This window comes from Kribbella sp. NPDC043289, from assembly GCF_056436705.1.
Genome location: NZ_JBWKCB010000007.1, coordinates 1 through 54,533, shown reverse-complemented (window position 1 = coordinate 54,533; position 54,533 = coordinate 1). Strand labels below are relative to the sequence as shown.

The window sequence follows — 54,533 nt, the reverse complement described above, 5'->3', positions numbered from 1 at the left end:
GGGCGCAGGGCATTCCGCACGGCTTCCTGCAGGGAATCCTCGCCGACCTGCGCCGGGCCGGCGTGCTGGCGAGCCAGCGCGGCCAGTCGGGCGGGTGGCGCTTGGCGGTCGATCCGAACGAGATCTCGGTCGCCGATGTGATGCGCGCGGTCGACGGCCCGATCGTGAGTATCTCGGGGGTCCGGCCGGAGAGCGTCACCTACAACGAGCACGCGGTCGTCCTGCAGCGGGTCTGGATCGCGGCCCGCGCGAGCCTGCGCGACGTCCTCGAGAACACCACGCTTGTCGATCTCGCCAAGAACAAGCTTCCGGCCGGTGTCGAGCGCCGTTCGAAGGACGAGGACGCCTGGCAGGCGCGCGTCCCGGGCAGCTGAACCCGTGCTACAGTCACGGCTTATATAAGCCGTGGCTACAGGGGAGTGGATATGGGCGAGCAGCAGATCAAGACGTTCCTGATGTTCGAGGGTGGCGCGGAAGCGGCGATGACGTTCTATCTCTCGCTGTTCGACGACGCCGAGGTCGTGTCGATCGCGAAGTACGGCCCTGAGGGTCCCGGGCCGGAGGGTTCGGTGATGGTCGCGACGTTCACGTTGGCCGGGCAGCAGTTCATGTGCAGCGACAGTTTTCAGCACCATGGATTCACCTTCACGCCTTCGACGTCGTTGTTCGTGGACTGTGCGGACGAGGCCGAGCTCGAGCGGCTGTACGGCGCGCTGGTCGAGGGTGGCGGGGCCTTGATGCCGCTGGGGGACTACGGGTTCAGCAAGAAGTTCGGCTGGGTCAACGACCGTTTCGGCGTCTCCTGGCAGCTCAACCTCCCGCACGCGTAACCGGCGCGCGCGACGTGCCGCACCAGTGACCGGCGTACGTGGGTGGCGGTTACTCGCGTCTGATGAGTAGTCCTGCGGTCAGCGTCAGGGCTGCGGTTGCGGCGATCAGGATCTTGGCTGTTCGCTGATCTCCCCTTGATGAGCCATCTGGTGAACGCGCCGATGCCGCCGCGGCAGGCGGTGGCGCGGTCGCCGGATGCGCCTCCTGTCCGGCGAGCGGGAGTAGACGAATCGGCCGATTAGGCACCAGCGTCAGCGGGTTGAGGTACGCCTTCCCCTGCAGCAGCCCCCAATGCAGGCAGGCTCGCGGCAGGCAATGCGATCCCGCCGCCGACAGCCGCCCGATGACCGTTCCGGTCGTCACTGTCGCTCCGACAGACACGGCGGCGATCACCGGTTCGTACGTCGTACGCCGGGCTCCGGTGGTGATCGTGACGACACCTCGGCCGGCGAGCGGTCCGGCGTACGTGATCGTGCCGGGGGTGGCGGCGAGGACCGGTTGGCCGGGGCGGCCGGCGAGATCGACGCCGCGATGGCCCGGGAGCCAGGGTTTGGCGGGTAGCTCGAAGCCGCGGACCACCTGGGGTCTGGGCTCCAGCGGCCAGTCGGTCGGGGTCGGGGCGAGGGGGAGGGTGGCGAGGGTCAGCAGGGCGAGGTTCATGCCAGGGAAGATGCCGTGATCGGGGGCTTCGCGGACGGCTGATGTCGCGCCTGTGGACAACGGTGCCCGGTTCGCATTCCGCGCAGGCGGTCACGTACACTTCCGGTGGCGCCCCGTCTCGATGGGGCGACTACGCATGCCCGCACAAACTGTGACGTTCCTCGGTCCCGGAGGCTACTCCGGGTGGACCGGCGCGACGGGCATCAGGAGCCACGGATCACCCGATCCGCGGCGGTACAACCAAACCAGGGCCCGGAAGCACAAGCCGGGCTGCAAAAGGAGAACCACTCATGGCCGTCGTGACCATGAAGCAGCTGCTCGAGAGCGGCGTGCACTTCGGACACCAGACCCGGCGCTGGAACCCGAAGATGAAGCGCTACATCCTCACTGAGCGCAACGGCATCTACATCATCGACCTCCAGCAGTCGCTGTCGTACATCGACCGCGCCTACGAGTTCGTGCGTAGCACCGTGGCGTCCGGTGGAGCGATCCTGTTCGTCGGTACCAAGAAGCAGGCCCAGGAAGCGATCGCCGAGCAGGCGACCCGCGTCGGGATGCCGTACGTGAACCAGCGCTGGCTGGGCGGCATGCTGACCAACTTCCAGACCGTCAACAAGCGGCTCCAGCGCCTCAAGGAGCTCGAGCTGATCGACTTCGACGACGTGGCCGCTTCCGGTGTCACCAAGAAGGAGCTGCTGCAGAAGCGTCGCGAGCACGACAAGCTGCTCAAGACCCTCGGCGGTATCCGCGACATGGCCCGGGTTCCGGCCGCCGTGTGGATCGTGGACACCAAGAAGGAGCACCTCGCGGTCGACGAGGCGCGCAAGCTGAAGCTGCCGATCATCGGCATCCTGGACACCAACTGCGACCCGGACGAGGTCGACTACCCGATCCCGGGGAACGACGACGCGATCCGCTCGGTCGGCCTGCTCACGCGGGTCGTCGCCGACGCCGTCGCCGACGGCCTGATGGGCCGCTCGGGTCAGGGCTCCGCCGCTGCCGGCGAGGAGCTGGGCCAGGAAGAGCCGCTGGCTGCCTGGGAGCGCGAGCTGCTGGAGAGCCAGAACGGCACCGCCAAGACCGGCGAGGCCAAGACCGAGGAGAAGGCCGCCGAGGCTGCCCCGGCCGCTGAGGCTGCCCCGGCTGCTGAGGCCGCTCCGGCCGCGGACGTGCTCACCGAGCCGATCGCGACCGCCGCCGAGGTCACCGAGGCGAAGGCTCCGGAGGCCGCTGAGGCCGCTGAGGCTGCTGAGGCCACTCCGGCTGCTGAGGCTGCCCCGGCCGCCGAGGCCACGGACGCGCCGAAGGCCGACGAGGCCTGACAGCCCGCTGACGCCGCCCGGGTCCGCCCGGGCGGCGTCTCCCAGCTGCCGCGGCCCGGCCGCCGGCGCTGCCCGCCCACCCCAGCCGCATCGAGAAGACGAGAGAACGAGGAATGGCGAACTACACCGCCGCTGACGTGAAGAAGCTCCGCGACGCCACGGGCGCGGGCATGATGGACGCGAAGAAGGCGCTCGAGGCCACCGACGGCGACTTCGAGAAGGCCATCGAGGAGCTGCGCATCAAGGGCGCGGCCAAGGCTCAGAAGCGTGGCGCCGAGCGGTCCGCCACCAACGGCCTGGTGGCCGCGGCGGAGAACGCGCTGGTCCAGCTGAACTGCGAGACCGACTTCGTCGCCAAGAACGAGCAGTTCCAGCAGCTGGCCGCGGACATCGTCGCGCACGCTTCGGCGAGCAAGGTCGGCGACATCGAGGGCCTGCTGAACGAGAAGCTGACCGACGGCAAGTCGGTCGCCGAGAACATCGAGGCCCTGGCCGCCGTCATCGGCGAGAAGCTGGAGCTCGGCAAGGTCGCCGTCTTCGACGGCAAGGTCACGGCGTACATGCACAAGCGCGCCGCGGACCTGCCGGCCCAGGTCGGCGTGCTGGTCGAGTTCGAGGGTGACGACGTCGAGGCCGCCCGCGGCGCCGCCATGCAGGCCGCCGCGATGCGCCCGCTGTACACCACCCGCGACGAGGTCCCGGCCGAGACGGTCGAGAACGAGAAGCGGATCGCCGAGGCGACCGCGCGCGAGGAGGGCAAGCCGGAAGGCGCCCTGCCGAAGATCGTCGAGGGCCGGGTGAACGGCTTCTTCAAGGACGTCGTCCTGCTCGAGCAGCCGTCGGTGACCGAGAACAAGAAGACCGTGAAGGCCGTGCTCGACAGCGCCGGTGTGACCGTGAAGCGGTTCGCCCGCTTCGAGGTCGGCGCCTGATCCCGCGAAGGATCTGAGCGGACATAACGAACGAGGAGGCCGGAATCGTGACGGAAACCCTGGGTACCGAGACGAGTCCGGCCTCTTCGCCGTTCTCGCCGGCCTACCACCGGGTGCTGCTGAAGCTGTCGGGTGAGGTGTTCGGCGGCGGCAAGCTCGGCGTCGACCCCGACGTCGTGAACTCGATCGCCAAGCAGGTCGCCGAGGTGGCCCGGGCAGGCGTGCAGGTCGCCGTGGTGGTCGGCGGCGGCAACTTCTTCCGCGGTGCCGAGCTGCAGCAGCGCGGCATGGAGCGGAACCGCGCCGACTACATGGGCATGCTCGGCACGGTGATGAACTGCCTGGCCCTCCAGGACTTCCTGGAGAAGCTCGGCATCGAGACCCGCGTGCAGACCGCCATCACCATGGGCCAGGTCGCCGAGCCCTACATCCCGCGCAAGGCCGAGCGGCACCTGGAGAAGGGCCGCGTGGTCATCTTCGGTGCCGGTTCGGGTATGCCGTACTTCTCCACCGACACCGTCGCCGCGCAGCGCGCGCTGGAGATCGGTGCGGAGGCGCTGCTGATGGGCAAGCAGGGCGTGGACGGTGTCTACGACTCCGACCCGAAGAAGAACCCGGACGCGGTGAAGTTCGACCAGCTGTCGTACGACGACTTCCTGTCCCGCGGCCTGCGGGTCGCCGACGCCACCGCGATCAGCCTGGCCCGCGACAACGCGCTGCCGATCGTGATCTTCGGTCTCGAGGAGGGCAATATCGCCCGCGTCGTGCACGGCGAGAAGATCGGAACGGTCGTCTCCCGCGGCCAGTAACCCGGCGTAGGCCAGGCCAACCCGTACGACTAGGATCGTCGAACACGGGTCGATGTCCGTTATCTGGTGGACCCGCGTTCGTAGGGTAGGAGTGTGGCCGCGCCGAGGTGGCCCAGAGGAAGCGAGGAATGTCGTGATCGACGAAGCTCTCCGCGATGCCGAGCAGAAGATGTCCAAGGCCGTGGAGGTTGCGAAGGACGACTTCGCCGCGATCCGCACCGGCCGTGCGCACCCGCAGATGTTCGCGGGCATCCTGGCCGACTACTACGGGAGCCCGACGCCGCTGCAGCAGCTGGCCGGTTTCCAGGTCCCGGAGCCCCGCACGGTGCTGATCTCGCCGTACGACAAGGGTGCGATGGCGGCGATCGAGAAGGCGATCCGCGACTCCGACCTCGGGGTGAACCCGGGGAACGACGGTGCCGTGATCCGCGTGGTGATGCCGCAGCTCACCGAGGAGCGCCGCAAGGAGTACATCAAGCTCGCGAAGACCAAGGCCGAGGACGCCAAGGTCTCGATGCGCAACATCCGCCGGCACGCGATGGACCAGGTGCACAAGACCGTCAAGGACGGCGACGCCGGCGAGGACGAGGGCAAGAGTGCTGAGAAGCGGCTCGACGGGTTGACGAAGAAGTATGTCGACTCCATCGACGACCTGCTCAAGCACAAGGAAGCCGAACTGCTCGAGGTGTGATGGGCGTCGAGAGCACGCCCGCGCCGAGTCCCAGCCCGAGCCGCGCCGGGCGGAACCTGCCCGCGGCGATCGCGGTCGGAGTGGGACTGGGCGCGCTGATCATCGGCTCGCTGTACTGGCAGAAGGTGCTGTTCGTCGTCGTAGTGCTGGCCACCGTGCTGGTCGCGGTCGACGAGATGATGAAGGCACTGCGTACCGGCGGCGCGGTGATCCCGCGGATCCCGCTGTTCGTCGGTACGGCGGCGATGCTCGTCGCGGCGTACTTCGGGGGACCGATGGCGCTGCTCGTGGCGCTCGCGGGCACCGTTCTGGGGACGCTGTTCTGGCGAATGCCGGGCGGTTCGGTCGGGTTCGTCCGGGACACGTCCGCCGGCGTGTTCCTGATCGGCTACGTCCCGTTGCTGGCCGGTTTCGCCGTGCTGCTCGTGCAACCGGAGGCCGACGGGCCGCAGCGGGTGACGACGTTCTTCCTGGTCACGGTCGCGAGTGATGTCGGTGGGTACGCCGCGGGCGTGCTGTTCGGCAAGCACCCGATGGCGCCGACGATCAGTCCGAAGAAGTCGTGGGAGGGCTTCGCCGGGTCGACGCTGGCGTGTATCGGCGCCGGTATCGGGTCGGTCGTGCTGCTGCTCGACGGCAACTGGTGGGTCGGCGCGATCGTCGGCGCGGTCGCCGTGGTGACCGCGACGGTCGGCGATCTCGCTGAGTCGATGATCAAGCGCGACCTCGGCATCAAGGACATGTCGAACCTGCTGCCCGGTCACGGCGGCGTGATGGACCGTCTCGACTCACTGCTCGCAACCGCCCCCGCGGTGTGGCTCGTTCTCCACTTGCTGGTGAAGTGATGACCGTTGCACCGGATGGCCGGTCGCTGATTGGTGATGTCGTACGGCTGGATCGGATGCGGTCCGAGGACATCGACGAGCTGTACGCCGCGATCGCCAACGAGCAGGTGTACGCCGGTGGGTTCGGCGGCGGCCCCGCTGCGATGCCGGGCAGCGCCGAGGACATGCGGGCGAAATGGATCCCGGCCGCGGCCAAACGGTTCGCGTACGTGGTCCGGCTGGTTGCCGACAGCCCGCTCGGCGCCGCCGGAACAGTCGTCGGTACGTCGAGCCTCGCGGACGTCGACCTGGTCAACGAGCGGGCCCACCTGGGCTTCACCGGCTACGCGCCGGCGGTCTGGGGGACCGCGGTGAACCCGGCCGCCAAGCTGCTGCTGCTCGAGCACGCCTTCGAGGTGTGCGGATTCGGCCGCGTGAAGATCCAGACCGGCACGAAGAACACCCGCTCGCAGGCGGCGATCGCAAAGCTCGGCGCGACTCGCGAGGGCGTGCTGCGGCGGCACATGCGGCAGGCCGACGGCTCGTTCCGGGACACCGTGGTGTTCTCGATCCTGGCCGACGAGTGGCCCGAGGTGCGGAAGCGCCTGGAGGCCCGGATCAGCCGCTGAGCTTCGCCAGCGCCGCGTAGGAGGCGAGCAGCGCGGACCGGTCGAACGTGTTCGTGGTGATCAGGAGCTCGTCGGCCGCGGTACGACGTACCAGATCGCCAAGGGCTTGATCGACTTTGTCTGCTGTGCCGTAGATCTGGCCGCGGAGTGCGTTCTCGAAGAACTCCTGCTCGCGGGCGGTCATCTCGTCGGGTACCTCGGCCTGGAGCGGTGGGAAGACTCCGCGGGTGCGTGAGTACGCGCTCGCCCAGGCCTCGGGCAGCAGGAGCTCGCGGGCGGCCTCGGTGGAGTCCGCGATCGCGGCGGTGACGGCGAGGATCACGTACGGCTCAGTGGCCCAGGCCGACGGCCGGAAGGTACTCCGGTAGTCCTCGAGGACTGACGTGGAATCGGAGCGGGCAGCGAGGACCACGGGCAGTCCCAACGACGCGGCGATCGTCGCGCCTTCACCGACGGCCAGGATGAACGGCGGGAGATCGAGCCCTTCGCCGGGGCGGGCGTGGACCTGGTCGCCCGACGTACCGGCGAGGTAGCTGAGGAGCTCCTCGACCTGGGTGCTGAAGTCGTCGGCCGCATCCTTGTCGACCCCGAGCGCACGCCGTACCCCGTTGGTGAAGCCGACCGAGCGGCCGAGGCCCATGTCGATCCGGCCCGGATACAGCGATTCCAGGACGCCGAACTGTTCTGCCACGACCAGCGGCCTGTGGTTCGGCAGCATCACGCCGCCGGTGCCGACGCGGATCCGTTCGGTGCGGGCGGCAACGGCTGCGGCCAGCAGAGTCGGCGCCGAGCCGACGACGCCCGGAACGCTGTGGTGCTCCGACACCCAGAACCGCTTGTAGCCAAGCTCTTCGACCTGCTGCGCGAGTTCGACGGTGGCTCGCAGCGTCTCCGCCTCCGACTCGCCGACACGCGTCCTGGACCGATCGAGCACTGACAAAGGGACGGAGAGCATGTTCAGTTCAACGGGCAGGCCGGAGGCCTCATTCCCCCAGCAGGAGCCGCAGATCGTCGCGGAAGCGATCCGGAGCCGTCAGGGGAGCGAGGAACTGCTGCTCCACCTCCCGCCGGATCCGCTCCGCCGTCTCGAACGTGGACTCACCGAGTGAAGTCAGTACGACGACGTTCCGCCGCCGATCCTCCGGACTGCGCCGGCGCTCGACGAAGCCGCGTTCCTCGAGCCCGTCGAGCAGGTCGCCGATCGACGTACGGTCCACCCGCAACCGCGCGGCGACCTCGAGCTGGGACAGCGGTTCACCCGACGCGACAGCCGACAGGACAGCCAGGTCGCGGCCGTTCAGTCCGTGCGGCGCCAGCGCCTTGGTCTGTGCCTCGGTGAGCTGCGCCAGGACGTGTTTGAGCAGATATCCCAGCCGGTCGGACGCCATACCGTCGAATCTACCGGGGAACTGATCGTCAGGAATACTGATCATCAGTTACCCTGACGATTATGTCACCGACTTTCGGTCTGAAGACCACTCCGATGCACGTCCCGTACGCCGACATCCGCCGCGTCTGGCTCGAAGCCGACGAGGTCCCGCAGATTCGCGACGCCTGGCTCTGGGATCACTTCCTCCCGCTCGCCGGCCCGAAGAACGGCGACGTACTCGAGGGCTGGACGCTGCTGAGCGCGCTCGCCGCGCAAACCACCCGGCTGCGCCTGGGGCTGCTCGTCACCAGCAACCGGATCCGCCCGCCTGCCGTGCTCGGCAAGGTCGCGAGCACGCTGGACGTCATCTCGGGCGGCCGCCTGATCATGGGCCTCGGCGCCGGCGGCACCCATCAACCCGCCGGCCAGAGCGGCATCGCGGGACCGAACCCGGCCATCGAGGAGTACGCCGCCTACGGGCTGACGCTCGTTCCGCCGGGCGAGGGGGTCGACCGGCTCCGCGAAACTGTCGAGATCCTGCGGCGGATGTGGACCGAGGACGAGTTCGACTTCCATGGCCGCTATTACTCACTCGAACGCAACCGCAACGCGCCGAAGCCGATCCAGCCGGCCGGTCCGCCGCTGCTGATCGGTGGCTGGGGCAATCGCATGCTGCGCCTCGTCGCGGAGTACGCCGACGTGTGGAACATCAGCGGGCCGCCGCACACCGACTTCGACACACTCGCCGATCGGATGCGCCGGCTCGACGAGGAGTGTGCGCGGATCGGTCGCGATCCGTCGACGATCAGCCGATCACTGCAGCAGATCGTCTCGTACGACGATCCGGCGTCGACCCGCGCGATCGTGGAGAAGGCCGTCAGACTCGGCTTCGATCACATCGTGTTGTCGCTCCCGCGGCCGTACCCGGAGTACGCCGTGCGGTGGCTGGTCCGGGAAATCATCGACCCTTTCCACTGAGCTCGAAAGGCTCGGTGATTTTTTCACCCGAACCGATAGTTGCTGTGTCAGTATCAAACACAGGACGACCCGCCCCGGTCGTCCCAGTGAGGAGCTGACATGACCCCCACGACGAAGTTCAAGGCCGCGCTCTGCGGTCTCGCGCTCATTGCAGCCGCCGCCCTTCCGATGTCCACGGCAACCGCCCAGCCCGCCCGGACAGTCGATGCCGCACCTGCGGCCGCCGCCAAACCCGTGCCGAGGCTCGGCTTCTCGACGCAGACTGTCAAGACGCTGAACATCGACTTCCAGTACCAGCAGACCGGTTACTGGTGCGGCCCGGCGGCGACCCGGATCGCGCTGTCGGCCCGGATCTCGCCGCCGAGCCAGCAGCAGTTGGCCAACGAGTTGCCGACCACCACCAACGGCACCGACTGGATCGGCCAGGTCACCCGGGTGCTCAACAACCACCTCGGCACCGGCTGGTACGAGACCAAGGAGATGCCCAACGACCCGCCCACCCAGGCGCAGCGTGACCTGCTCTGGCGGGACATCGTCCTCGACATCGACAACAACTACCCGATCGTCGCCAATATCGTTGCCCCGGCCAACAACCACCCGCCGGGCTACCCGAACTACACGATCTACCACTACTTCACCGTGATCGGGTACGACTCCGGCGACCAGACTGTCCTGATCGCCGACCCGGCCGGGTTCGCCCCGACCGCGACGTACTGGCTGACCTTCAACCAGCTCGCCACGCTGATTCCGCCGAAGGGCTATTCGGCCTGAGGAAACGCCCTCGTCACGGCGGCGAGATACCTTGGTCGCCGTGACGAGGGAACCGCGGTTGGAGATCGAGTACTGCACGCAGTGCCGGTGGTTGATGCGCGCCGCCTGGACCGCGCAGGAGCTGCTGACGACGTTCCCGAAGGAGCTCGGCGAGGTCGCGCTCGTACCGGGGACCGGGGGAGTGTTCGACATCCACCTGGACGGCGAGCTGCTCTGGTCGCGCAAGGCGGAGGGCGGGTTCGCCGAAATCCCGCTGCTCAAGCAGATGGTCCGGGACCGGATCGCGCCGGACCGCAAGCTCGGGCACTCGGACCGCCGGGAGAGTGATCCGCAGCACGCTGCGGATGTGAATTTGTGAACCGCCGGACCGGCTTGCGACAATAGGGCGGTTATGACTACTTCGCTTCCCCTCGTGTTCGATGAGCCGCGCCGCGCCAAGAAGCCCCCGCGGCACCTCGCCGATCTCACCGGGGAGGAGCGGCGGACGGCGGTCACGGCGCTGGGCGAGCCCGCGTTCCGGGCGAAGCAGCTGTCCAATCACTACTTCTCCCGGCTGACGTCCGACCCGGCCGAGATGACCGATCTGCCGGCCGCGACCCGCGACAAGCTGGTCGGCGAGCTGATGCCGCCGCTGCTGCACCGGGTGCGGGACATGGAGTGCGACAACGGGCAGACCCGCAAGACGCTCTGGAAGCTTCTCGACGGCTCGCTCGTCGAGTCGGTCCTGATGCGCTACCCGGGCCGCGCCACGATGTGCGTATCGTCGCAGGCCGGCTGCGGGATGGCGTGCCCGTTCTGCGCGACCGGTCAGGGCGGCCTGACGCGGAACATGTCGACCGCGGAGATTGTCGAGCAGGTCGTCGACGGTGCGCGGGCGCTGGCGCGCGGTGAGATCGCCGGCGGCCCCGGCCGAGTCTCGAACATCGTGTTCATGGGCATGGGCGAGCCGATGGCGAACTACAAGGCCGTCATGGGCGCCGTACGCCGGTTCACGGACCCGTCGCCGGAGGGCCTGGGGATCTCGGCCCGCGGCGTGACCGTGTCGACGGTCGGGCTGGTGCCGCGGATCAACCAGCTCGCGACCGAGGGCATCCCGGTCACGCTCGCGCTGTCGCTGCACGCGCCGGACGACGAGCTGCGCGACGAGCTGGTGCCGATCAACAACCGCTGGAAGGTCGACGAGGTGCTGGATGCGGCGTGGGGGTACGCGCAGCAGACCAAGCGCCGGGTGTCGATCGAGTACGCGATGATCCGGGACATCAACGACCACGCCTGGCGGGCCGACCTGCTGGCGGAGAAGCTGACCGCGCGGGGCGACTGGGGCTGGGTGCACGTCAACCTGATCCCGCTGAACCCGACGCCCGGCTCGAAGTGGACCGCCTCCGACCCGGCCGACGAGCGCGAGTTCGTCCGGCGGCTCGAAGCAGGCGGCGTACCGACGACCGTCCGTGACACCCGCGGTCAGGAGATCGACGGCGCCTGCGGGCAGCTCGCCGCGTCCGAGTCCTGATGCTGAAGCCCGCGTTCTCCGTGCGCCGGATCGGCCAGCGGTACGACCGCGGGCAGGTCGATGCGCTCGTCGAACGCCTCCTCGCCACGGTCGAGCGCCGGTCGACGGGACCGGCCCTGACTGCCGACGAGCTGCGCAACGCAGCATTCCGTACGCCGTTGTTCGGCGTGGGCTACCCGGTCGACGAGGTCGACGACTTCCTGATGGACGCGGAGCGGTGGCTGCCGGATCGTCCGGTCGCCGCGCCCGCGCCGGCCGTGGGGGAGCGGACGGCGCCGCTGTTCACGCCGGTGCGGTTGCGCGAGGGATACGCGCCGTACGAGGTCGACGAGTTCATCGACCGGTTGCTGGCGACCGTGAACGGGCTGCCGGTGGAGCGTCCGGTGACGGTCCGGGAGATCCGGCGGGTCCAGTTCACCCCGGTGCGGCTGACCGAGGGGTACGACGTGGAGCAGGTGGACGCGTTCCTCGACACCGCCGAGGGATGGCTCAGCGGACCTCGGTGAGGATCTTCGCCAGCGCTTCGGGCTGCGAGAACATCGGCCAGTGACCGGTGTTCAGCTCGACGAGCTCCCAGGACGGGGACCGGAGTTGCTCGAGCACGACGGATGACGGCGTCGCGCCGTCCATCAGGCACTTGATGTAGGTGCTGGGGAGATCGCCGATCGGTCGCACGAGGTACGCCGGCTCGGTGATCGCCCGGCCGGGATGCGGCGTACCGCGCTCCAGGATCAGCGCGATCGCCTCGTCCGTGAGGTCCTGGTCGACGTAGTCCTCGGTCGTGAGTGGTGGCCAATAGCCGCCGGACTGTTCCATCTGGCCGCGCACCCAGGCCTGCCCTTCCGCGGACCAGCCGTCCACGAACGACTGCCCGTCGGTCGGGATGTTCGAGTCGACGTACACCACCCGCCGCAGCCGGTCGCCGATCCGCGCCGCCGCCTGCCCGACCGGGATCCCCGAGTAGCTGTGGCCCACGAGCACGACGTCTCGCAGATCCTCCGACTCGATCACCGCGACGATGTCCTCGACGTGCTGCTGCTGACCCGCGTCCACACCGCTCCGCTCAGCCAGCCCACTCAACGTCACCGCCCACACCCCGTGCCCCTGGTCGCGCAGCACTTCCGCCACCCCGTCCCAGGCCCAAGCCCCCAACCAAGCCCCCGGCACCACCACAAAATCCGTCACCCCGAGCACGCTAAACCACCCCACCGACAAACTGCCTTCCCCTACCAGGAGAAGGCTGCTGAGGGGTGGGTGGGATGATCGATTGGTGAAGATCCTGTCTATTCAGTCGGCGGTTGCGTTCGGGCATGTGGGGAACTCGGCGGCCGTGTTTCCGCTGCAGCGGATTGGCGTGGAGGTGCTGCCGGTCTACACGGTGAACTTCTCGAACCACACCGGCTACGGGGCGTGGCGTGGGCCGATGATCAGTCCGGACGACGTGCGCGAGGTTCTCCTGGGCATCGAGGAGCGCGGCGTCCTTCCGCAGATCGACGTGGTGCTGTCCGGGTATCAGGGCGGCGAGGGGATCGCTGACGTGATCCTGGAGACCGTGCAGCGCGTGAAGGCGGCCAACCCCACGGCGGTGTACTCCTGCGACCCGGTGATGGGCAACGCGAAGTCCGGGTGCTTCGTCGCTCCGGCCATCCCGGTGCTGCTGCGCGACCGGGTGGTTCCGGCGGCCGACATCATCACGCCCAACCAGTTCGAGCTGGGCTTCCTGACCAACACCGAGCCGGACACGCTCGAGTCCACGCTGGAGTCGGTGAAGCTGGTCCGTGAGACCGGGCCGCGCACGGTGCTCGTCACCAGCGTGGAGCGCCCGGACCGCGAGGACGGCACGATCGAGATGCTGGCGGTCGACGACAGCGGTGCGTGGCTCGTGCAGACGCCGTACATCCCGATGAAGGCGAACGGGTCGGGTGACGTGACCGCGGCGCTGTTCACGGCGCACTACCGCCGTACGGGCGATCTCTCGGATGCGCTGGCGCGGACGACGTCGAGCGTGTTCGATCTGCTCACGCGCACCCACGAGTCGGGGCAGCGTGAGCTGCAGCTCGTCGAGTCGCAGGACGCGTACGCCAACCCGAAGATGCAGTTCACGCCGCAGCGCGTCGCCTGATCAGCTCACGAGTTCGGCGGCCTCGTCGACGGTGTCGACGAGGCGGATCGACGTACCCATCGGGCGGTCTGCGGCGAGGGACTGGAGGAGGGGCCAGACGGGCAGCTTCTCGGTCCAGTGCGCCACGTCGACGAGGATGAGCGGGATCTGGGTGGCCGCGTCGCCGTAGTAGTTCGGCGTGACGGCCTGGAAGACCTCCTGGACGGTGCCGGCCGCGCCCGGGAGGTAGATGATGCCGCCGCGGGCCCGGCTGAGCAGGACGTCCTCGCGCTGCGCGTTCGAGAAGTACTTCGCGATCGCGGACGCGAACACGTTCGGCGGCTCGTGGCCGTAGAACCATGTCGGGATCGACACGCCACCGTCGCCGGGGAACGCCCGCCGTACGTCGAGACCCGCCTCGGCCCACGCGGCGATCGACGGGCGGAACGACGGTACTGCGCTCAGCGCCGCCAGCGCGGAGTCGACAGCGGCATCGTCGTACGACGCCAGCGACGCGCCGAGGTTGGCGGCTTCCATCGCGCCCGGACCGCCGCCGGTGACGACCAGGCGGCCGCGGCGAGCCAGCGTCCGGCCGAGCAGGACCGCGGAGCGGTAGTTCGCGTCACCCCGCAGTACGCCGTGACCGCCCATCACCCCGACCCATGGCTTGTCGTCGGGGAGTTCGGTGAGCGCGTCGGCGATCGCGTGGTCGTGGAGCGCCGCTGCGAGGGTCCGGCTGGTGTCGCCCTTCTCGTCGTGCTGCCGGGACCAGGCGTAGATCCGGGCGTCCGGCGTGGCGTCGTACCCGTGCTCGAGGCCGGCGAACAGCTCGTCGGCGTCGTACAGCCGCCCGCGGTACGCGTCGAACGGCAGCGCCGGGATCGCCGGGAACACCAGCCCGCCGCCGTCGCGGACCCATCCGTCGGCCTTCTCCTCCAGCGCGCAGCCGAGGAACACCGAGCCCATCGGGTTCAGCCCGACCAGTTCCGCCGTCCGCCCGGTCAGGTCGACCGACTGGATCCGCCAGCCGGCCATCGTGGTGGCGCCCGCGGCCAGCACCCGGTCGAACTGCTCCAGGGACTCGATGTCCACATGCGGAATGCTCGGCATCGTCACGGAGAGCACCCTAGCTGGATAGACGTGCACTATCAGTTGAGGTAATGGTTGGACATGACACATGCGGAGCTCTGGGAGCGTCACAAGGCCGTCATGCCGGCTTGGCTCGCGTTGTACTACGAGGAGCCGATCGAGATCGTGGAGGGATCCGGACGCCGGGTCACCGACGGTGAGGGGAACACCTACCTCGACTTCTTCGCCGGCATCCTGACCAATGCGATCGGGTACGACATCGCGGAGATCTCCGACGCGGTCCGCGAGCAGCTCGGGTCCGGGATCGCGCACACCTCGACGGTGTACCTGATCCGCAAGCAGATCGAGCTGGCCGAGCAGATCGCCGAGCTGTCCGGGATCCCGGAAGCGAAGGTGTTCTTCGCGAACTCCGGCACCGAGGCGAACGAGACAGCGCTGCTGCTCGCCACCCAGAACCGCCGCTCCAACCAGGTGCTGGCGATGCGCAACTCGTACCACGGCCGCGCGTTCGGCACCGTGGCGATCACCGGCAACCGCGGCTGGTCCGCGAGCAGCCTGTCCCCGGTGAACGTGCAGTACCTGCAGGGCGCGTACCGGTACCGCAGCCCGTTCAAGGACCTGCCCGACGCGGAGTACATCAAGGTCTGCGTCGACGACCTGCGCAACGTCATCGAGACCACGACGGCCGGCGACGTGGCCTGTCTGATCGCCGAACCGATCCAGGGTGTCGGCGGGTTCTCCTCGCCGCCCGACGGTCTGTACGCCGCGTTCAAGGAGGTCCTGGACGAGTACGGGATCCTCTTCATCTCCGACGAGGTGCAGACCGGGTGGGGCCGGACCGGTGACCACTTCTGGGGGATCCAGGCGCATGGCGTCGTGCCGGACGCGATGACGTTCGCGAAGGGGCTCGGCAACGGGTTCGCGATCGGCGGCGTCGTTGCGCGCGGCGACCTGATGGACAGCATCAAGGCGAACTCGCTGTCGACGTTCGGCGGCAACCCGATCTCCACCAGCGCGGCGAAGGCGACGATCGACTACCTGCTCGACAAGGACCTGCAGGCGAACGCGGCCAAGCGCGGCGCCCAGCTCGCCGACGGTCTGCGCGGTATCTCCGACGAGTACCCCGAGCTGGGCGACGTCCGCGGCAAGGGCCTGATGCTGGCGGCCGAGATCGTCAAACCCGACGACAACAGCCCCGACCCCGCCGCGACCGCCAAGCTCCAACAGGAGACGAAGAACCGCGGCCTGCTGGTCGGCAAGGGCGGCCTCTACGGCAACGTCCTCCGGATGGCCCCGCCGATGACGCTGACCGAGGAAGAAGCCGGCGAGGCTCTGGAGATCATCCGCGACTCCTTCAACACCCTGCGCTGAACCAGGTGGCCATCGCCTCGTCCAGTCCTTCGGTGGAGAGCTCGTCCGTGGCCCAGGCGACGTAGCCGTCCGGTCGGATCAGTACTGCGCTCGGTACGGCGACGTCGCCGACGCCCGGCACGGTCCAGCTGTCACTGGCGCACTGCGCCTGGATCTGGTCGATGCGGTCGCTCGACGGCACGGCACTGCCGTGGAGCGACAGCAGAACGGGTCGGCCGCCGCGGAGCAGTTGATGGACGCGGGTGGCCTCACCGGCGACGGTGAGGTCCGCGTCCGGAACGCGGCGTCCGGTCAGGACGTGATCGCCCTTGACGTCGTACCGGAGGTCGAGGGCGGTGATCATCAGGCCGAGCCGCCGGCGTACGTCGTCGATCTCGAGCAGCCCGCTGAACGTGTCGCGCAGCGCGTCCACGTGCTGGCCGGGCCGTGAGAGGGCGGTCTGCGCGCGGGTGTTGTGCAATACGTTGGCAGCGACCGGGTACCGCTCGGCCTGGTAGCTGTCCAGCAGTTCGCTCGACGCGTGACCCCGCACGACGGACGCGAGTTTCCACCCGAGATTGACCGCGTCCTGTACGCCGAGGTTCAGTCCCTGACCGCCCGCGGGGAAGTGGATGTGGGCGGCGTCCCCGGCGAGGAACACCCGGCCCTCGCGGTACCGGTCGGCCTGTCGTGCCGCGTCGCCGTACTGCGAGACCCACCGCGGACTGTGCATCCCGTAGTCGGTCCCCGCGACCTCGCGGAACGAGTCGCGGAACTCCTCGAACGTCGGCTCGTGCGCACGATCGACCACGCGGTCGTACCGCTGCACCATCATCCGGTACCAACCCGGCTGGAACTGGATCACCGAGTAGTCACCGGGACCGCTCCGCCGCCCGAAGACCGTGCCGGCGGGCGGCTCGGCGAGCTCTGCGTCGAGCAGCATTCCGGTCATCGTCGCGTCGGTGCCGCCGAACCCGATGCCGGCCATTTTGCGGACGGTACTGCGTCCGCCGTCGCACCCGACCAGGTACGAGCACCGGATCACGCCGCCGTCCGGGCCGCCGACCTCGACCTCGACACCGGCGTCGTCCTGACGGAACCCGCGGACCGGCGCGGACCACCGCACGACGGCGCCGAGGTCGGTCGCATAGGTCTCGAGCTCGCGTTCGATCACGGCCTGCACGATGCCGAGCGTGTACGGGTAGCGGGTCGGGAAGTCGCTGAAGTCCATCGGTACGCCGCCGAAGTGGCCCGCCTGGATCACCCGGCCGTGCGGCAAGAGGCGCTCCATCAGGCCGCGCTGGTCGAAGATCTCCATCGTGCGGGCGTGAATGCCGCCCGCCCGCGACTCACCCGTCCGCGCCGGCAGCGCGTCCAGCACGAGGACGTCGATCCCGGCCAGGCGCAGCTCGGCGGCCAGCATCAGTCCGGTCGGCCCGGCGCCGGCGATCACCACATCCATGAGGGCATCTCCTTAATGTCGTTCGATTTCCTTTAACGCTGTTAAGGAGAGCAAAACGTTGTTAAGGTTGTCAAGGACGAACAGGAGACCGACGTGAAACTCGATGCCAGGACCATCGCCACCGCGGCGCTGCCGCTGCTCGACGACGGCGGGGTCGACGGCCTGACCATGCGCAAGGTGGCGGGCGCCCTCGGCGTCCAGGCGCCGGCGCTGTACTGGCACGTCAAGAACAAGCGCGAACTGCTGGACGCGATGGCGCGCGTGCTGTTCGTCAGTGCCGTCGAAGGAGTCGAGGCGCCGCGGCGCGGGACGGACTGGCAGGACTGGCTGATCGACCTGGCGGGGCGGCTGCGCAAGGCCCTGCTGCGGTACCGCGACGGCGCCCGCGTGCTCGCCGGGACCAATGTCAGCGACGAGTCCATGTGGCGGGTGACCGAGCTGACGCTGCGCACGCTGGAAGACGCCGGGTTCTCGGCGCGCGACGTCACCCGGGTGTTCCCGATCCTGCTGCACTACACGGTCGGCTACGTCATCGAGGAGCAGGCGCAGACCGGTGTCGACTATCCCGACGGCAATCCGTACCAACCGGATCAGATCCGGGAGTTCGTCGACGCCGAGCGCTATCCCTTGACGTCGCGCATGGTCGTCGACGTCTTCGCCTCTGATCCCGACGCCGAGTTCGAGCACGGTCTGCGCGTGATCCTGGCCGGCGTCCGAGCGACGTACGACATCCGCCCCGGGAACTGAGAAGGCCCCTCCGCGGGTGCGGAAGGGCCTTCGGGTCAGATGCGGGCGCCCGGATCGAGGCCGGAGGCCTGGTCGGGCGCGTCGACGATCGGCGGCGGGGCGCCGGTCACCTTGCGGCGGCGCCGCGAGCGGCCCTCGAGGTACTTGGCGAGCAGCGAGAGCAGCGAGCACAGACCGATGTAGATGATCGCGATCACGATGTACGTCGGGATGTACGGGAACCCGTACGTGAGACGGCCGCCCATCTGGCGTCCGACGTACAGCAGCTCCGCGTAGGTGATGATGAACCCGAGGGCGGTGTCCTTCAGCAGCACGACCAGCTGGCTGACGATCGCCGGGAGCATCGAGCTGATGGCCTGCGGCAACAGCACCAGCCGGACCACCTGGTTCTTCCGCAGCCCGATCGCGTACGCCGCCTCGCGCTGACCCTTCGGTACGGCGGCGATGCCGGCCCGGAAGATCTCCGCCAGGACCGAGCCGTTGTACAGCGTCAGACCGAAGACGACCGCCCAGAACGGGCCCAGACCGAGCTGGAACTGGATGCTGCCGTAGTAGAAGAAGAACATCAGGATCAGCAGCGGGATCGCCCGGAACAGCTCGACGATCAACGTGGCCGGGGTCCGTAGCCAGGCGTGATCACTGATCCGCGCGGCCGCGAAGACCGCACCGAACAGCAGCGCGAAGACCGTGGCGAGTCCGGCGGCCTTCAGGGTGTTGACCAGACCGTCCAGCAGCTGGTTCTGGATCGCCGTGTACTGGAACTGCCGCCAGAGCCGGCTCTCGAACTGGCCGTTGACGTACAGACGGTGGATCAGCCAGGCGATCGCGCCGGCCAGCAGCACCAGGACGACGACGTTGAAGATCCGGTTGCGGAACTTCCCGCGGGGTCCGGGGGACTCGTACAGAACAGAGCTCATCAGGCCACCGCCGTCCGTCGTTCGGCCCATCGTTGCAGGAAGATCAGCGGCACGATCAGGATCAGGAACCCGATCGCGATCCAGGTCAGCGTGAGCAGCTGGTTCTCACCGCGCTCGGACATCGACGCCGGGATCGAGCCGGCCTCCGCGACCGAGAAGCCGGCCGCGATCGTGGTGTTCTTCAGCAACGCGATCAGCACACTCATCAGCGGCGGGATGATCGCCCGGAAGGCCTGCGGCAGCACGACGATCGTCAGCACCTGCACGAACGACATACCGACCGCGCGGGCCGCCTCGGACTGGCCCGGCGAGATCGTGTTGACACCGGCCCGGACCACCTCGCAGATGAAGGCCGACGTGTAGATCGTCAGCGCGCCGACGCCGGTCCAGAACGGGTTCGGCAGCGCGAGGTGCATCTTGGCGGCGCCGAAGAACAGGAACGCGAAGACCAGCGTGAGCGGGGTGTTCCGCAGGATGTTGACGTAGCCGGTGCCGATGCCGCGCAGGGCGGGCACCGGGGAGACCCGGAACGCGCCCAGCACGGTGCCGAACACCAGGCTGAGCACGCCGGACACCACGAACAACCGGATCGTCAGCCAGAAACCGTCCCGGAACAACGGCCAGTTGTCGGTAAGGACCGAGAACATCGCGACCTTCCTCTTGCCTACAGGTACACAGCCCGGCCGCGGCGCCCGTGCGGGACGCCGCGGCCGGCTGATGGATCAGTACTTCTCGAGCGGCGGCGGGGTCGAGTCGGAACCCGACTTGCCGAGCGTCTCGTCGTAGATCGCCTTCCAGGAGCCGTCGGAGGCGGACTTCTCCAGGATGGTGTTCACCTGGGTGCGCAGCGCCTTGTCGGCCAGCGGCAGGCCGATGCCGTACTTCTCGGTGCTGAACGGCTTGCCGACCACGCGCAGCTCGTCGGGCGCGGTGGCCGCGTAGCCCTTGAGGATCGCGTCGTCGGTGGTGACGGTGTCGACCTTCTTGTCCAGCAGCTGGGAGACGCACTCCGAGTAGGTCTTGAACTCGGAGATGTTGCTCGCCTCGGTCAGCTGCTCGTCCTTGACCCGCTGGATCGGGGTCGAACCGGTCGCCGAGCAGACCTTCTTGCCCTTCAGCGCGGTCTTGCCGGCGTCCATCGAGGTGTCGTCCTTGCGGACCAGCAGGTCCTGGCCGGCGATGAAGTACGGCCCGGCGAACGAGACCTGCTTCTTGCGCTTGTCGGTGATCGAGTAGGTCCCGACGTAGTAGTCGATCTCACCACCGGCGATCGCGGTCTCGCGGTTCGCCGACGGGATCTCCTTGTACTCGATCTTGTCGGGGTCCAGACCGAGGCCGGCCGAGACCATCCGGGCGACCTCGATGTCGAAGCCGCAGCGCTTGCCGTTGGCGTCCTTGTAGCCGAGGTTCGGCTGGTCGGCCTTGACGCCGACGATCAGGTTGCCGCGGGACTGCGCCTTGGTGAAGGCCGGGCTGCCGGCCACCGCGACACCGCTCGCGGTGTCGAACTTGTGCAGGTCGCCGCACGAGTCCGAGGCGCTGCCACCGTTACTGCCGCCGGCGGCGGGCTCGTCCTTGCCACAGGCACCGGCGGTGAGCGCGAGCGCCGCGACGCCGAAGACGGCGACGAGGTTGCGCATTCTCATGATCAGGTTCCCCTTCGTTGGTTACTACAGCTACGTCGCGGGTTGAGCCGCGGGCGGACCGTGCGGCGGGTCAGTGCTTGAGGATCTTGCCGAGGAAGTCCTGGGCGCGCCGCGAGGTCGGGTTGGTGAAGAACGTCTCCGGGTCGGACTGCTCGACGATCTCGCCGTCGGCCATGAACACCACCCGGTTCGCCGCGGTCCGGGCGAAGCCCATCTCGTGGGTCACCACGACCATCGTCATGCCCTGCTTGGCCAGGTCGATCATCACTTCGAGGACCTCCTGGATCATCTCCGGGTCGAGCGCCGAGGTGGGCTCGTCGAAGAGGATCACCTTCGGGTCCATGGCCAGCGCCCGCGCGATCGCCACCCGCTGCTGCTGACCACCGGACAGCTGCGCCGGGTACTTCTCGGCCTGGCTGGCCACCCCCACCCGCTCCAGCAGTTCCATCGCCCGCTTCTCGGCGGTCTTGGTGTCGGTCCGGCGGACCTTGGTCGGGCCGAGGGTGACGTTCTGCAGGATCGTCTTGTGCGCGAACAGGTTGAACGACTGGAACACCATGCCGACGTCGGCGCGCAGCTTGGCCAGCGACTTGCCCTCGCTGGGCAGCGGCTGACCGTCGAGCGTGATGCTGCCGGAGTCGATCGGCTCCAGCCGGTTGATCGCGCGGCAGAGCGTCGACTTACCGGACCCGGACGGCCCGATCACCACGACGACCTCGCCCTGGTCGATGGACAGATTGATGTCCTTCAGGACGTGCAGCTCGCCGAAATGTTTGTTGACGCCGGACAGCGCCACCAGTCCGGTTTTCGTCAGGGTGCCGGAATCGCTCATGGCCAGAACCTACTGGAGCCGGGGGTGAGGCCGCAGGCCCGGGTGGTTCCACGGTGGTAACGATCTGCAATAAACCGGCGCGGATCGTAGTGGCGCGATCACGGATCGTTCATCGCTGATCGTTTCTGAGCGACCGGCCGGGTCAGGTGACTATTCCGTACTCGCGGATCTTGCGGTAAATGGTCGCTCGCGACATCCCGAGCGCGGCGGCCGCCGCCTTCTTGTCACCGTCGTACGTCGACAGCGCGTCGACGACCGCGTCGCGCTCGAGGGCCTCGATCGCGGTCAGCTGGCGGCGCGTGGTGGCCCGGCACTCGGGCGGAAGGTCGGCCAGCTCGACCACGCCGGACCGCCGGCGCCGGGCGACCGCGGCCAGGACCGACCGAAGGTGCGTGATGTTCCCCGACCACGGCAGCCGCATCAGCTGATTCATCGTGGCGGTGGAGAACGTCAGACCGTTGATCCCGGCCTTCGCGAGCAGCGACCGGACCAGCGCCGGTACGTCCTCGACATGGTGACGAAGCGGCGGTACCTCGACGGTCCGCGGGAAGAACGCCAGCAGCTCGTCGGCGATCTCGGACCGGTCGGCGGGCAGCGTGAGCGCGACCCAGGCGTCCCCCGCGATCGCGCCGTCCCGGACGGTCTGCAGCAGCTCGGTCAGGCCGTCGAGGAGCTCGCCAGTCAGCAGGTGCGCCCGCCGGATGATCAGGTCGGAACCGGCCTCCAGCTCCGCCCGCGCCTCGGTCGGCAGGTCGTCGCCGGTGACCGCGGGATCGAGTACGGCGAGCCGTCGCTCGGGCGCCACGTGGCGGCGTACCGCTCTAAGGAGTGACAGCTTGCCGGCGCCGGGCTCGCCCTCGGCGATCAGCCACTCGGATCGGCCGCACGCGTTCAGCAGTTCTTGGACGACGTGCTGCCAGACCGCGCTGGTCCCGGTCGTGCCGGGAATCAACGGCGCGCGAGCGACGTGCTGGCTGCGAGCCGGGCCCCGCTGCTCCTTGATCTGGATCACCCCGCCGGCCAGGGTGTCGCCGACGAACGTCGGGCGGTACGCCAGTCGCGCGGTCGTCCCACTGGGCAGGTCGGTGAGGAAGATCAGCGGCTTGGTCCCGCCCCGGGCGTCGCGGGTGCGGTCGATCAGCGCCGCCTGGTCGCCGGCGTCGAACCGGGCCTGCGCGTACGAGTTCATCATGAACACCTCGTCGCCGAGCGCGAGCACCGGACCGCCGCTGTGCCGGCAGGCCGCGTAGTAGTCGCTCAGCAAGGCGTGGTCGAGCGCGTTCGCCTCCTCGACGACGCGTTCGTGGATCCGCCGCGCGGCCAGCTTGGCGAACGACAGCAGGATCGAGTTCGCGTTCCGGGCCTGGGTCGTGATGTCGAGGACGCCGAGCAGACCGCCGGTGACGGGATGCGTGATCGGAGCGCCGGCGCAGGAGAACATCCGCAGTTTCCCGTTGTAGTGCTCGGCGCCGTCGATCTGGATCGGCCCGCACACCTCGAGCGCCGTACCGATGCCGTTGGTGCCGACCGCGGACTCGGCGTACTGGAAACCGGGCGCCAGGTCGACCGAGTCCAGCCTGCGCAGCAGGGCCGGGTCGCCGCCGCGGCGGTCGAGGACGACCCCCTTCGCGTCGGTCAGGATGATGCAGACCGGCTCGTTGTGCAGCTCCGACGAGAGCGCGTCGATGACCGGCCGGGCCGCGCGCATCAGCGTGGTCTCGCGGTCGATCCGGTCGAAGTACTTCGGGGCGGGGCGGTCGATGTCGACCTGAGACGCATGAGATCGCTCCCACGAGAACCGGATCTCCGTTCTCGGTGTTGCAGCGCGGACCGGCTGCGCAGCGCCCATGGCATCTCCTTCACGTCCGTCACCAGCGGAGTTCCCACCACGGTAGCGGCCCAGTGTGTGACCGCCATCTCACATTGAGACACGCAGACATCGATTCGGCGGCTTTCATCTCTTCTCAACCCCGATGAGGAGGCCCACATTGAGCAGGCAGAGTCTCACCAAGGCCCACGCCAAGATCACCGAGTTGTCCTGGGAACCGACGTTCGCGACCCCGGCGACCCGGTTCGGCACCGACTACACCTTCGAGAAGGCGCCGAAGAAGGACCCGCTGAAGCAGATCATGCGGTCCTACTTCCCGATGGAGGAGGAGAAGGACAACCGCGTGTACGGCGCCGTGGACGGCGCGATCCGCGGCAACATGTTCCGCCAGGTGCAGCAGCGCTGGCTGGAGTGGCAGAAGCTGTTCCTGAGCATCATCCCGTTCCCGGAGATCTCCGCGGCCCGGGCGATGCCGATGGCGATCGACGCCGTACCGAACCCGGAGATCCACAACGGGCTCGCCGTCCAGATGATCGACGAGGTCAGGCACTCGACGATCCAGATGAACCTCAAGCGCCTGTACATGAACAACTACATCGACCCGGCCGGGTTCGACATGACCGAGAAGGCGTTCGCGAACAACTACGCGGGCACCATCGGCCGGCAGTTCGGTGAGGGGTTCATCACCGGTGACGCGATCACCGCGGCGAACATCTACCTGACCGTGGTCGCGGAGACCGCGTTCACCAACACCCTGTTCGTCGCGATGCCGGACGAGGCCGCCGCGAACGGCGACTACCTGTTGCCGACGGTGTTCCACTCGGTGCAGTCCGACGAGTCCCGGCACATCAGCAACGGCTACTCGATCCTGCTGATGGCGCTGGCCGACGAGCGCAACCGGCCGCTGCTGGAGCGCGACCTGCGCTACGCCTGGTGGAACAACCACTGCGTCGTGGACGCGGCCATCGGCACGTTCATCGAGTACGGCACGAAGGACCGCCGCAAGGACCGGGAGAGCTATGCCGAGATGTGGCGCCGGTGGATCTACGACGACTACTACCGCAGCTATCTGCTGCCGCTGGAGAAGTACGGTCTCACGATTCCGCACGACCTGGTCGAGGAAGCGTGGAACCGGATCACCAACAAGGGCTACGTGCACGAGGTGGCCCGGTTCTTCGCGACCGGCTGGCCGGTGAACTACTGGCGGATCGACGCGATGACCGACAAGGACTTCGAGTGGTTCGAGGAGAAGTACCCCGGCTGGTACTCGAAGTACGGCAAGTGGTGGGAGAACTACAACCGGCTGGCGTACCCCGGTAAGAACAAGCCGATCGCGTTCGAGGAGGTCGGGTACCAGTACCCGCACCGCTGCTGGACCTGCATGGTGCCGGCGCTGATCCGCGAGGACATGGTGGTCGAGAAGGTCGACGACCAGTGGCGCACGTACTGCTCGGAGACCTGTTACTGGACCGACGCGGTCGCCTTCCGCAGCGAGTACGACGGCCGGCCGACGCCGAACATGGGCCGGCTGACCGGCTTCCGCGAGTGGGAGACGCTGCACCACAACAAGGACCTCGCCGACATCGTCCAGGACCTCGGGTACGTGCGCGACGACGGCAAGACGCTGATCGGTCAGCCGCACCTGGACCTCGACGACCCGAAGAAGCTGTGGACCCTCGACGACGTCCGCGGCAACACGTTCATGAGCCCGAACGTGCTGCTGAACGAGATGTCCGACGCGGAGCGCGAGGCCCACGTGGCGGCGTACAGGGCCAACGGAACCAAGGTCGCCTGAGGAGGTCCCGGTGGCTGACAAGCACCGTATCCAGTTCGAACCGGTCGGCATCGAGATGGAGGTCGGCGAGGAGGAGAAGATCCTGGACGCCGCGTTCCGGCAGGGGATCCATCTGATGCACGGCTGCCGGGAAGGGCAGTGCTCGGCGTGCAAGTCGTACCTGCTCGAGGGTGACATCCAGATGGAGCGCTACTCGACGTTCGCCTGCAACGACGCGGAAGTCGCCGAGGGCTACGTGCTGCTCTGCAAGGCGCACGCGTACAGCGACTGCACGATCGAGCTGCTCAACTTCGACGAGGACGAACTGCTCGGCGGTATCCCGATCCGCACCATCGCGACCCGGGTCGCGGCGATCGAACCGGTCACCCGCGACATCGTGTCGCTCCGGCTGCGGCCGGCCGAGCAGTTCGACTTCAAGCCGGGGCAGTACGTCGATCTCACGATCCCCGGCACCGACGAACACCGCTCGTTCTCGATGGCGACCACCCAGTCGACACCGGATGAGATCGAGTTCCTGATCAAGAAGTACCCCGGCGGCCGGTTCTCCGGTCTGCTCGACGACGGACTGACCGTCGGCGACGAGCTGTCCATGACCGGGCCGTACGGCTCGTCGACCCTGAAGGACGGTCACGTGCTGCCGGTCGTCTGCGTCGCCGGCGGGGCCGGGATGGCGCCGATCCTGTCCATCCTGCGGCACCTGCGGGAGACCGGCAGTACCCGTCCGGTCCGGTTCTACTACGGCGCCCGGACGGCGGCCGACCTGTTCTACCTCGACGCGATCCGGGAGCTCGGCGCGCAGTTGTCCGGCTTCGAGTTCGTCGCCTGTCTGTCCGAGTCGGCTCAGGGCGGGGACGGACTGTACGTCGAGGAGGGCAACGTCACCGAGATCGTCGAGCGGCGCGAGGCCGAGCTGCACCGCAGCGAGGTCTACCTGTGCGGCCCGCCGCCGATGGTGGACGCCGCCCTGGAGTTGCTGGAGGCAAGCAACGTCCCGAAGGACCAGGTCTTCTACGACAAGTTCACCAGCCCCGTTACCGATGGAGCCTGACATGACAGAAGCGAAACAGCGCAGTTTTCCGAGTATCGAGTTCACCGACTCCGAGGCGGGCGCGCTGGAGTTCCCGAGTTCGCAGAGCCGGTCGTACAACTACTACAAGCCGGCCAAGCTGCGCGCGACGATGTACGAGGATGTCACCGTCGACGTCCAGCCGGACCCGGACCGGCACCTCAGCCAGGGCTGGATCTACGGCTTCGGTGACGGCCCTGGCGGCTACCCGAAGGAGTGGACGGCGGCGAAGTCGTCCAACTGGCACGCCTTCCTCGACCCGAACGAGGAGTGGAACCAGACGATCTACCGGAACAACTCGGCGGTCGTCCGCCAGGTCGACCTCGGCCTGCAGAACGCCAAGCGGGCCCGGGCGTACGACGCCTGGAACCCGGCCTGGCTGAAGTTCGTCGAGCGCAACCTCGGCGCCTGGATGCACGCCGAGAACGGGCTCGCGCTGCACGTCTTCACCAGCATCCAGCGCTCCGGTCCGACGAACATGATCAACACCGCGGTCGCGGTCAACGCGGCTCACAAGATGCGGTTCGCCCAGGACCTCGCGCTGTTCAACCTGGATCTGGCGGAGGCCGACGTACCGTTCGACGGGTCGGCGCACAAGGACGTCTGGCAGAGCGCTCCGGAGTGGCAGCCGACGCGTGAGGTGGTCGAGCGGCTGACCGCGGTGGGGGACTGGTGCGAGCTGTTGTTCGCCACCAACATCGTGTTCGAGCAGCTGGTCGGATCGGTGTTCCGGACCGAGCTGGTGATGCAGATCGCCGCGCGGAACGGTGACTACATCACGCCGACCATCGTCGGCACCGGCGAGCACGACTACGACCGCGACCTGTCGTACACCCGCAATCTCTTCCGGTTGCTGACACGAGACCCGGAGTACGGCGAGAGCAACAAGGTGCTGTTCGGCGAGTGGCTCGCGACCTGGGTTCCGCGGTGTCTCGACGCGGCGCACGCCCTGCAGCCGATCTGGTCGCAGCCGGCCGAGAAGTCGGTCACGTTCGCGGACAGCCTGGCCGCGGCGACCGGCAAGTTCCGTTCCCTGCTCGAGGACCTCGGGCTCGACTCTCCGAAGGAGCTGGACCAGTGAGCATGCAGTTCGGATCTGAAGCCTCGTTCTCCAACAAGACCGGCGTGACCCTGATGAACACGCCGATCGGCCGGGTCGTCGCCCAGGTGATGGGCGCCAAGGACGCCGTCGAGCTGACCGAGTACCCGTCGATGATCCGGGTCGACGGCACCGGGCTGCTCGACTTCGACTACGCCGAGCTGTCCGACGCGCTCGGGATGGAGTTCGACGGCTCGGTGTTCGAGGAGATCTCGTCCACCCACTACGGCCGGATGGTGCACCTGGACGACAAGACCATCCTGTTCGCCAGCCCCGAGGACGCCGCCGAGTACATCGGCTTCGACCTCACCACGAAGTGAGGCCGGGATGTACTCCAGAGACGGCGAGAAGTACTTCATCGTCGATGCGCACATCGCCCTGTGGGATGCGCGCGCGGACAACCAGCGCAACATCCACGGCAAACAGTTCATCGACTGCTTCTACGACTACCACAAGAACCTCAGCCCGGAAGAGGTCGTCTGGGACTACAACACCTACACGTACTACGGCGGTCAGCGACTGCTGAAGGACCTCTTCGAGGACGGGTACGTCGACCACGCGATCTTCCAGCCCGCGATCCTCGGGGACTTCTACAAACGCGGCTTCGGGCAGACCGAGGACGCGCTCGCGCTGACCCGGGCGAACCCCGGCAAGCTGACTTACAACCACGCGTGGGACCCACGCAACGAAGAGGCCGGCCTGGAGCAGCTCCGCAAGGACGCGGACCGGATGGGGCTGAAGGGCGTCAAGCTCTACACCGCCGAATGGCACGGCGACTCCCGCGGCTACAAGCTCGACAGCCCGTGGTCGCGGCGCTATCTCGAGGAGTGCCTGAAGCTCGGGATCAAGAACATCCACGTGCACAAGGGCCCCACCATCCGGCCCCTGGACCGGGACGCCTTCGACGTCGCCGACATCGACAAGGTGGCGACCGACTACACCGACCTCAACTTCATCGTCGAGCACGTCGGCCTGCCACGACTCGAGGACTTCTGCTGGATCGCGACCCAGGAACCCAACGTGTACGGCGGTCTCGCGGTGGCGATGCCGTTCATCCACACGAGGCCCGGATACTTCGCGCAGATCATCGGTGAGTTGCTGTACTGGATCGGCGAGGACCGGATCCTGTTCTCGTCCGACTACGCGCTCTGGACGCCGAAGTGGCTGGTCGAGAAGTTCGTCGACTTCCAGATCCCGGCGGAGCAGTCCGAGTACGCGCCGCTGACGGTGGCGCAGAAGAAGAAGATCCTCGGGCTCAACGCGGCGAGTCTGTACGGGCTCGACGTACCGGCGGAACTGCGGCTGTCCGAGGCCGTGGCGTCATGATCGCAGTCGCCAAAGCGCTGAACCAGTCGTCGGCACAATCGCTGGAGTCCGAGGTCGTCGGCGCTTTGGCGACCGTTTCCGACCCCGAGCTCGATCAGCCCATCACCGACCTCGGCTTCGTCCGTTCGATCCTGATCGACGACGCCGGCGTGACTGTGCACCTGCGGCTGCCGACCTCGTTCTGTGCACCGAACTTCGCCTACCTGATGGCATCCGACGCGGTGGACGCCCTGCGTCGGGTGCCGGACGTGGGCATGGTGACCGTGCTCCTCGACGACCACCACGACTCGGACAAGATCAACGCCGGTCTGGCCGCGAGCGCGGGGTACGTCGGCACGTTCGGTACCGAGGCCGATCAGGATCTCGACGAACTCCGACGTACCTTCCAGCGCAAAGCCCATACGGCCGCGATGGAGCGGTGCGTGATGGCGCTGCTCCGATCCACCGGCAAGACCGTCGAAGAGTTGCCGGGGTTGACGCTCTGGCATCTGCCCAGCGGTCCGCAGAAGGACGCGCTGCTGCGCCGGCGGAGCGACATCGGGCTCGGGATCCGGCCGGAGGACCCGGTGCTGGTCGACGACGACGGCCTACCGGTGCCGCCGGATGCGGTGCCGCTGCGGTTGCGGTTCGCGAAGGCGGTCCGGATCTCGGTCGAGGGCAACGCGCACTTCTGCCGCGGCCTGCTCAAGACCCGGTACGACGACGAGCCGATGACCACCCGCATCACCAACACCAGGAGGACTCGATGAAGGCCGTACAGGTCGTCGGCTATCACACCAAGCTCCAGTTGACGGAGGTTCCCGAGCCGAAGATCACCGGGCCGCTCGACGTGATCGTGCGGATCGGCGGGGCCGGCGTCTGCCGGACCGACCTGCACATCCTCGAGAGGCAGTGGGCCGAGAAGAGCGGCGTACGGCTGCCGTACACGATCGGGCACGAGAACGCCGGATGGGTGCACGCGGTCGGCGACGCGGTCACGAATGTCGCGGTCGGCGACAAAGTGATCCTGCACCCGTTGATCACCTGCGGGTTGTGCCGGGCCTGCCGGTCCGGTGACGACGTGCACTGCGAGGCTTCGGCGTTCCCGGGCATCGACACTGACGGCGGGTACGCCGAGTACCTGCTGACGACTGCGCGGAGCGTCGTCAAGATCGACGATGCGTTGGAGCCGGCCGATGTCGCGGCGCTCGCGGACGCCGGGCTGACGGCGTACCACGCGGCCGCGAAGGCAGCGCGAACCCTCCGGCCGGGCGCGGTGTGCGTGCTGATCGGCGCGGGCGGACTCGGTCATATCGGGATCCAGGTGCTGAAGGCGATCTCGGCCGCGACCCTGGTCGTGGTCGACCGCAACCAGGCCGCCGTCGACCTGGCCGTCGAGATCGGCGCCGACCAGGGAATCGTTGCCGATGGCACGCACGTCGAACAGGTCCGGGCGCTGACCGGCCGGCACGGCGCGGAAGCGGTGATCGACTTCGTCGGTGAGGGCGGCGCCACCGCCGACGGGATCGAGATGCTCCGCCGGGCGGGCAACTACTACGTGGTCGGGTACGGCGAGAACCTCGACGTACCGACCATCGACGTGATCTCCACCGAGATCAACTTCATCGGCAACCTGGTCGGGTCGTACAACGACCTGCAGGACCTGATGGAGCTCGCGGCCCGCGGAAAGGTCGCGCTGCACACCACGAAGTACCCGCTGGAGGAGTTCCAGCAGGCCCTCGACGACCTCGACCGCGGGCTCGTCCGTGGCCGGGCGATCCTCATCCCCTGAAATTCCACGGCCCTGAAAATCCGACAGCAGGAGGCTGACCAATGGCGAAGGAACTGCGGTTCAACACCGACGCCCGGCGGTTGCTCGAGTCCGGCGTGAACGCGCTGGCCGACGCGATCAAGGTGACGCTCGGTCCGAAAGGCCGCAACGCGGTGCTGGAGAAGCTGACCGGCCCGCCGACGATCACCAACGACGGCGTCACGATCGCCCGCGAGATCCAGCTCCGCGAGCCGTTCGCGAACATGGGCGCCCAGCTGGTCAAGGAAGTCGCGATGAAGACCAACGGGGTGGTCGGCGACGGCACCACCACGGCGACCGTGCTGGCCCAGGCGATGGTCCGCGAAGGGCTCCGCGAGGTCGACGCGGGCGCCAACCCGATGCGGGTACGCCGCGGCATCGAGCGCACCGTACCGGTGGTGGTCGAGGCGTTGCGCGGCCGCGCGGTCGAGGTCCGCGGCCGGGATGAGCTGCGGCACATCGCGACCCTGGCGGCCAGCGACGACGAGACGATCGGCGAGGTGATCGCGGACGCGGTCGACTGGGTCGGCCGCAACGGTGTCGTCACCACCGAGGAGTCGGACACGCTCGGGATGTCGGTGGAGGTCGTCGACGGTATCGAGTTCGACCACGGGTACGTGTCGGCGTACATGGTCACCGACCGGGAGCGGATGGAGACCGTCTACGACCGTCCGCTGATCCTGCTGACCAACAAGAAGATCACGCAGGTGCAGGAGATCATGCCGACCCTCGAGGCGGCGCAGCGCGCGGACCGGCCGCTCGTCGTACTCGCGGAAGAGGTCGACGGGCCGGCGCTGCAGCTGCTGGTCGGCGGCAACATGCACAACACGATGCGGTCGGTCGTGGTCCGGGCGCCCGGGTTCGGGCACCGGCGGATCGCCGAGCTGGAAGACCTCGCCACCGCACTCGGTGGCTCGGTGATCGCCAAGGACACCGGACTCGAGCTGACCGACGTGACCCGCGAGCACCTCGGCTCCTGCGACCGGATCACGATCACCGAGGACACCACCACGATCGTCGGTGGCCAGGGGGACGCGTCGCTGGTGGAGGCGCGGATCGCCCAGCTGGAGAAGCAGTTCGAGCGGGCCAAGATCGACGCCGACCAGGACAACCTGCAGCTGCGGATGGCGCGGCTGGCCGGCAAGGTCGCGGTGATCCGGGTCGGTGGCGCGACGAGTGTCGAGCTGAAGGAACGGATGCTGCGGGTCGAGGACTCGCTGGCCGCGACCCGGGCCGCGCTCGAGGAAGGCGTACTGGCCGGCGGCGGGACCGCCCTGACCCAGGCGCAGGCGGCGCTGTCGCAACTCGAGCTCACCGGCGACGAGGCGATCGGCCGCGAGGTGGTACGGCGAGCGTTGCCGGAACCGCTGCGCTGGATCGCGATCAACGCCGGGTACGACGGTGACGAGGTCGTCTCACGGGTCGCCGAACTGCCAGTCGGCCACGGCTTCAACGCGCTCACCGGGCGGTACGGCGATTTGGTCGAGGACGCCGTGATCGACCCGCTGAAGGTCACCCGGGCGGCACTCGAGAGCGCGGCGTCGATCGCGGCGCTGCTGATCACCACGGAGACGGCGGTCGTCGAGGAGGTCCTCGGCAACCCCGGCGCGATCATGGCGCCCGGCTTCGGCGATCTCGCCGAGGGCATGGTCCGGCCGTCCAACATCTATTAGTAGGCCAGCTTCTACTAGTTCGGAGAGTGCGATGGCGGATCGACGTCACCAGTTGCTGGAGACCTTCCTGCACCGGGTCCTCGGCGTACCGCTGGACGAGGTGCACGCGGAGGCCGTCGTCCTCGGGCACGGGTTGAGCGACCGGCTCGAGGAGCTGATCGACGCGGCGCTCGGGTACCCGACGCGGGACCCGCACGGCGTACCGATTCCACCGAAGGTCCGGGTCGGCGCGTGATCGAGCCGACCGCACCACAGCTCGCCACCGCGACCCGTACCTTCGGGCTGCTGCTGGCGCCGGTCCGGCTGCATCTGGTCGCGCTGGCGAGCTGTGGTGAGTACGACGTCGGCACGCTGGCCGCCCGCGTGGGCGTCAGCGTGCCGACGGCGAGCCAGCACCTTGCGAAGCTCCGGTTGGCCGGCCTCGTCACAGCGCACCGCGACGGCCGCCACCAGCTCTACACCGTGAACGATCCGCACGTCGTCGCGCTGGTCGAGCAGATCTTCCAGCATGTGGCCCCTGATGGGGACGCTCGCACCGGACCCACCACGGCTGGAGCAGACACGGCCGGCCGCTGTCGTTTAACTGGGCTGTCGTTAGCTGGGCTGTCGTTTAGCTGCGGGGCTTGCTGCCGCAGCAGCCGCCTGCGGCGACACTCGCGGCCGTGGGCGGCTCCTTGACCGCGGCCTCGACGCCGGCCAGCAGCTTCGCACGGTCGGCGGGGGAGATGACCCGACCGCGGGTGACGACGGTGTGGATCGTGCGAGTGTTGCGGATGTCGGTCAGCGGGTCCGCGTCCAGGACGACCAGGTCCGCGATCTTGCGGGGTTCCACCGAGCCGAGGTCCGCCGACATCCCGAGGAACTTGGCCGGCTCGACGGTGGCGGCGTACAGGGCCTGACGCGGGGTGGCCCCGGCGCCGACCAGGTGCGCGAGTTCGTCGTGCAGTGCGAAACCCGGGACGGAGTACGGCGTGCCCGTGTCGGTGCCGGCCATCACCGGTACGTCGTGCGCGATCAGTTCCCGCACGAACCGCTGGTGCCACGCCCACATCTGGTGCTGGTGCGAGATCTCCTCCGCGCTGCGGTTCGCGGCGTACAGGTTCTGGATCACGTAGTCGTAGGTGCCGATCGAGTCCTCGCTCATGTACTTCGCCAGGTTCGGGTCGAGGCGCGTGTAGTCGATCTGGTCGAGGACGTTGTGCATCGTCAGGGTCGGCGTGACCCGGGTGTTGTTGCGGCGCAGCGTCCCGAAGACGTCGGCGGCGCGGGACGGGCTGTACGTGTTCGCGGCGATCCACTCGATCGGGTGCATCTGCCGGAACCACGAGTTGTAGTCACCGTTCGCCACCTTGATCGCGAGCACCATCCGCCGTACCTCGGCCTCGCGGGTCGAGACCGCCAGACCGAGCGAGTGGATGTGCTCGATGCTGCGCTGGCCGGCGTTACTGACCTCTTTGGAGGTCACCTCGTCGGGGCCATGGCCGTGGACGGTCAGCCCGACCTTCCGCGCTTCGTCGATGACCGCGAGCCAGGCGGGCCGGCTGAGGCGCGAGTACACCTTCACGAAGTCGGCACCTTCGCCCTTCACCCGGCGTACGGCGGCACGCGCTTCGTCGGCGTCGTCGACCACGATGACCTGGATCAGGTTCGGATCCCAGAGGGTCGGGTCGCCGTCGATGATGTTGCTGGCGACGATCATCCGCGGGCCGAGCAGGCTGCCGGCGGCGATCCGGTCGCGCCAGTCGTACAGCACCGGGTTGGTGCCGGCCATCTCGCGGACCGTGGTCAGGCCGTTGGCGAGATAGAGAGGTGGCGACACGCGCTCGTCGCCGAGACTGTGGACGTGCATATCGGCGAGGCCCGGGATCACGTACTTCCCGGTCAGATCGATCTCGACGGCACCACGGGGGACCGGGAGCCGGCCGACACCGATGATCCGCTCACCACCGATCAACACGGTCTGGTTGCGCTCCCTGCGCCCAGTCGCGACGTCGATCACGGTGAGATTGGTGAGCGCGGTGATCCTGGTCTGCTTGACGAGCGCCGAGGCGGAGGTCGCGGTGAAGGATCCGCCGGCGAGGACGGCGGCACCGGCGGCAGTACGGGCAAGAAACTGACGGCGAGAACTGTTCATGCCCCTCACTATTGTCGCCGCCGCCGCGCCGGTCAGGGGTCCCAGCCAGCAGGTCCCCGGTAGGGATTTGTCTACCCAAGCAGCCCTACCGGGTCGGCTGCTGACGTACTCTTGGTGGCTGTCATGCGTACTTATGAGGTCCGCACCTACGGGTGCCAGATGAACGTCCACGACTCCGAGCGCCTGCGCGGGCTGCTGGAGGACGCGGGGTATGTCCGTGCGCCCGAGGGTGACGAGGCCGATGTCGTCGTCTTCAACACCTGCGCGGTCCGCGAGAACGCCGACAACAAGCTGTACGGCAACCTCGGCCACCTGGCGCCGGTAAAGGCCCGCAAACCCGGCATGCAGATCGCCGTCGGTGGGTGCTTGGCGCAGAAGGACAAGGCGTCGATCACCAAGAAGGCGCCGTGGGTCGACGTGGTGTTCGGGACGCACAACATCGGGTCGCTGCCCGCGCTGCTGGAGCGGTCCCGGGTCGAGCAGGAGTCGCAGGTCGAGATCCTCGAGGCGCTCGAGGTGTTCCCGTCGACGCTGCCGACCCGCCGCGAATCGCCGTACTCCGCCTGGGTCTCGGTGAGCGTGGGCTGCAACAACACCTGCACGTTCTGCATCGTGCCGGCGCTGCGCGGCCGCGAGAAGGACCGCCGGCCGGGCGAGATCCTGTCCGAGGTCGAGGCGCTCGTCGGCGAGGGCGTGCTCGAGGTGACGCTGCTCGGCCAGAACGTGAACTCGTACGGCGTGGAGTTCGGCGACCGCTACGCGTTCTCGAAACTGCTCCGCGCCTGCGGCTCTGTTGAGGGCCTCGAGCGGGTCCGGTTCACCTCGCCGCACCCGCGGGACTTCACCGCGGACGTGATCGAGGCGATGGCCGAGACGCCGAACGTGATGCACTCGCTGCACATGCCGCTGCAGTCCGGGTCGGACGCCGTACTGAAGGCGATGCGGCGCTCGTACCGTCGCGATCGGTACCTCAAGATCATCGAGGACGTCCGGGCGGCGATGCCCGACGCGGCGATCACCACGGACATCATCGTCGGGTTCCCGGGGGAGACCGAGGAGGACTTCCAGGGCACCCTCGACGTGGTGCGGCAGGCGCGGTTCGCGGGCGCGTTCACCTTCCAGTACTCGAAGCGTCCCGGGACGCCGGCCGAGTCGATGGAGAACCAGGTCCCGCGCGACGTCGTACAGGATCGGTACGAGCGGCTGGTCGCGCTGCAGGACGGCATGGCCTGGGCGGAGAACAAGACGCTCGTCGGACGGTCGGTCGAGGTGCTGGTCGCCGAGGGGGAGGGGCGTAAGGACGCCGCCACCCACCGGCTCAGCGGTCGCGGCGCCGACAACCGGTTGGTCCACTTCGCCGTACCGGAGGGTGCCGAGGCGCCGCGACCGGGTGACATGGCAACGGTCGAGGTCACGTACGCCGCTCCGCATCACCTGGTCGCGGACGTCTTCGGCGCGGTACGCCGGACGCGCGCCGGCGACGCGTGGCAGCGCGCGCAGGAGACTCCGTCCAGTGCGCCTGGTGTGATGCTCGGGATGCCGACCATCGGCGCCCAGCCGATCGCGCCCGCAGTCGGCGGCTGCCAGGTCGGATGACAGGCCTGTCCGCACTGCTTCCTGCAGGAGCAGAGCCGTTCGCGGCGGGGCGGGACGCGGATGTCTACACGATCGACGACGACTGGGTGCTGCGCCGGTATCGCAACGGCCACCTGGTGCGCGACGAGGCGGAGTACATGCGGCACGTCGCGAAGCACGGCTATCCGGTGCCGGCGGTGCGTGAGGTCGACGGCCCGGACATGGTGCTCGAGCGGCTGAACGGTCCGACCCTGGCCGACTCGGCGATCGCGGGCGACCTGACCGGGACTCAGCTCGGCGAGATCCACGCCGACCTGCACCGTCGGCTGCACGCCATTCCCGCACCCAGCGGCACCCCGGGCCGGGTCGTCGTCCACGGTGACCTGCACCCGCTGAACGTGATCGCCACCGCCGACGGACCGGTCGTCATCGACTGGTGCAACGCCCACGAGGGTACGGCCGAGTTCGACGTCGCGATGACCGCGATCATCTGCGCCCAGGTCATCCTCGACCCGTCCTTCGCAGCGCTCGCGCCGCTCATCCGGGAAACCCTCGGCGCCTACCTCGCTAACTCGGTCGATCCGACACCGGGCCTGCCCGACGCGCTCGCCGTCCGGGGCCGCAACCCCACCCTGTCTGCGGACGAGCTGGCCCTGCTGCCCGCTCAGGAAGAACTGATCCGCTCCTACCTGTGATCGGCGTACCGAAGAACGGGTAGTGGTCGGCTCCTCGCCGTCGGCCGCCGCTCAGCTCACGGCTGCCCGGCAGTGTTTGCCGGGACCACTACCCGTCCTTCGGTACAGCTCAGGCGTTCAGGAACTGCGCCGGCTTGAGGGGGCGGCTAACAACGCGGAGTTCGCCGATGTGTCCGGCGAAGCCTTGGTCGACGTTGTTTGCGTAGTGGCCGGCGCCTACCAGCCACGGTTTGCCGGCGGTGGCGAGACCGTTCGACGGGGTCGCCGGGTTGCGGAGCAGTTCCGACGAGTCGACGTACACGGTGCTGTGCCGGCCGTCGTTGACGATCGCCAGGTGGAACCACTCGCCGGCGCGCTGCTCGTGACCCCAGTTGGTGAACGTGTCGTTCTTGTCGGCCGGATACACCGCCCACTGCACCTGCAGACCGCCCGAGAACCCGAGCTTCACCGCCGGCTCATCCGGGTCGCTGCCCGTCTTGCCAGCGTCGCGTCCGGTGCCGAGCCGGGTGAACAGCCCCTCCCACGAGTGGTCCTGCCCGTCGTCGGCGAGCTTCACGAACGCCTCGATCGTGTAGCCCTTGGAGAACGTCATCGCGTTCAGCGGCGCGTTGTCCACGGTCTTCAAGTACCCGCCGCGCGCCGGATTCTTCCCGCCTGGGAACAGCCAGCTCGCGTGTCCCGGCTGATCCGGGTGGTACTCCGTCGACGCCGTCGGCAGGTCGCTGCTCAACTGGACCCGCGTCAGGTCGTTCCCCTGCCCCGACTGGTCGATCACCTTGTCGCTGACCGGTCCGTCGAAGCGCCAGTACGCCGCCGTACCCGGGATCACCAGCTGCTTCGCCGGGCGGGCCGGACGCACCGGCGCCGGCGCGAATCCGGCGAACCGGGTCGCGAAGTCGATCGGGATGCTGAACCGGTTGGTGTCGTCACTCAGCTCGAGTTCCGCCTCGGCGAGCTCGTTGCGCTTCGCCGGCTCCTGGTCGAGGATCCACGGCGCGATCGTCTCGACGTCGATCGTGTTCCGGGCCAGGTCGAAGTGATACAGCCGGACCATGCCCGAGCCGCCGTAGTACCGGTCCTGGTAGTTGGTGATGTGCAGGTGCACGTCGTGGCCGGCGGTGTTCGGCCGAGTGACCCGGCCGGGCGGCCAGTAGTGGCCGTTGAGGGTCAGGAAGATCTGGTCGCTGTCCTTGACCAGCTTGTCCCACACGCGGTTGCCGTGGTCGCTGAAGTACGCGACCGGGTTGCCGTGGTCGGCGTTCACCAGTTCGTGGATCGTGAGGATCACCGGCAGCTTCGGGTGCGCGGCGATCACCGCGCGGGCCCACGCGAAGCTCGCGTCCGACGGCCGCCAATCCATTGCCAGCAGCAACCACTGACGCCCGGCCGCGCGGAACACGTGGTACGAGTTGTACCCGTTCGCCGTCGATCCGCCGTACGTCGGCATCCACCGGAACCGCTGCGGCCCGAACGTGTCCAGGTACGGCGACGGGCCGCGGGTATCGTCCTTCGAGCCGTCGATGTCGTGATTGCCGGCCAGCACCGAGTACGGGAACCGGGCGCGATCCAGGATCTTGAAGACCGGGTCGGCCTGCGCGAACTCCATCGCCAGTGCGTTCTCCACCACGTCACCGAGGTGCGCGATGAAGACGATGTTCTCGGAGCTGCGCTGGTCGATCAGATAGTTGAACGTCGCGGTGAGCGGCGCCGCATCACCACGGTCCTGGTCGAACTGGTACTGCGTGTCCGGTACGACCGCGAGCGTGAACCGCGGATGCTCGGTGTCGATCCTTCCCGCCTTTGCGCCGACCGATCCCGCCTCGATGTTCCCGGCCGTCGCGCTCGATCCTGCCGCCGTGCCTGCGGATCCCGTTGCCGCCGCGGTGCCGGTGCTCAGAGCGCCCGATGCGGCGACCGCACCTGCGCCCAGTGCCCCCAACAGCCGTCGCCGGCTCGTCCCGTCGTACCGCTCGTCCATCGCCCCACGCTCCCAAGCTCGCTGACACCGCAGCGAACACTAGAGCGCGGCACCCCAAGGGATGGTGAACTCACGCAAAACCCTGGTCGATCACCGCGGGAAGCCCACCACCCTCCGCGACCGCTCTGAGGACCCGTGCCTCATGCGGCACCAACGGTTCCGGCAGCTTGTCCAGCGAGTACCACTCCAGCCCCGCCGCCTTCTCCGGCTCCATCAACCGCGGCTCACCCCGCCACGTCGACGCGAGGAAGAAGAAGTCCACCCGCTCATCGATCGGATCCCCGTTCCCACCCGTCCGATGCATCGCGGTCAACGGCACGAGATCCGCGACGTCGACCTCCAGCCCGACCTCTTCCCGCAACTCCCGCACGGCAGCCTCGACCGCCGCCTCACCCTGCTCGACATGCCCCGCCGGCACCGCCCAGTACCCATCCATGTATCCCGTGTTGGCCCGCAACAGCATCAACACCTCGTCCCCCCGCCGAACCACCACATAAGCCGCCGGCACCACCCGAAACCGATCCATACCCAGCACCCTAAACACCCCCCACCCACAACCCGTCACAAGGCAAGCAACCGCGAAGGCCAGGACCATCGGACACGCCTCCGGCGCGGCTGACTCTTGCCGCCTTCGGCGGGGTCGCGGAGTGCTTCGTCGCGTTGACGTGGTTGGCGAGGAGCTGTGGTGGGGCGGGCGCGGACCGGACACCTCGTTGGTGTGACAGTTCTACTGGCCGCTCACGGCGGAACCGTCTGGCCGTGCGGTCGACTGCGATTGAGTTTGGTGTCGGGCGGGGCGTGATCCGGGTCAGCGTTCGGCGTACGTGACGCTCTTGCGGAGATACTGTCGCACCCATGTCTCGTGCTTTCGAAGGAGTGCTGGGTGGTCTGGGGCGGTTTAATGATGCTCATCCCTGGTCTCACAATGACGCGTACGCCGCACTCGTGCTGCATCATGCGCGTCGTGTCCGGGCGGCTGGAGGAACGGACGCGCTGGATGTGGGGTGCGGGACGGGCAACCTCGTGCGCCGGCTGGCCGGGGTTTTTCCTTCGGTGACGGGCATCGAGCCCGATGGTCCGACTGCGGAGCAGGCTCGGCGCGCGACCGGAGACCTTGCGAACGCCGTCATCTTGAACGAACCGTTCGACGAGTCCCACACGAACCGGTACGACGTCATCACGTTCGTGGCGGTGCTGCATCATCTGCCGTTGCACGCCACGCTCGAGAAGGTGCGCGAGTTGCTGCGCCCGAACGGCCGGCTCATTGTGGTCGGCATCAGCCGAGAAGCGCCCGCAGACCTTCCGTGGTCGATCGCTTCCGTGATCCTGAATCCGATCATCGGTGCCGTCGTGCATCCGCGACGATCAACCAAGACTCCAACGCACATGACCGCACCCACGGCCATGGCCGCGGACTCGTTCGAGGAGATCGCCGCGGCAGCTGAGCGCATCCTGCCCGGCGCGCGCCTCAGACGCGGCCTGTTCTGGCGATACACGATGACCTGGACTGCTCCCTAGGACTGCTCGGGGTCGGTTAGCGCTTGCTGCCGGCAACCTTTTTGCTCATTACGCAGTGGTTCTTGCCTTTGGGGCGGTTGTAGGTGAAGCCGGCTTTTTCGAAGAGGGATCGGGTGCCGTTGTAGAGGAAGGACGCGCTGATCTTCTGGCCGGCGGTGTCCTGCGGATAGGCCTCGACTAGGCCGCCGCCAGCGTCCGCGATCAGGTCGAGGGCGCCGTTCAGGGCGACGGCTGAGACTCCCTGGCGGCGGTAACCGCGGTCGGTGAAGAAGCAGGTGAGGCGGTAGTCGGGCGGGCGGTCCATCCCGGCCTCGTACTCCTTGCGGTGGTAGATGTTCGGCAGCTCGTCCGGCGAGCCGTACTCCAGCCAGCCGACCGCGAGCTTCCCGTCGAACACCAGCGCCGCGTGCGCGTGTCCTTCCATCACGAGGCGGTGCTTGAGGTCGCGGTTGTTCCCGGCGTCGAACGTCTTCTGGTGGTGCATCGTCTGGAACCACGTGCACCAGCACCCGCCCCACACCCCGTTGTGCCGCTCCGCGAGCGCCTCGAACGCATCCCAGGTCCCCGGCGCAAGCGCCCGTACCGTCAACTCCCCGACCACGACTTTGGCCATGAACCGAGCGTACGACGCTTTCCGGACAATCCCCTTCCGGAAAGAGATTCAGATCGTGTACGTCGCCCCGGGAACGGCGTACTCGACGGGCCCGGCGAATCGGCTCGCCGCGCGTACAGCTGCTCGTTCCGGCGTGAGCGAGCGGCCGACATGCGTGACGATCAGCCGACCAGCCCGCGCCGCGCCTGCGGTGGCACCGGCCTGCTCAGGCGTGTGGTGTGCGCTATCGGGCTCCGGACCGTCGGCCTCACACAGCAGTACGTCGCAGTCGCGCGCCAGCTCGGTCAGGTTCTGACACGGCGCGGTGTCACCCGAGTATGCGAGCGACCTGCCCGCGCTCTCCATGCGTACGGCGAACGCGGGCATGCCGTGGTCCACGGCCCGAGTGGTGAGGTGGATCGAACCGACGGTCGCTTCGTGGCCGTCGTACAACTCGGTGATCGCGAACGCGGACTCGATCGGGCTGCGCGTCGGCCCGTTGGTGAGGAATCCCGCAAGGCGGTCGGCGATGCCGGGCGGACCGTAGAGGGGGATGGGCGCCGCGAGAGTGACGTCCGCGTAGAGCGCACCGTAGTACGCAGTCAGCAGGTCGGCGCTGTGGTCGGCATGCAGATGCGAGATCCAGATCGCGTCGAGCTCGTCCAACCGCACATGCTCCTGCAGCGGTCCGAGCGTCCCGGTCCCCGCATCGACCCAGATCCGGGTTCCACCCGCCCGCACCAGATACCCCGAACACGGGTTACCCACCTCCGGGTACGGCGTAGCGCACCCGAGCACCGTCACCCGCAACCCGTCACCACTCACGCCCAAACCCTAGGCCCACCGCCAACCCGCACCTCGGCGCAGCCAACTGAGCACACCCGCCGCCGACTGAGGACAAGCAATAGCTCGTGCGCAGTCCTCGGAGGCTGTCCACGGTCCGCCGCGGCGCCGCGGGCGAGCCTCGCGCCGGCGCTTTTCGGAACTTGTTCCGCAGTAGGCGACGAAGATGCTCCGGGAACCGCGACGGCGCGCGCCGGTGGTCGAGTCGTGGGTTGTGGTGGGCGAGACGGGACCCGGCGTCACGACTCGGCGGATGGGGTAGGCGCCTCGGTGCACGACTCGGTGGATCGGACCCGGCGGCTGTCCACAGTCCGCTGAGACGCCGCAGGCGAGCCTGGTGCCGGCATGGCGAAGGGCCCGCAAGCGGGTGCTTGCGGGCCCTTCGGGGACTTGATCAGGCGGACTGGTTCGGCGCGTCCGGGATGTCGTCGTTCTGGCCGTCCAGGTTGTCCAACCCTTCCTTGGCCTTGTCGACGCCGGCGTCGATCTTGTCGCCGTACTTGCCGCCTGTCTTCTCGTCGACGAAGTCGCCGGCCTTGTCCAGGCCCTCGCCGACCTTGTCGCCGTGACCGTCGACCAGGTCGGTGGCCTTGTCCTTCAGGTTCTCGGCCGTGTCCTTGAACTTGTCGAAGATGCCCATCTCGGGGGCTCCCATTCCTGCGTAGTTAAATGCTTACAGACAGCTAGCGGTGATCTTCGCATCTGCAACGCCGGAACTGTGGGATCTCCACGAGCGCCGTGCCCAACCGGTACCGGTCAGGCGCCCGGGGCAACGATCAGGCGCCGTCCTTCGGCTCCGACTCGACGTCGCCGCCGCTGTCGGTCGAGCCGCCGCCGGACTCGACGTCGCCACCGGACTCCACATCGCCGCCGGACTCGACGTCCCCACCGCTGAACTCGACGTCACCGCCGCTCTTCTTCAGCTCGACGTCGCCGCCGCTGCGCTTGGCAGCCGCCACGTCGTCGGCCTTTTCCCCCAGGCCGAGCGCGTCCTTCGCCGCGTCCGACTCTTCCTCGAACGGATTCGTCACTTGGGTTCCTCCCGTAGATATGGTGCGAACTCCAAGGTTCCTACCGAACTTTTCGGGTCATCCACAAGGCTGGTACAGACCTCTTGGCGAACTCTTGGGAAGCGAGCTGCCAGACTGGAGCGATGCCTGCTCCACTCGTCGCCGCGGTTGTCGGCCCCACCGCGGCCGGGAAGTCCGACCTGGCCGTCGCCCTCTCGCAGCGTCTGGGGGGCGAGGTGGTGAACGCCGACGCCATGCAGGTGTACCGCGGGATGGACATCGGTACGGCGAAGATCAGTGCGGCCGAGCGCTCCGGCGTACCCCATCATCTGCTCGACATCCTCGACGTCACCGAGACCGCGACCGTCGCGGAGTTCCAGGAGCTGGCCCGGGCGGCGATCGACGACTGCATCGCCCGTCAGGTCGTACCGGTCCTGGCCGGCGGTTCGGCGTTGTACGTCCGCGCGATCCTCGACGACTTCGTCTTCCCGGGCACCGATCCCGAGGTCCGGGCGCGTCTCGAGGCCGAGCTCGAAGCGAAGGGCTCCGGCGCCCTGCACGCCGAGCTGGCCGCGATCGACCCGAAGGCCGCCGAGCAGATCCTGCCGAGCAACGGCCGCCGGATCGTCCGTGCGCTCGAGGTCGTCGAGATCACCGGCGGCCCGTACGTCGCGACGCTGCCGGAACACCGCTACGTCTACCCGGGCGCGATCCAGCTCGGTCTCGACGTCCCGCGGCCGGTGCTGGACGAGCGGATCGACCGCCGGGTGGACCGGATGTTCGACGCCGGATTCGTCGCCGAGGTGCGAGGTCTGCTGAACAAGGGTTTGATTGAAGGCAGGACGGCCAACCGCGCACTCGGGTACTCACAGGTGATCGCGTTGCTCAACGGTGAGATCGACGAAACGGCGGCCCGGGAGCGGACCGCACAAGCCACGCGCCGGTTCGCGCGCCGGCAGGACTCGTGGTTCCGTAAGGACCAACGGATCACTTGGCTGCCCTACGACGACCCCGATCTGGTGGAGAAGGCACTTCAGGTGATAGCCGAGGGCAACCGCGCGGGCGCCGGCGGCGTAGGTGGGGTAGAAGAAGGCCTGGGGGCCGTCGATGCGAGGGGGTGACCGTGAGGCCGAGTTCCGTGAGTACCTGCTCGCGGACCGCACAAGGCTGATGAGGACGGCCTTGCTGCTCACCGCCGGTGATCTGCATACCGCCGAAGATCTGGTCCAGACCGCCTGCACCAGGGTGTACGTGCACTGGCACCGGATCAAGCACGAGGGCGCCGGGCCGTACGCGCACCGCATCCTGGTCAACGCCTTCCTCGACGAGCGCCGCCGGGCCGGCCGCCACCCCGAGGTGGTGACCGCCGAGACGCTCGAGCCGAGGCTGGCCGACGAACCGGACCAGGCCGACACGCTCGCGGTCCGGGACGCGTTGCTGGATCTCGCGCCACGGCAGCGGGCGGTGCTGGTACTGCGGTACTTCCAGGATCTCGATGTCGCGACCTGCGCCCGGATCCTGGAGTGCACCGAAGGCACCGTGAAGAGCCAGACCGCCAAGGCGCTGAAGCGCCTGAAAGAACTGATGACGGAAGAGACGGGGAGTAGCTGAGACCGCCGATGGACGACGTCAAGAGGTTGTTGGAGGGGTTCGCGGACCGTGCCGCCGATGGGCTGCCGGACGCGGACATCGACGCGGACGTCACCCGCGGACAGCGCGCGCTGCGTCGGATCAAGCGCCGGCGGCGGGCCACCGGCGTGCTCTGTGTCGCGGCCGTGTCCGCACTGGCGCTTGCGGTCGGCAACCAGGTGAAGTGGTGGGGTAACACCGCGGAGGTCGCGGGCGGTACGGCCGAGCCGCGGACCGCCGCGGCGCCGGCCACCCCGCAGACGGCCGCACCGGCCAAGCCGAAGAGTTCCCAGACGATGTCGATGTTCGGTGCTTCCGTCGCCGAGCTGGTCGCGAACAAGCAGCCGTGGAGCACGATCGATTGCGGTCTCGCGCCGAAGGGCTGGTCGCCGGAGTCGCCGATCGCGGCCAACCACGTCGTACTGTCCCAGCCGGAGATGCGGACGACGGATGTCGCGGCCAAGATCGTCCTGCAAGCGGCCCCGCAGGCGCGGGCGCTGTCGGGTGTGCACGTCACCCAGTCGAGCGGCAAGACCTTCCATCTCGGCACTCTCGACGGTCGGCGGACTGGCCAGGTGAAGCTCGCGAACCAATGGCTGCTCGTCGAGTTGCCGACCGGCACGGTCGAGTGGCCCGACGACGTACTGCGCCGGTTCCTCGACTCCTGCGCGGTCAGTTAGGCGCGCCAGAAGTAGCGCGCGGCCGCCACGTGAGATAGGCAAGGGCTTGTCCCTGTCCCGCCGACCTCGTGTGGGGTAATTCGTGAAGAAGCTGGTCGCATCCCTGTCCGCAGGTGCCCTCGTCCTGTCCGGTCTGAGCAGTCTGAACAGTTCGGCCCTGGCCGCTCCACCCACCCCGACGCCGCGGCAACCGACCGCAATCGGGTACGGCGGTGCGGTGTCCTCGGTCGATCCCGACGCGACGAACATCGGTCTCGACGTCCTGCGTCGTGGTGGTAACGCGGTTGACGCCGCGGTCGCCACCGCCGCGGCCCTCGGTGTCACCGAGCCGTACTCGGCCGGCATCGGCGGCGGTGGTTACTTCGTGTACTACAACGCCAAGCAGCACAAGGTGTTCACGATCGACGGCCGCGAGACCGCGCCCGCGACGATGCCCTCGGACGCGTTCATGAACAAGTCCACCGGTCAGCCGTATCCCTTCGCGCAACTGGTGACGTCGGGCGTGTCGATCGGCGTACCGGGATCGCTCGCGACCTGGGACAGCGCCCTGAAGCAGTGGGGTTCGGTGCCGCTCGGCAAGGCGCTGCAGCCGGCCGCGGACCTGGCCGAGCGTGGATTCGTGGTGGACCCGACGTTCCGCCTGCAGACGTTGGAGAACAAGGACCGCTTCGCGCAGGTCGTGCCGACCGCCAAGCTGTTCCTCCCGAACGGCGACGCGCCGCAGGTCGGTTCGCTGTTCAAGAACCCCGAGCTCGCCGCGACGTACAAGCTGATCGGTCAGCAGGGTCCGTCGGTGTTCTACAACGGCCCGCTCTCCGGTGAGATGGCCGCCGTCGCGCAGAACCCGCCGAAGACTGCGAACGCCACGCTGCCGTTCTTCCCCGGTTACCTGCACGCGAGCGACCTCGCGGCGTACAAGGCGATCGATCGCACGCCGACGAAGGTCCGGTACGACGGCCTTGACGTCTACGGCATGCCCCCGTCGTCATCCGGCGGAATCACCGTCGGCGAGGCGCTGAACATCCTGCAGCCGCAACACCTGCGGCAGCAGTCGACCACGCAGGCCTTGCACACGTACCTCGAGGCATCGGCGCTCGCCTTCGCGGACCGTGGCGCGTACATCGGTGACTCGGCGTACGTCGACGTACCGCAGAAGGAGCTGCTCTCGCCCGGGTTCGGTGCGGAGCGTTCGTGCCTGATCGACCCGCAGAAGGCGGCGACCAAGCCGGTGGCCGCGGGTTCGCCGGACGGTAAGTACTCGCACTGCGGCAAGGGCAGCGCGGTCGAGCAGCGACCCGACACCGAGGGCCGGTCGACGACGCACCTGGTCGCGGCCGACAAGTGGGGCAACGTGGTCTCGTACACGCTGACCATCGAGCAGACCGGCGGCAGCGGGATCACCGTTCCGGGGCGCGGGTTCCTGCTGAACAACGAGCTCACCGACTTCTCCGCCGTACCCGACGCGAAGGACCCGAACAGCGTCCAGGCGGGGAAGCGGCCGCGGTCGTCGATGTCGCCGACGATCGTGCTGCGAGGCGGCAAGCCGTACATCGCGATCGGTTCGCCGGGTGGCTCGACGATCATCACGACCGTCCTGCAGACACTGACGAACCGGCTCGACCGTGGCATGACGCTGCCGCAAGCGATCGCGGCGCCGCGGGCGTCGCAGCGCAACACCGCGTCGGTGACCGCGGAGCAGTCGTTCATCGACAAGTACGGCGCGGCGCTGGCGCCGTACGGTCACACGTTCACGCCGGCTGGTGCGCCGGGGAGCTCGGCCGCGGAGATCGGTGCGGTCGCGGCGCTGGAGTTCCTGCCCGGCGGTGGGATTCTCGCCGCCGCGGAGCCGTCGCGACGTGGTGGGGGAGCAGCTGGAACGGCCTGGCCGTCAAAGTGAGGTGACGATCGCGGCGACCAGGGCGACCCGTTCGCTCAGGCTCGCCGCGATCACCTGCTCGTGGACGGCGTGGGCGCCCTTGCCGACAGGCCCCAGGCCGTCCAACGTGGGGACGCCCAACCATCCGGTCAGATTGGTGTCGGCCGCGCCGGACGCGGCCGCGCCACCGACCTCCTGCCCGACGGACCGCCCGGCCGCGGCCACCTTCGCCAGCAGTTCGTCGATCGCCGACGACGGCTGCCACGCCGGCCGGTTCGACATCACCCGTACCTGCAGCTGAGCGTCCCGCACCGGCTGCAAGGCAGCCACCGCCGCCAGCACAGCCTCTTCGGTCGATGGATCGACAAAGCGGAACCCGATGTCGGCCGCCGCAGCCCCCGCTACGACGTTGGTCCGCCCGCCACCCGTGATGGTGCCGACGTTGCACAGCACGTCGTCGTGCTCCGCGACGATCTTTCGCACGGCGATCAGCTGATCGACGAGCTCGTCGATCGCCGAGACACCGCTTTCCGGATCGAGCGCCGCGTGCGCCTCACGGCCGCTGACCTCGATGCGGACCCGGGTGCTGCCCCAGCGCGAGGTCTTGAGGTCGCCGTTCGGGTGCGGCGGTTCGAGCCCGAACGCGGCGTACACGCCCTTGGACTCTTCCGTCACGAGGGCGCGGGCCGAAGGTGAGCCGACCTCCTCGTCCGCCACGACGATGACGCGGACGGGGCGGTGGTCCTGGTCGGCGATCTGCTCGAGAGCGGTCTCGAGGACGACGAGGCCGCCTTTCATGTCGAAGACGCCGGGCCCGTGGATGATGCCGTCCGCCTCGCGCCACGGCATCGCGTCCTGCAGTTGGCCGATCGGCCAGACGGTGTCGTGGTGCGCGAGGAACAGCAGCGGAGCGTCCTCGGTGCGCGCGCCGCGACCGGGGAAGTCCGCCACCAGATGGTCGCCGGTTGGGTGCTGGTCGCGACGGACGGTCGCGCCGAGCTCGGCGTACCGCGTGGCGAGCCGGTCGGCGAACGCGTTCAGGACGGCTGCGTCGCCGGTCGGGGTCTCCGCGCCGACGTACTCCCGGAGTCGCTGAATGATCATAGATAGTCAACGTATCATCATCTGAGCACCGATTGACTAGGGTGAGATGTGCGGGATTTACTCAGGATATGAATCGTATCTCTGAGGTGAGCTTCCGCGCGGTCTCGCTCACCACGGCGTCGCGGTTCGCCGAGGCCTCGGCGTTGTACCGCGCGGTCTTCGGCTACCTCGACCCGGCGTACGGGCTGAACCCGCGGCTGCTCGGCGCGCTGGCGAGCAACGGCGGATCGGTGGTCGGCATCCTCGACGAGAGCGACCGGCTGGTGGCGTTCGCGTACGGCTTCTGTGGCACGGATCGGCGCGGCTTCTACCACTACTCGCAGTCGGCCGTGGTGGCCGCCGACCACCAGGGCCACGGCCTCGGCCGGATGCTCAAGCACGCTCAGCGCGAAGTTGCCCTCAGCCACGGTATGTCGCGGATGCGCTGGACCTACGACCCGATGCAGATCCGCAACGCGCACTTCAACCTGGACGTCCTGGGCGCCCGCGGTCGCTGGTTCGCCCCGGACATGTACGGTCCCGGCACCGACCGCGTCGTCGTGGAGTGGGACCTGAGCCAGGAGCAGCCCGCCGCGCTCGACGAGTCCGAGCTGACCCAGCTCGTCCTGCCGGACGACCCTGCCGAGCTTCGCCGCGCGTTCGAGGAGCTGCTCGGCAGGGGACTGGCCGCCGTCTCGTGCCGCCGGCTGCCGGACGGCACGGGCGCCTACTATTTCGGGCCGGCCGACGATGCCTGACGACCCTCGCAACCGTGAGCTCGCCAGTCCCCAGGAGCGGTACGACGCCCGTCTGCAGCGCCGCTCGTCGACGCTCCTGCAGCGCCGGGTGGTCGAGCAGGAACGCGCCTCGATCGACGAGGCGCTGGACGAGATCCTGGCCGACGAGTCGATCGCGCAGGCCGCGGCCCGGATCGTCGCGGCCCGCCGGCGCTTCATCATCGGCTCGGCGAAGTCGTACTCGTACGCGTCCCTGCTGGCCTTCGACCTCGGGGTCGGACTGTCCCAGGTCACGCTGGTCGACGGCACCGTCGTCCGCGGCGTCGACGTGCTGTCCGACGTCCGGTCCAACGACCTGATGGTCGCGTTCTCCTTCCGCCGGTACCGGCGCGACACCGTCGACATCGCCCGCCGCTTCGTCGACGCCGGTGGCGAACTGGTCGCGGTGACGGACTTCGAGGACGCGCCGCTCGCGAAGATCGCCGACCAGTCCATCTACGTCGCCACCGGAAGCGCGTCGTACGTCGACTCGCCGACCGTCGTCGCATCGGTCCTGCATGTGCTCGCGACGCTGACCACGGCCAGTGCGAAGGGCGCCCGGCGGAGGCTGATGGAACGGGACCGGCTGAACACGGAGCTGGGGTTGTATGTCAACTGACCTGAAGGTGGTCGCGGCGCGGCTGCACCGGGTGCGGATGCCGCTGGTGCACGCGTTCCGGACGAGTTCGCACCGCAAGACGTTCCTCGACCACGTCCTGGTCGAGCTGACCGACGCCTCGGGCGCGACCGGCTGGGGCGAGATCGCGTCGTCCTCCGATCCGTACTACGCACCCGAGACGGTCGAGACCTGCTGGCACATCGCAGAGCGGTACCTGCTGCCGGCCGTCCTCGATGCGACCTGGGAGCACCCGGAGCAGGTCAGTGCCCGATGGGCCAAGGTGCGCGGCAACCAGTTCGCCAAGGCCGGTGTCGACATGGCGGTTTGGGTGCTTTGGGCAACAGTTCGCGAGCGGTCGCTCGCGGCGGCCCTCGGCGGCACCCGGTCGGAAGTGGTGGCGGGGGTCTCGCTCGGCATCGAGCCGACGATCGACGACCTGCTGGCGGAGGTCGAGCGACAGGTCGCAGCGGGGTATCCACGGGTCAAGCTCAAGATCGCTCCCGGCTGGGACGTCGAACCGGTCCGGGCCGTGCGAACGGCGTACCCGGATCTCGATCTGCATGTCGACGCCAACGGGATCTACACCGCGGCGGACCTGGCGCAGCTGCGACGGCTCGACGAGTACGGGCTGACGATGATCGAGCAGCCGTTCGGCCCGCGTGATCTGCTCACGCACGCCGCACTGCAGCGCACGATCGGTACGCCGGTGTGCCTCGACGAGAGCATCGAGACGGTCGACGACCTGGAGACAGCGCTGGCGCTAGAAGCGCTGCAGGTCCTGAACATCAAGGTGTCGCGGATGGGCGGCCTGACCGCGGCCCGCGCGGCGCACGATCGGGCGCAGGACGCCGGGCTCGGGGTCTGGTGCGGCGGAATGCACGAGTTCGGCATCGGCCGGCTCGCGAACGTCGCGCTGTCCAGTCTCCCCGGGTTCACCCTCCCATCGGATGTGTCCGCCTCGGAGAAGTACTACGCCCGGGACATCGTCGAACCCCCGGTGGTCGCGGTCCAGGGCGTCGTACAGGTGCCCGGGGCAACCGGTCTCGGGCATACCGTGGATCGGGCGCTGATCGCCCAGAACACGGTCGACGAGCTGACCCTCGGACCAGAACAGGAGTGATTCCATGCGGGTGGCAGTGACCGGCGGCCTGGTCGTCGACGGGACCGGCGCCGATCCGAGCCCCGCGACCGTGCTGGTCGAGGACGACCGCATCACCGCGCTGCTGCCACCCGGTGAGGTGCCGTCCGGAGCCGAGATCATTGATGCCACGGGCAACATTGTCGCACCGGGGTTCGTCGATCTGCACTCGCACGCGGATTTCAGTCTGGACACGAGTCCGGCCGCCGAGTCGCAGCTCGCCCAGGGCGTCACCACGCTGGTCGCGGGCAACTGCGGCTGGTCGCCGTTCCCGGTCACCGACCTCGACACCCTCCGCGCCGGTACGGCGTTCCTCGGGTCGGAGCACGCCTGGTCGTGGACCGATCTCGCCGGCTTCGCTGCAACGTTGGAACCCGCGGTGAACCTGGCGCTCCAGGTCGGCCACTGCACGCTGCGGATCGCCGCGATGGGTAGCGCCCAGCGGCCGCCGACGCCGGACGAACTCCGGCTGATGCAGGACCTGCTGCGAGCCGCCGCAGACCAGGGTGCGGCGGGTTTCTCCACCGGGCTCATCTACGCCCCGGGCGCCTACGCGTCGCCGGAGGAGGTCGCCGCGCTGGTCGCGACCGCCGCCGACTGCGGACTCCTCTACTCGACCCACATCCGCACCGAGGGCGCCGGCCTGTTGGACGCGCTGGACGAAGCGATCGGCGCGGCCCGGGCCGGTGGTGCGCGGCTCGAGGTCTCGCATCTGAAAGCCGTTGGTCAGGCCAACCACGGCCTCGTCCACGCGGCGCTCGACCGGCTGGATCGCGCCGCCGACGTCGACCTCGGCTGGGACGCCTACCCCTACACCGCCACCAGTACGACGCTCACCACGAGACTCCCGACCTGGGCGCTGGCCGGCGGCACGCTCCTCGACCGCCTCGCCGACCCGGTCGAGCGTTCACGGATCGCCGACGCGCTCCGCGCGGACGGTCTGCTCTCGCCGGATTCGGTCGTGATCGCATCGCTGCCGCCCGGCCGCTACGAGGACAGCCGCGGCCTCAGCCTCGCCGACATCGCCCGGAACGACGATGTGGACGCCGCCGAAATCGTGCTCCGCATCCTCGAATCGCACGAAGCCGCCGTCAGCGTCGTAAACCACGCCATGGACGAGGACGCCGTCACCACGGTGCTCGAACACCCGAAGACGGCGATCGCGAGCGACGGCTGGATCATGGACGCCACCGGCCCCGGCCACCCGCACCCGCGGAACTTCGGCACCTTCCCGCGCGTCCTCGGCCACTACGCCCGCGACCGCGCCGTGCTCACCCTCCCCGAAGCGATCCGCCGGATGACGGCCCTCCCCGCGTCCCGCCTCGGCTTCACCGACCGCGGCGTGATCACACCGGGCGCCATCGCCGACCTGGTCGTCCTGGACCCGGACGAGATCGTCGACAGGTCGACGTACGACGATCCCTGGCAGCTGTCCGTCGGTGTCACCCACGTCCTGGTGGCTGGTCAGACCGCGTGGGCCGACGGCGTTCCGACGGGGCGGCGGCCTGGGCGTGTCATCGCTTGAAGCGCTTCGGACCGCTCGGCAACGGGGGAGGAGCACTGGGAATCTCGGGAGTCTCGACGGTCGAGGTTTCGAGCCAGCCGTCGTACTCGGCGAGCAGCTGATCCACGGCGGTCCGGTCGGCGTCGCGCAGTACGACGATCCACGGATGGTCCTCGTCGTCGTCCTCCCCGTGGAAGCGTCCACGCCGTACCTCACCGCTCAGCCGGTCGGCGACGGCCTCGGCGTCCTCCTGCTCCCAGAAGTAGGCGATCAGCTCCATGCCGCACACCGTACGCTTTCCCCATGACTGCGTTTGCCTGGTTGAAGGGACATGGGACCGAGAACGACTTCGTGATCCTGCCCGACCCGGACGGTTCGGTGCACGGGGAGCTGGACGCGGACCTGGTGCGGTTCCTGTGCGACCGGCACGCGGGGCTCGGTGCCGACGGGGTGCTCCGGGTGATCCGGGGCGACCGGCAGACGTACGTCGACGACGGTGGCGACTGGTTCATGGACTACCGGAATGCGGACGGTTCGATCGCGGAAATGTGCGGGAACGGCGTCCGTGTCTTCGTGAAGTACCTCGCGGAGGCGGGACTCGTGGACGGCAAGCCGGTCCGCGTCGGCACCCGCGCCGGCATCAAGGAGGTCACCCGCAACGACGACGGCACCCTGACCGTCGACATGGGTGAACCGACGCTGCCCAGCCCGGCCGGGATCGTGGTGGAGGCCAACGGTCATCAGTGGCCCGTCCTGCACGTCGACATGGGCAATCCGCACGCGGTCGCGTTCGTCGACGACCTGCGTGAGCCGGGCAACCTGTGCGACCAGCCCAGCTGGTCACCCATCGAGGCCTTTCCGCACGGCGTGAACATCGAGTTCGTCGTACGCCGGGGTTCGCACGACGTCCAGATGCGGGTCCACGAGCGCGGCGCGGGGGAGACCCGCTCCTGCGGGACCGGCACCTGCGCTGTCGCCGTGGCTGCGGCGCGGCAGGCCCGGGACCAGCTCCCGGTCACGTACCGGGTCGGCGTACCCGGTGGTGAGGTGAGCGTGACGTGGCGGGCGGACAACCACCTGGAGCTGACCGGACCGGCCGTTCTGCACGCCCGCGGCGAGTTCGATCGGGCCTGGTTGCCGGCGTAGTGGGAATCACGATGCCGCGTGGGGCGTTGACGTCCTTAAACGGGTCGCCTGTACTGGAGGCCCGTGCCACCATGGAAGGTATATGACGACCCATTCACAGCAGTACGACGAGACCACCGACGTCGAACTTGACCTCCTTGAGGGCGAGGACTCAGGCGATTCGTTGACGGGTCACGTGACAGACGACCAAGAGCTGAGCACCGAGGGCCTCGAGCTCGAGGAACGCCAGGCTCTCCGCCGCGTCGTCGGCATGTCCACCGAGCTGACCGACATCAGCGAGGTCGAGTACCGCAAGCTGCTGCTCGAGCGGGTGCTGCTGGTCGGCGTCTGGACCGAAGGCAGCGCCGAGGACGCCGACAACTCGCTGGCCGAGCTGAAGCTGCTCGCCGAGACCGCCGGTTCCGAAGTACTGGACGGCGTGATCCAGCGGCGGAAGAAGCCCGACCCGGCGACCTTCATCGGTTCCGGCAAGGTGACCGACCTGCGCAACCTGGTCGCGGCCTCCGGTGCGGACACCGTGATCGCCGACGGCGAGCTGGCCCCCGCGCAGCTGCGCAACCTGGAGGACCGGCTCAAGGTCAAGGTGGTCGACCGGACCGCGCTGATCCTGGACATCTTCGCGCAGCATGCGAAGAGCAAGGAAGGCAAGGCGCAGGTCGAGCTGGCGCAGCTGCAGTACATGAAGCAGCGCCTGCGTGGTTGGGGTGGAAACCTGTCCCGCCAGGCCGGTGGCCGCGTCGGTGCGGCCGGTGGCGGTATCGGTGGTCGTGGTCCCGGTGAGACCAAGATCGAGACCGACCGGCGCCGGATCAACACCAAGATCTCCAAGCTCCGCCGCGAGCTGAAGGCGATGAAGAGCACCCGCGGCACGATGCGCCAGGAGCGCCGCCGGAACTCGGTGCCCTCGGTCGCGATCGCGGGGTACACCAACGCCGGCAAGTCCTCGCTGCTGAACCGGATCACCGGCGCCGGGGTGCTGGTCGAGGACGCGCTGTTCGCGACCCTGGACCCGACCACCCGGCGGACCACCACGGCGGACGGCCGCGTCTACACGCTGACCGACACCGTCGGGTTCGTCCGGCACCTGCCGCACGACATCGTCGAGGCGTTCCGCTCGACGCTGGAGGAGGTCGCGGACGCGGACCTGCTGCTGCACGTGGTCGACGGTTCGCACCCCGACCCGATGGCGCAGATCCAGGCGGTCCGCGAGGTGCTCGCCGAGATCGAGGCGAGCGACGTGCCGGAGATCATCGTGATCAACAAGGCCGACGCCGCCGACCCGCTCGCACTGGCCCCGATCCTGCACCGCGAACCGCACGCCATCGTGGTGTCGGCCCGCACCGGTGAAGGCATCGACAAGCTCCGCGAGCTGCTCGAAGGCGCACTGCCGAAGCCGCACGTCGCCCTCGAGGTGCTGCTGCCGTACGAGCGCGGCGACCTGGTCTCCCGGATCCACTCCGAAGGCGCGGTCGAGCAACTCGAACACACCGCCGAAGGCACCCTGGTGACGGCCCGAGTCCACCCCAACCTGGCCGGCGACCTCTCGCCGTACCAGGTGGCGACAGCCTGACCCGCACAAGAAACAGCCCCCGCCTTGGCGGGTTCATGCGGTCCTCGCAACACCTCGATTTGAGGAGTTGCGGGGACCGTGTCGTTTTCGGAGGAGTTGGCCGGCCTGTTGAGGTTGGTGG

At 68.5% G+C, this 54,533-nt stretch carries 59 protein-coding genes (1 of these 59 running past the window's edge); 39 read left to right on the top strand and 20 right to left on the bottom strand.

The genetic code is table 11. The annotated features are described in order from the left end of the window. Both AC0662_RS33345 and AC0662_RS33340 read left to right on the top strand, forming a co-directional pair. Nucleotides 1–374, top strand: partial view of an RrF2 family transcriptional regulator gene (locus AC0662_RS33345; RefSeq protein WP_452204591.1) — the 3' portion only. The gene continues 106 nt to the left of window position 1, outside the view; only the last 374 of its 480 coding nucleotides appear in the window; its start codon lies beyond the left edge, outside the window; it ends in the stop codon at nt 372–374. A 51-nt stretch (nt 375–425) separates the two neighbouring features. Then, the gene (locus tag AC0662_RS33340) at nt 426–830 is read left to right on the top strand and encodes a VOC family protein (RefSeq protein ID WP_478305652.1); all 405 of its coding nucleotides are present in this window, start codon (nt 426–428) and stop codon (nt 828–830) included. A 49-nt stretch (nt 831–879) separates the two neighbouring features. Here AC0662_RS33340 and AC0662_RS33335 read toward each other — a convergent pair whose 3' ends face one another. After that, complete coding sequence (locus tag AC0662_RS33335) at nt 880–1,491, bottom strand: M23 family metallopeptidase (protein WP_478305650.1); 612 nt, start codon at nt 1,489–1,491, stop codon at nt 880–882. Nucleotides 1,492–1,781: 290 nt separating this feature from the next. Between AC0662_RS33335 and rpsB the strand changes: the two genes are divergently transcribed. From rpsB to AC0662_RS33305, 6 genes are all read left to right on the top strand, one after another. Beyond that, nucleotides 1,782–2,813: a 30S ribosomal protein S2 gene (gene rpsB / locus AC0662_RS33330; protein ID WP_478305648.1), complete on the top strand. Its 1,032-nt coding sequence runs from the start codon at nt 1,782–1,784 to the stop codon at nt 2,811–2,813. Nucleotides 2,814–2,926: 113 nt separating this feature from the next. Next, a complete protein-coding gene (tsf, locus tag AC0662_RS33325; protein WP_452204519.1) occupies nt 2,927–3,745 on the top strand; it encodes a translation elongation factor Ts in 819 nt (272 codons plus the stop codon). Nucleotides 3,746–3,792: 47 nt separating this feature from the next. Continuing rightward, nucleotides 3,793–4,554, top strand: coding sequence for a UMP kinase (gene pyrH / locus AC0662_RS33320; protein WP_387776798.1), 762 nt, complete (start codon nt 3,793–3,795; stop codon nt 4,552–4,554). A gap of 136 nt (nt 4,555–4,690) precedes the next feature. Next, on the top strand, nt 4,691–5,245 hold the full coding sequence (gene frr, locus AC0662_RS33315) for a ribosome recycling factor (RefSeq protein ID WP_452204555.1): 555 nt from the start codon (nt 4,691–4,693) through the stop codon (nt 5,243–5,245). Next, on the top strand, nt 5,245–6,090 hold the full coding sequence (locus tag AC0662_RS33310; RefSeq protein ID WP_452204520.1) for a phosphatidate cytidylyltransferase: 846 nt from the start codon (nt 5,245–5,247) through the stop codon (nt 6,088–6,090). The genes frr and AC0662_RS33310 overlap by 1 nt, the downstream gene beginning before the upstream one ends. Continuing rightward, nucleotides 6,090–6,698 carry a GNAT family N-acetyltransferase gene (locus AC0662_RS33305; RefSeq protein ID WP_452204521.1) on the top strand — a complete coding sequence of 203 codons (609 nt, stop codon included), beginning with the start codon at nt 6,090–6,092 and terminating at the stop codon, nt 6,696–6,698. Before AC0662_RS33310 ends, AC0662_RS33305 begins: the two co-directional genes overlap by 1 nt. On the opposite strand, the gene AC0662_RS33300 is transcribed toward AC0662_RS33305, so the two are convergent. Then, nucleotides 6,688–7,632: an LLM class flavin-dependent oxidoreductase gene (locus AC0662_RS33300; protein WP_452204522.1), complete on the bottom strand. Its 945-nt coding sequence runs from the start codon at nt 7,630–7,632 to the stop codon at nt 6,688–6,690. The two genes, AC0662_RS33305 and AC0662_RS33300, sit on opposite strands and share 11 nt — an antisense overlap. Before the next feature lie 49 nt (nt 7,633–7,681). Further along, nucleotides 7,682–8,086: a MarR family winged helix-turn-helix transcriptional regulator gene (locus tag AC0662_RS33295; RefSeq protein ID WP_452204523.1), complete on the bottom strand. Its 405-nt coding sequence runs from the start codon at nt 8,084–8,086 to the stop codon at nt 7,682–7,684. Nucleotides 8,087–8,148: 62 nt separating this feature from the next. Here AC0662_RS33295 and AC0662_RS33290 point away from each other — a divergent pair, with 62 nt between their 5' ends. The 5 genes from AC0662_RS33290 (at nt 8,149) to AC0662_RS33270 (ending at nt 11,832) form a co-directional block, all read left to right on the top strand. Next, nucleotides 8,149–9,045, top strand: coding sequence for an LLM class flavin-dependent oxidoreductase (locus tag AC0662_RS33290; protein ID WP_452204524.1), 897 nt, complete (start codon nt 8,149–8,151; stop codon nt 9,043–9,045). Between the two features lie 99 nt (nt 9,046–9,144). Then, entirely contained in the window at nt 9,145–9,816 is a 672-nt protein-coding gene (locus AC0662_RS33285) for a C39 family peptidase (protein ID WP_452204525.1), read from the top strand. A 40-nt stretch (nt 9,817–9,856) separates the two neighbouring features. Further along, entirely contained in the window at nt 9,857–10,174 is a 318-nt protein-coding gene (locus AC0662_RS33280; protein WP_452204526.1) for an Rdx family protein, read from the top strand. 33 nt (nt 10,175–10,207) lie between these two features. Then, nucleotides 10,208–11,326 carry a dual-specificity RNA methyltransferase RlmN gene (rlmN, locus tag AC0662_RS33275; RefSeq protein WP_452204527.1) on the top strand — a complete coding sequence of 373 codons (1,119 nt, stop codon included), beginning with the start codon at nt 10,208–10,210 and terminating at the stop codon, nt 11,324–11,326. Beyond that, nucleotides 11,326–11,832, top strand: coding sequence for a DivIVA domain-containing protein (locus AC0662_RS33270; RefSeq protein WP_478305644.1), 507 nt, complete (start codon nt 11,326–11,328; stop codon nt 11,830–11,832). The genes rlmN and AC0662_RS33270 overlap by 1 nt, the downstream gene beginning before the upstream one ends. Here the strand turns inward: AC0662_RS33270 and AC0662_RS33265 are convergent. After that, on the bottom strand, nt 11,816–12,511 hold the full coding sequence (locus tag AC0662_RS33265) for an alpha/beta fold hydrolase (RefSeq protein ID WP_478305642.1): 696 nt from the start codon (nt 12,509–12,511) through the stop codon (nt 11,816–11,818). The genes AC0662_RS33270 and AC0662_RS33265 overlap by 17 nt on opposite strands. A gap of 85 nt (nt 12,512–12,596) precedes the next feature. Between AC0662_RS33265 and pdxY the strand changes: the two genes are divergently transcribed. Next, entirely contained in the window at nt 12,597–13,448 is an 852-nt protein-coding gene (gene pdxY, locus AC0662_RS33260) for a pyridoxal kinase PdxY (protein ID WP_478305640.1), read from the top strand. Here the strand turns inward: pdxY and AC0662_RS33255 are convergent, their stop codons facing one another. Beyond that, nucleotides 13,449–14,537: an LOG family protein gene (locus AC0662_RS33255; RefSeq protein WP_478306073.1), complete on the bottom strand. Its 1,089-nt coding sequence runs from the start codon at nt 14,535–14,537 to the stop codon at nt 13,449–13,451. Nucleotides 14,538–14,597: 60 nt separating this feature from the next. Between AC0662_RS33255 and AC0662_RS33250 the strand changes: the two genes are divergently transcribed. Next, complete coding sequence (locus tag AC0662_RS33250; RefSeq protein ID WP_452204531.1) at nt 14,598–15,887, top strand: aspartate aminotransferase family protein; 1,290 nt, start codon at nt 14,598–14,600, stop codon at nt 15,885–15,887. Here the strand turns inward: AC0662_RS33250 and AC0662_RS33245 are convergent. Then, nucleotides 15,871–17,328, bottom strand: coding sequence for an FAD-dependent monooxygenase (locus AC0662_RS33245; protein WP_478305638.1), 1,458 nt, complete (start codon nt 17,326–17,328; stop codon nt 15,871–15,873). The genes AC0662_RS33250 and AC0662_RS33245 overlap by 17 nt on opposite strands. A gap of 93 nt (nt 17,329–17,421) precedes the next feature. On the opposite strand from AC0662_RS33245, the gene AC0662_RS33240 reads away from it, so the two are divergent. Next, the gene (locus tag AC0662_RS33240) at nt 17,422–18,075 is read left to right on the top strand and encodes a TetR/AcrR family transcriptional regulator C-terminal domain-containing protein (RefSeq protein ID WP_478305636.1); all 654 of its coding nucleotides are present in this window, start codon (nt 17,422–17,424) and stop codon (nt 18,073–18,075) included. Nucleotides 18,076–18,110: 35 nt separating this feature from the next. On the opposite strand, the gene AC0662_RS33235 is transcribed toward AC0662_RS33240, so the two are convergent. The 5 genes from AC0662_RS33235 to AC0662_RS33215 all read right to left on the bottom strand — a co-directional run bounded on the left by AC0662_RS33235 (nt 18,111) and on the right by AC0662_RS33215 (nt 23,319). Further along, on the bottom strand, nt 18,111–18,992 hold the full coding sequence (locus AC0662_RS33235) for an amino acid ABC transporter permease (protein WP_452204534.1): 882 nt from the start codon (nt 18,990–18,992) through the stop codon (nt 18,111–18,113). Beyond that, nucleotides 18,992–19,639, bottom strand: a complete 648-nt coding sequence (locus tag AC0662_RS33230) for an amino acid ABC transporter permease (RefSeq protein ID WP_452204535.1) — start codon at nt 19,637–19,639, stop codon at nt 18,992–18,994. The genes AC0662_RS33235 and AC0662_RS33230 overlap by 1 nt, the downstream gene beginning before the upstream one ends. A 75-nt stretch (nt 19,640–19,714) precedes the next feature. Next, nucleotides 19,715–20,638: a glutamate ABC transporter substrate-binding protein gene (locus AC0662_RS33225; protein ID WP_452204536.1), complete on the bottom strand. Its 924-nt coding sequence runs from the start codon at nt 20,636–20,638 to the stop codon at nt 19,715–19,717. Between the two features lie 70 nt (nt 20,639–20,708). Further along, nucleotides 20,709–21,470 carry an amino acid ABC transporter ATP-binding protein gene (locus AC0662_RS33220; protein ID WP_478305634.1) on the bottom strand — a complete coding sequence of 254 codons (762 nt, stop codon included), beginning with the start codon at nt 21,468–21,470 and terminating at the stop codon, nt 20,709–20,711. Between the two features lie 142 nt (nt 21,471–21,612). After that, the gene (locus tag AC0662_RS33215) at nt 21,613–23,319 is read right to left on the bottom strand and encodes a sigma-54-dependent Fis family transcriptional regulator (RefSeq protein WP_478305632.1); all 1,707 of its coding nucleotides are present in this window, start codon (nt 23,317–23,319) and stop codon (nt 21,613–21,615) included. A gap of 139 nt (nt 23,320–23,458) precedes the next feature. Here AC0662_RS33215 and AC0662_RS33210 point away from each other — a divergent pair, with 139 nt between their 5' ends. Genes AC0662_RS33210 through AC0662_RS33165 form a run of 10 tightly spaced genes read left to right on the top strand, consistent with a single transcriptional unit; the run spans nt 23,459 to nt 32,724 of the window. Continuing rightward, nucleotides 23,459–25,093, top strand: a complete 1,635-nt coding sequence (locus tag AC0662_RS33210) for a ferritin family protein (protein ID WP_478305630.1) — start codon at nt 23,459–23,461, stop codon at nt 25,091–25,093. A gap of 10 nt (nt 25,094–25,103) precedes the next feature. Further along, entirely contained in the window at nt 25,104–26,141 is a 1,038-nt protein-coding gene (locus AC0662_RS33205) for a 2Fe-2S iron-sulfur cluster-binding protein (protein WP_478305628.1), read from the top strand. Nucleotide 26,142: 1 nt separating this feature from the next. Then, nucleotides 26,143–27,240, top strand: a complete 1,098-nt coding sequence (locus AC0662_RS33200; protein WP_478305626.1) for an aromatic/alkene monooxygenase hydroxylase subunit beta — start codon at nt 26,143–26,145, stop codon at nt 27,238–27,240. A 2-nt stretch (nt 27,241–27,242) separates the two neighbouring features. Then, a complete protein-coding gene (gene mimD, locus AC0662_RS33195) occupies nt 27,243–27,578 on the top strand; it encodes a propane 2-monooxygenase effector subunit MimD (RefSeq protein WP_478305624.1) in 336 nt (111 codons plus the stop codon). 7 nt (nt 27,579–27,585) lie between these two features. Next, nucleotides 27,586–28,584: an amidohydrolase family protein gene (locus tag AC0662_RS33190; protein ID WP_478305622.1), complete on the top strand. Its 999-nt coding sequence runs from the start codon at nt 27,586–27,588 to the stop codon at nt 28,582–28,584. Continuing rightward, the gene (locus AC0662_RS33185; protein WP_478305620.1) at nt 28,581–29,333 is read left to right on the top strand and encodes an iron-sulfur cluster assembly protein; all 753 of its coding nucleotides are present in this window, start codon (nt 28,581–28,583) and stop codon (nt 29,331–29,333) included. Before AC0662_RS33190 ends, AC0662_RS33185 begins: the two co-directional genes overlap by 4 nt. Then, nucleotides 29,330–30,355 (top strand): NAD(P)-dependent alcohol dehydrogenase, encoded by a 1,026-nt coding sequence (locus AC0662_RS33180; protein WP_478305618.1) that lies wholly within the window; start codon nt 29,330–29,332, stop codon nt 30,353–30,355. The genes AC0662_RS33185 and AC0662_RS33180 overlap by 4 nt, the downstream gene beginning before the upstream one ends. A gap of 41 nt (nt 30,356–30,396) precedes the next feature. Then, nucleotides 30,397–32,046 carry a chaperonin GroEL gene (gene groL / locus AC0662_RS33175; RefSeq protein ID WP_478305616.1) on the top strand — a complete coding sequence of 550 codons (1,650 nt, stop codon included), beginning with the start codon at nt 30,397–30,399 and terminating at the stop codon, nt 32,044–32,046. A gap of 31 nt (nt 32,047–32,077) precedes the next feature. Further along, nucleotides 32,078–32,281 (top strand): metal-dependent transcriptional regulator, encoded by a 204-nt coding sequence (locus tag AC0662_RS33170; protein WP_478305614.1) that lies wholly within the window; start codon nt 32,078–32,080, stop codon nt 32,279–32,281. Continuing rightward, on the top strand, nt 32,278–32,724 hold the full coding sequence (locus AC0662_RS33165; protein ID WP_478305612.1) for an ArsR/SmtB family transcription factor: 447 nt from the start codon (nt 32,278–32,280) through the stop codon (nt 32,722–32,724). Before AC0662_RS33170 ends, AC0662_RS33165 begins: the two co-directional genes overlap by 4 nt. On the opposite strand, the gene AC0662_RS33160 is transcribed toward AC0662_RS33165, so the two are convergent. Beyond that, nucleotides 32,657–34,180 carry an amidohydrolase family protein gene (locus AC0662_RS33160; protein WP_478305610.1) on the bottom strand — a complete coding sequence of 508 codons (1,524 nt, stop codon included), beginning with the start codon at nt 34,178–34,180 and terminating at the stop codon, nt 32,657–32,659. The two genes, AC0662_RS33165 and AC0662_RS33160, sit on opposite strands and share 68 nt — an antisense overlap. Nucleotides 34,181–34,303: 123 nt before the next feature. Here AC0662_RS33160 and miaB point away from each other — a divergent pair, with 123 nt between their 5' ends. Together miaB and AC0662_RS33150 are read left to right on the top strand one after the other, a co-directional pair. Then, nucleotides 34,304–35,776 carry a tRNA (N6-isopentenyl adenosine(37)-C2)-methylthiotransferase MiaB gene (gene miaB / locus AC0662_RS33155; protein ID WP_452204549.1) on the top strand — a complete coding sequence of 491 codons (1,473 nt, stop codon included), beginning with the start codon at nt 34,304–34,306 and terminating at the stop codon, nt 35,774–35,776. Further along, on the top strand, nt 35,773–36,450 hold the full coding sequence (locus AC0662_RS33150; protein WP_478305608.1) for a phosphotransferase: 678 nt from the start codon (nt 35,773–35,775) through the stop codon (nt 36,448–36,450). The genes miaB and AC0662_RS33150 overlap by 4 nt, the downstream gene beginning before the upstream one ends. 109 nt (nt 36,451–36,559) lie before the next feature. Here AC0662_RS33150 and AC0662_RS33145 read toward each other — a convergent pair whose 3' ends face one another. Together AC0662_RS33145 and AC0662_RS33140 are read right to left on the bottom strand one after the other, a co-directional pair. After that, on the bottom strand, nt 36,560–38,428 hold the full coding sequence (locus AC0662_RS33145) for a LamG-like jellyroll fold domain-containing protein (RefSeq protein ID WP_452204551.1): 1,869 nt from the start codon (nt 38,426–38,428) through the stop codon (nt 36,560–36,562). Between the two features lie 70 nt (nt 38,429–38,498). Then, nucleotides 38,499–38,954, bottom strand: coding sequence for an NUDIX hydrolase (locus AC0662_RS33140; protein ID WP_478305606.1), 456 nt, complete (start codon nt 38,952–38,954; stop codon nt 38,499–38,501). 329 nt (nt 38,955–39,283) lie between these two features. Between AC0662_RS33140 and AC0662_RS33135 the strand changes: the two genes are divergently transcribed. Continuing rightward, complete coding sequence (locus AC0662_RS33135) at nt 39,284–39,946, top strand: class I SAM-dependent methyltransferase (protein WP_478305604.1); 663 nt, start codon at nt 39,284–39,286, stop codon at nt 39,944–39,946. 16 nt (nt 39,947–39,962) lie between these two features. On the opposite strand, the gene AC0662_RS33130 is transcribed toward AC0662_RS33135, so the two are convergent. The 4 genes from AC0662_RS33130 to AC0662_RS33115 form a co-directional block, all read right to left on the bottom strand. Continuing rightward, on the bottom strand, nt 39,963–40,559 hold the full coding sequence (locus tag AC0662_RS33130) for a GNAT family N-acetyltransferase (protein WP_478305602.1): 597 nt from the start codon (nt 40,557–40,559) through the stop codon (nt 39,963–39,965). A 48-nt stretch (nt 40,560–40,607) separates the two neighbouring features. Beyond that, on the bottom strand, nt 40,608–41,363 hold the full coding sequence (locus AC0662_RS33125) for an MBL fold metallo-hydrolase (protein ID WP_478305600.1): 756 nt from the start codon (nt 41,361–41,363) through the stop codon (nt 40,608–40,610). 412 nt (nt 41,364–41,775) lie between these two features. Continuing rightward, nucleotides 41,776–42,036, bottom strand: a complete 261-nt coding sequence (locus AC0662_RS33120) for an antitoxin (RefSeq protein ID WP_452204852.1) — start codon at nt 42,034–42,036, stop codon at nt 41,776–41,778. Between the two features lie 121 nt (nt 42,037–42,157). Continuing rightward, entirely contained in the window at nt 42,158–42,412 is a 255-nt protein-coding gene (locus tag AC0662_RS33115; RefSeq protein WP_452204854.1) for a hypothetical protein, read from the bottom strand. A 122-nt stretch (nt 42,413–42,534) separates the two neighbouring features. Here AC0662_RS33115 and miaA point away from each other — a divergent pair, with 122 nt between their 5' ends. From miaA to ggt, 4 genes are all read left to right on the top strand, one after another. Next, nucleotides 42,535–43,512, top strand: coding sequence for a tRNA (adenosine(37)-N6)-dimethylallyltransferase MiaA (gene miaA / locus AC0662_RS33110; protein WP_452204856.1), 978 nt, complete (start codon nt 42,535–42,537; stop codon nt 43,510–43,512). Then, a complete protein-coding gene (locus AC0662_RS33105) occupies nt 43,499–44,002 on the top strand; it encodes a SigE family RNA polymerase sigma factor (protein ID WP_452204858.1) in 504 nt (167 codons plus the stop codon). The genes miaA and AC0662_RS33105 overlap by 14 nt, the downstream gene beginning before the upstream one ends. An 8-nt stretch (nt 44,003–44,010) precedes the next feature. After that, nucleotides 44,011–44,700: a hypothetical protein gene (locus tag AC0662_RS33100; protein ID WP_478305598.1), complete on the top strand. Its 690-nt coding sequence runs from the start codon at nt 44,011–44,013 to the stop codon at nt 44,698–44,700. An 82-nt stretch (nt 44,701–44,782) separates the two neighbouring features. After that, on the top strand, nt 44,783–46,597 hold the full coding sequence (gene ggt, locus AC0662_RS33095; protein WP_478305596.1) for a gamma-glutamyltransferase: 1,815 nt from the start codon (nt 44,783–44,785) through the stop codon (nt 46,595–46,597). Here ggt and AC0662_RS33090 read toward each other — a convergent pair. Continuing rightward, a complete protein-coding gene (locus AC0662_RS33090; RefSeq protein WP_452204863.1) occupies nt 46,589–47,680 on the bottom strand; it encodes a M20/M25/M40 family metallo-hydrolase in 1,092 nt (363 codons plus the stop codon). The genes ggt and AC0662_RS33090 overlap by 9 nt on opposite strands. A 68-nt stretch (nt 47,681–47,748) precedes the next feature. Here AC0662_RS33090 and AC0662_RS33085 point away from each other — a divergent pair, with 68 nt between their 5' ends. From AC0662_RS33085 to AC0662_RS33070, 4 genes are read left to right on the top strand one after another with little or no spacing between them, the layout of a single operon-like run. Then, a complete protein-coding gene (locus AC0662_RS33085; protein ID WP_478305594.1) occupies nt 47,749–48,417 on the top strand; it encodes a GNAT family N-acetyltransferase in 669 nt (222 codons plus the stop codon). After that, nucleotides 48,410–49,054 carry a MurR/RpiR family transcriptional regulator gene (locus AC0662_RS33080; protein ID WP_478305592.1) on the top strand — a complete coding sequence of 215 codons (645 nt, stop codon included), beginning with the start codon at nt 48,410–48,412 and terminating at the stop codon, nt 49,052–49,054. The genes AC0662_RS33085 and AC0662_RS33080 overlap by 8 nt, the downstream gene beginning before the upstream one ends. Then, nucleotides 49,044–50,174, top strand: a complete 1,131-nt coding sequence (gene menC, locus AC0662_RS33075; protein WP_478305590.1) for an o-succinylbenzoate synthase — start codon at nt 49,044–49,046, stop codon at nt 50,172–50,174. The genes AC0662_RS33080 and menC overlap by 11 nt, the downstream gene beginning before the upstream one ends. Before the next feature lie 4 nt (nt 50,175–50,178). Then, the gene (locus tag AC0662_RS33070) at nt 50,179–51,717 is read left to right on the top strand and encodes an N-acyl-D-amino-acid deacylase family protein (protein ID WP_478305588.1); all 1,539 of its coding nucleotides are present in this window, start codon (nt 50,179–50,181) and stop codon (nt 51,715–51,717) included. Here the strand turns inward: AC0662_RS33070 and AC0662_RS33065 are convergent. Then, nucleotides 51,707–51,976, bottom strand: coding sequence for a hypothetical protein (locus AC0662_RS33065; RefSeq protein ID WP_452204871.1), 270 nt, complete (start codon nt 51,974–51,976; stop codon nt 51,707–51,709). The two genes, AC0662_RS33070 and AC0662_RS33065, sit on opposite strands and share 11 nt — an antisense overlap. A 23-nt stretch (nt 51,977–51,999) precedes the next feature. On the opposite strand from AC0662_RS33065, the gene dapF reads away from it, so the two are divergent. Then, nucleotides 52,000–52,842 carry a diaminopimelate epimerase gene (gene dapF / locus AC0662_RS33060; RefSeq protein ID WP_478305586.1) on the top strand — a complete coding sequence of 281 codons (843 nt, stop codon included), beginning with the start codon at nt 52,000–52,002 and terminating at the stop codon, nt 52,840–52,842. 82 nt (nt 52,843–52,924) lie between these two features. Continuing rightward, entirely contained in the window at nt 52,925–54,412 is a 1,488-nt protein-coding gene (hflX, locus tag AC0662_RS33055) for a GTPase HflX (protein ID WP_478305584.1), read from the top strand. Nucleotides 54,413–54,533 lie beyond the last annotated feature (121 nt).

What these genes read in the sequence shown, in the direction of transcription:
- dapF (WP_478305586.1), top strand. Translation starts at nt 52,000, where the DNA reads ATGACTGCGTTTGCCTGGTTGAAGGGACATGGGACCGAGAACGACTTC.
- AC0662_RS33245 (WP_478305638.1), bottom strand. Translation starts at nt 17,328, where the DNA reads ATGGATGTGGTGATCGCCGGCGCCGGGCCGACCGGACTGATGCTGGCC.
- hflX (WP_478305584.1), top strand. Translation starts at nt 52,925, where the DNA reads ATGACGACCCATTCACAGCAGTACGACGAGACCACCGACGTCGAACTT.
- AC0662_RS33185 (WP_478305620.1), top strand. Translation starts at nt 28,581, where the DNA reads ATGATCGCAGTCGCCAAAGCGCTGAACCAGTCGTCGGCACAATCGCTG.
- AC0662_RS33090 (WP_452204863.1), bottom strand. Translation starts at nt 47,680, where the DNA reads ATGATCATTCAGCGACTCCGGGAGTACGTCGGCGCGGAGACCCCGACC.
- AC0662_RS33070 (WP_478305588.1), top strand. Translation starts at nt 50,179, where the DNA reads ATGCGGGTGGCAGTGACCGGCGGCCTGGTCGTCGACGGGACCGGCGCC.
- AC0662_RS33160 (WP_478305610.1), bottom strand. Translation starts at nt 34,180, where the DNA reads ATGAACAGTTCTCGCCGTCAGTTTCTTGCCCGTACTGCCGCCGGTGCC.
- AC0662_RS33250 (WP_452204531.1), top strand. Translation starts at nt 14,598, where the DNA reads ATGACACATGCGGAGCTCTGGGAGCGTCACAAGGCCGTCATGCCGGCT.
- AC0662_RS33100 (WP_478305598.1), top strand. Translation starts at nt 44,011, where the DNA reads ATGGACGACGTCAAGAGGTTGTTGGAGGGGTTCGCGGACCGTGCCGCC.
- AC0662_RS33290 (WP_452204524.1), top strand. Translation starts at nt 8,149, where the DNA reads ATGTCACCGACTTTCGGTCTGAAGACCACTCCGATGCACGTCCCGTAC.
- AC0662_RS33255 (WP_478306073.1), bottom strand. Translation starts at nt 14,537, where the DNA reads ATGCCGAGCATTCCGCATGTGGACATCGAGTCCCTGGAGCAGTTCGAC.
- AC0662_RS33225 (WP_452204536.1), bottom strand. Translation starts at nt 20,638, where the DNA reads ATGAGAATGCGCAACCTCGTCGCCGTCTTCGGCGTCGCGGCGCTCGCG.
- AC0662_RS33310 (WP_452204520.1), top strand. Translation starts at nt 5,245, where the DNA reads ATGGGCGTCGAGAGCACGCCCGCGCCGAGTCCCAGCCCGAGCCGCGCC.
- menC (WP_478305590.1), top strand. Translation starts at nt 49,044, where the DNA reads ATGTCAACTGACCTGAAGGTGGTCGCGGCGCGGCTGCACCGGGTGCGG.
- AC0662_RS33135 (WP_478305604.1), top strand. Translation starts at nt 39,284, where the DNA reads ATGTCTCGTGCTTTCGAAGGAGTGCTGGGTGGTCTGGGGCGGTTTAAT.
- miaB (WP_452204549.1), top strand. Translation starts at nt 34,304, where the DNA reads ATGCGTACTTATGAGGTCCGCACCTACGGGTGCCAGATGAACGTCCAC.
- groL (WP_478305616.1), top strand. Translation starts at nt 30,397, where the DNA reads ATGGCGAAGGAACTGCGGTTCAACACCGACGCCCGGCGGTTGCTCGAG.
- rlmN (WP_452204527.1), top strand. Translation starts at nt 10,208, where the DNA reads ATGACTACTTCGCTTCCCCTCGTGTTCGATGAGCCGCGCCGCGCCAAG.
- AC0662_RS33065 (WP_452204871.1), bottom strand. Translation starts at nt 51,976, where the DNA reads ATGGAGCTGATCGCCTACTTCTGGGAGCAGGAGGACGCCGAGGCCGTC.
- AC0662_RS33150 (WP_478305608.1), top strand. Translation starts at nt 35,773, where the DNA reads ATGACAGGCCTGTCCGCACTGCTTCCTGCAGGAGCAGAGCCGTTCGCG.
- AC0662_RS33085 (WP_478305594.1), top strand. Translation starts at nt 47,749, where the DNA reads ATGAATCGTATCTCTGAGGTGAGCTTCCGCGCGGTCTCGCTCACCACG.
- AC0662_RS33105 (WP_452204858.1), top strand. Translation starts at nt 43,499, where the DNA reads ATGCGAGGGGGTGACCGTGAGGCCGAGTTCCGTGAGTACCTGCTCGCG.
- AC0662_RS33295 (WP_452204523.1), bottom strand. Translation starts at nt 8,086, where the DNA reads ATGGCGTCCGACCGGCTGGGATATCTGCTCAAACACGTCCTGGCGCAG.
- miaA (WP_452204856.1), top strand. Translation starts at nt 42,535, where the DNA reads ATGCCTGCTCCACTCGTCGCCGCGGTTGTCGGCCCCACCGCGGCCGGG.
- AC0662_RS33140 (WP_478305606.1), bottom strand. Translation starts at nt 38,954, where the DNA reads ATGGATCGGTTTCGGGTGGTGCCGGCGGCTTATGTGGTGGTTCGGCGG.
- AC0662_RS33200 (WP_478305626.1), top strand. Translation starts at nt 26,143, where the DNA reads ATGACAGAAGCGAAACAGCGCAGTTTTCCGAGTATCGAGTTCACCGAC.
- AC0662_RS33340 (WP_478305652.1), top strand. Translation starts at nt 426, where the DNA reads ATGGGCGAGCAGCAGATCAAGACGTTCCTGATGTTCGAGGGTGGCGCG.
- AC0662_RS33270 (WP_478305644.1), top strand. Translation starts at nt 11,326, where the DNA reads ATGCTGAAGCCCGCGTTCTCCGTGCGCCGGATCGGCCAGCGGTACGAC.
- AC0662_RS33130 (WP_478305602.1), bottom strand. Translation starts at nt 40,559, where the DNA reads ATGGCCAAAGTCGTGGTCGGGGAGTTGACGGTACGGGCGCTTGCGCCG.
- AC0662_RS33305 (WP_452204521.1), top strand. Translation starts at nt 6,090, where the DNA reads ATGACCGTTGCACCGGATGGCCGGTCGCTGATTGGTGATGTCGTACGG.
- AC0662_RS33180 (WP_478305618.1), top strand. Translation starts at nt 29,330, where the DNA reads ATGAAGGCCGTACAGGTCGTCGGCTATCACACCAAGCTCCAGTTGACG.
- AC0662_RS33235 (WP_452204534.1), bottom strand. Translation starts at nt 18,992, where the DNA reads ATGAGCTCTGTTCTGTACGAGTCCCCCGGACCCCGCGGGAAGTTCCGC.
- AC0662_RS33080 (WP_478305592.1), top strand. Translation starts at nt 48,410, where the DNA reads ATGCCTGACGACCCTCGCAACCGTGAGCTCGCCAGTCCCCAGGAGCGG.
- AC0662_RS33335 (WP_478305650.1), bottom strand. Translation starts at nt 1,491, where the DNA reads ATGAACCTCGCCCTGCTGACCCTCGCCACCCTCCCCCTCGCCCCGACC.
- AC0662_RS33285 (WP_452204525.1), top strand. Translation starts at nt 9,145, where the DNA reads ATGACCCCCACGACGAAGTTCAAGGCCGCGCTCTGCGGTCTCGCGCTC.
- AC0662_RS33190 (WP_478305622.1), top strand. Translation starts at nt 27,586, where the DNA reads ATGTACTCCAGAGACGGCGAGAAGTACTTCATCGTCGATGCGCACATC.
- AC0662_RS33230 (WP_452204535.1), bottom strand. Translation starts at nt 19,639, where the DNA reads ATGTTCTCGGTCCTTACCGACAACTGGCCGTTGTTCCGGGACGGTTTC.
- rpsB (WP_478305648.1), top strand. Translation starts at nt 1,782, where the DNA reads ATGGCCGTCGTGACCATGAAGCAGCTGCTCGAGAGCGGCGTGCACTTC.
- AC0662_RS33220 (WP_478305634.1), bottom strand. Translation starts at nt 21,470, where the DNA reads ATGAGCGATTCCGGCACCCTGACGAAAACCGGACTGGTGGCGCTGTCC.
- AC0662_RS33170 (WP_478305614.1), top strand. Translation starts at nt 32,078, where the DNA reads ATGGCGGATCGACGTCACCAGTTGCTGGAGACCTTCCTGCACCGGGTC.
- AC0662_RS33215 (WP_478305632.1), bottom strand. Translation starts at nt 23,319, where the DNA reads ATGGGCGCTGCGCAGCCGGTCCGCGCTGCAACACCGAGAACGGAGATC.
- AC0662_RS33120 (WP_452204852.1), bottom strand. Translation starts at nt 42,036, where the DNA reads ATGGGAGCCCCCGAGATGGGCATCTTCGACAAGTTCAAGGACACGGCC.
- mimD (WP_478305624.1), top strand. Translation starts at nt 27,243, where the DNA reads ATGCAGTTCGGATCTGAAGCCTCGTTCTCCAACAAGACCGGCGTGACC.
- AC0662_RS33145 (WP_452204551.1), bottom strand. Translation starts at nt 38,428, where the DNA reads ATGGACGAGCGGTACGACGGGACGAGCCGGCGACGGCTGTTGGGGGCA.
- tsf (WP_452204519.1), top strand. Translation starts at nt 2,927, where the DNA reads ATGGCGAACTACACCGCCGCTGACGTGAAGAAGCTCCGCGACGCCACG.